Here is a 57,671-nt window from a genome sequence, read left to right as displayed (position 1 = left end):
GCCTGTTGAGTTTTCCGCGATGTATCAACTGTACGGGCGCAACCTGAGCATCCACACCACGAAAGCCCAGATCGGTCAGCACAGTCTTCACACGTGGGGCACCGGCCAGATCCTGTATCAGGATCGAGGTTTGTTCGAGCTGTTCGGCCAAAATGTGGCCGTCGTAGGGGTTGCCAGCGAATGCTCGCGTACCGACAATGAGCCCTTGTTTGTGCGTGATAGCCAGGCTCACCTTGACGCCGAACTCGTACGGTTGGCAGGCCTTACCTTTGCCGATGCATGCAACTTCCGGCGCGTGTAGTGCATACAGTTTGTCTTTGTCCTTGGGACGCTGTCGGCAAATGCGCCAGGCTCGTTGCAGCCACCTGTGCAATGGCGCTTGTCGCTCGTGCGAGATCTCGCCTAGCTTGCGTTCGATCTCGCGCAGCACTCGGCCCAACACGGTACGCTGGCGCTTGAGCACACGGCGCAGACGCTTAAACTGCTTGGCATGCGCGTAGCCACCGGCGCGTCGGCGTAGTCGTTTGCCTTCGCGCTCGTAGGTTTGCTTGAGCGCCAAGCCCGCGTGCTGGGCCAAGCGCACCAGCTTGCTACGCGCCACCTCCAGCAGCCGGCTGTCAGTCGGATAAGCCATCGCTTTCTCTTGGACGGTAGTATCCACAATCACGCTTTCAAATTCGGCTGGCTTGAGCGCCTTCATCTGTGCGGCAGCGGTAAGGGTCGCGGCCAGCAATTCTTCGACGCCGGCTTCGCCCAAGGCTTGCCGAAAACGCACTAAATGGGTCGGATCACACGGCAGGCGTGGTTGAAAGTACTGCTCACCGCAGAAGAACTGAAAGTACACGTCCTGTGCCCAGCGCTCGCACACCGACTCATCACTTTCGTTGTAGGCATGCTTCAGATAGAGCAGCCCCACCATCAATCGCATTGACAGTCGAGGACGCCCGGCTACGCTCACACCGGCGCCAGCGAGCTTCGGCGCCATCCCGAACAGATCGGGCACGGTGCTGCTTAGAGCTTCGCGCGTGCGCCGCTCAAACAGCGGGGCGAGCGTCGCTTCAATCGTGCGCCATGGCATACGCGTGGCTAGCACCGCAAGCGGGTGCCGCAGATCAATCATCGCATCCAGGCGGCTACGAAAAAAATCCGGTGCCCCACAAGAACTTGTCTGGCTCGTGCTCATCGGTGGTGTTTAAAACTCCCAGAAATTGCCCCTATTGGATTATCTTTCTGGGAGTGGCGCAACCCCTCGATCGACTTCTGCGTCTGACCATAACAGCATCTCAAGATTTTTGCAGGCTCGACTAGTTACGAGTAAGTTCGCTGTGCAAAGTAGGTAAATAACTCGTCGCAAATTGCCTGACTAAGTCGGTTGCGCTTGATAAAGTCCTTAATTTCTGTTTTTGCGTGATTTGGCACATATAATATTATTCTCGGATTCTCATCGAGAGCCAATATACTATCGGGTTTTTCCAGTTCATGGAAAACATCGAGTATGTCCGTTTCATTGCCGCCGTCGAGCAGGCGCAGTGCAAGTTGCCATATCTGTTTCGCTAAGGCCTCACTCACTCCTAGAGCAGCTTGGATCAGTCCAGCAGCCACCAGTGTACGTTGCCCAGGTATCACGCGCCGAGCCGCATCTTCAAGCAATGAAAGTTCGTAAGCATGGTGTTCCCACGTTAGTTCCGCCAACGCGAGCGGCAGATAGCGTAGTGCGCTACCCAACTGGTGATTTGGCAGTAATAGTGTCAAGTCACGCAGCGCAACATAGTGATTAAGCTTTTGTCCATTTAGCGCCCATATTGATTTAGCTAACTCACCAATCGGCTCACCTTGGTACGACCTTGGCAAACGTCGCACCCATTCCTGTAGTATTTGATGATACTCAGCGATCGTTATTTGTGGATTAATAAGATTAATGCCGAGAACTTCGTATTGTAACTGCCACGCTAGTTGCACAATCAGTTCAGCTTGCTCGGCCGCATTTAACTCGGGAAGCCGGCTTATAAAATTTTGATAGGTGCTTTCAAAAGGGAATTGATCCTCTGGTAATTGTGACATTAGCGATGCAACAGCGGCCCAAGTGCTGCCTTGTTTAGGACTTCGTCGTTCGGCGTCAGCATAAACAAAATTATATAAATCGATTCTTTGCCCATCAGGAAATTCTCTTATCGATTTAATCATGTCTTTCTGTATTTGCAGACCTTGCTTTGGCACATGGCGTGCAGCTTCGAAAACCCGTTGAAATGCTGTTTGCTGCTGCTCGTCTGGCAAGCCCAGTATTCGCGGCCACAGCGCCCGAAGAGGTTCGGCACGCAACGCCGGCTCAGCACGGATACGCTCGATCTCGGCTAGTAACTGCTACACCGATACAAGATCCAGCGCTTTAGCATGCTTGGCTCGCTGGTAGCAAAGCCAGCTTAGCCGTCTTTCTTGTAGTGCGTAATAGCTTCGCCTGCTTACGGTCGATAGGTTGCCTGCTTCGTCGAATGGCAGATGACCGGCCACCTCTTGAAGAATTTCTGCAGGCAAATCACGGTATGTTGTTGGGTAGCTTGTTTGACCAGTCGTGGAACGTTGCAGCACGCGTGTGCTTACAGATGCCGTCTGGCTTACAGAATCCGGCGGAGCAGCCACAGCAGGACGGCCGGCTCGCTGGTTTTCCATTGTATATATCGCTATTTGAGCACTGTTGGATGCGGCACTTGTGTCAAAGTCTATTGGCAAGCTCCGTAAAGAGTGAGACACGCACAACCCAAGGCGGTAGTGCTTTTAGTATGGGTAAAAGCGCACGTAACAACACAGCGGTGAGCAGCGGCGTCTACATCTTTGTCGGATAACACCATGCCGGCAGGCTGATTTGCTACATTGGGTAAGTCATCCAAGTCGGGAAAGAAAAGAGCGATCAGGCAGTGATGGCAAACAGGTTAGACCGTAGTTGGTTAAGCTCACTGTTGCGCACAAAGTAAAAATGGCTCTTCCCACTTTGTGTGAACCTGCAGATGGCAATAAGAATCAAGCCGGTATCGCACCATTCGGATAATCGGCATGGATTTTTCCTTCCTTCAACGCCTGTTACCCGCTGCCGACATGCGCATTGTCGGATGGGAAATGATCGGCAATCGACTCATCGTTGCATTGAAGCATCAAGGGCTCGTTGCACACTGCGCGGCGTGTGGAGCGACCAGTTCCCGGATACACGGAGGGTACCGACGACGCGTTGAGGATCTACCGTGTAGCGGCCATCGCGTCACACTGAAAATCCAGGTGCGGCGCTTTCGTTGCGATAACACAATGTGTTGCCGGCGAACATTCGCCCAATGCCTTGCGCCATTCGGCGCGCGTCAGCAGCGCCGCACAGCCCGGGCACAGACGGTGCTGTGGCATGTGGGCTTGGCACTTAATGACGCCGCAGGTGCGCGCCTAGCACAGCGGCTGGGCATTTCGATCAGCGGCGAAACGATGCTTCGTTTGCTCAAGCGCAACGGCCAAAAGTACGTCGCGACGACATTCAGCCCTACCACAGTTGGCGTCGATGACTGGGCATTCAAACACGCTCATCGCTATGGCACCCTACTGGTCGATCTCGAGCAACGGCGCCCATTGGATCGGTTGCCCGATCGTGATGCGACATCGGTGGCGAACTGGCTAGCAGGAAACCGCGCAATCTGAATCGTGTCACGCGATCGCGCTGGTATTGACGCCGAAGGCATCACCCGTGGCGCGCCACAAGCCATACAAGTGGCCGACCGATGGCATCTATTGAAGCATCTTGGCGATGCCATTGAACGCGCGCTGAGCCGCTGCCAGCGGCCTATCCGCGAAGTTGCACGCTCGCTCAATCACGAGCACGCTTCTGTCGCATTGCCAGCGATCGAATAGAATGCGCCCGGCGTGGCAACAACATCGAGGCTACTGGTTAATGGATCGGGGCACGGCCGCGCTCACCGACGACAAAGAGCGGCACATCGAGCGCTTGGTTCAACGACTCGCCGAGCGAAATTCCCAGATAACAGCAATCCAGCGACTGTCGCTCCAGTTCACCAACATAGTCAAGCGCCGCGCACATCAAGCGTTGGCAAGCTGGCTGCGTCAAGCGCAGGCCAGCGGTGTACCAGAAATGCAGCGGTTTGCAGCCAAGCATTGGGCACGACTACGATGCCGTACACGCTGCACAGCTCACACCCTACAGTAACGGCATCGTCGAAGGCCATGTCAATCGGCTCAAGTTTCTCAAGCGCCCAATGTATGGCCGCGCCGGCTTCCAACTGCTTCGTACTCACGTGTTGAATCGGTGCTGACTTATGACGTGAACCTTCACACAAAGTGGGGAAGAGCCAGTAATTGTCGCCAGACATGCGGTTGTGAATCAGCACCAATTAATGAACCCTTGCATTGCGGTGATGGCACGTATAAACTAGTTATATGTCTAGTTATTAGGGATCCGCCATGCATGCTTGGCCTGTACAAGACGCGAAAGCCCGTTTCAGCGAGCTACTTGACGCCTGTGTCAGTGAGGGGCCGCAGCTGGTGACCCGTCGCGGCGCAGAAACAGCTGTGCTGGTGCCTATCACGGAGTGGAAACGGCTCAACGCCGCCGCACGCCCCTCGCTGAAAGCCTTGCTGTTGTCCGATTTCAGTCGTGGTGACCTTGACTTGCCACAACGTGGACGGGCGCAGCGTCGCACAACGCTTGCTCTATAAAACCACCGTGTTCCTTCTGGATACGAATATTGTTTCTGAGCTTCGCAAGCTGCGCCCGCATGGGGCAGTCGTGTCATGGCTCGAAAGCGTTGCCGATCACGAGCTTTACCTATCCGCCGTGACACTCGGTGAAATTCAAGCAGGCATCGAAATCACGCGCGAGCAAGACGCCGACAAGGCATCGGCGATAGAAGCGTGGGCCGATCAAGTCAGCGCGACCTACAATGTCTTGCCCATGGACACTGCGACCTTCCGGCTCTGGGCGAAGCTGATGCATCGTCAGTCGAACACAGTCTATGAAGACGCCATGATCGCGGCCAGCGCGCTGACGCACAAGCTTATCGTCGCCACAAGAAACGTTCGCGACTTTGAACGCTTTGACGTACCGGTGTTCAACCCATTCGGGAAATAAGTCTACCTACATCTTGACGGTCAACGCCCCGGCGGGCTCGCCTAACGACTAAGAAAGCGAAAATGCGAACGGGGTTGGAGTTCACCGAACGGCTGGTGCTAAGCGCGCGTCAGATTGAGCGGCTGGTGATCCGATATCGTAAGTCGAGCACACCTCCCTTTGGCTGTTCTCACGCTACGTAGGATCTAATTCAAATAGAATTGGATTCGATCTGTCGTCCAAGTCGCCACCCCCGTCCCGAAGAAATCCGCATCCTCCGTCCAAACCGGGCATCCGATTGCCATAGCACATGCCAGGACGGGCCAATCGTCGGCATCCCTTGCCCGATGCGCTGGAGCGCAGCGGCCTGCGTATCTCCATAGATTTCAGCATCAACAATTGGGATCAAGGGAACCAAGCTATCCAGCACGGCTATCGCTGACTCCGGCGCAACGCCTCTCTTCTCCAGTAATGCTGGCAGGTACTTTCTGGCGTCCGTGTACGTCACGTCGGGAGCGAAACACTGAACTGCGTGAGCATACACCATGACCAACTCGCGCACGCGCGTGCCAAGAACTGCCCGGATCAAGATGTTCGCATCGGGTACGATTGCCTTATTGCTCATGCAGATTTGGCACCGGTCTTGTTCTTGCCAGTCGATGCCCGGCGAACTGCCTTAAACTCGGACACTACCCCTTCGACATCCACGCCACGACCAGTCAGCAGATCACCCAAGATTTCACTCGCCTTTTTCATAGCGGCAAGATGCGCTTCGGCTTGACCATGTGCCGGAATGAAGTACCCTACCGTCTGACCATGCCGCGTCACCGCAACGGGCATATTCGATAGGTGTATGAGGGGGTAGCTTCAGGATTCACACATCGTGCCGGATTTTTCTACTTTTGAATGGCCGGATTTTTGAGTCAGCCTCATTCTGCCCTGCACCCCAATTCACGTTCTTATGAAGTGCCTCGATCTTCCAGCGCATGGCATACCAGTTTAATTTCTTGAGTGCCTCGGCGCGCGAGCTGACTGGCATACCGGTAAACAGTTCCCCCCCAATACGAGCTAGTCCATAAAGCGTAGCGGTCATCGGACGGCACCGATCCATATAATTGAGCGGCCGCTTTTTAACCCTATCCGCCTGTATGCCCCCACAACTGTGGCACGCATCCTATGCTTATGAGCAGGCGGCCCAGCCGCGTGCCCCCAGGGGGCGCCGGGTCACCTGGACCCGTTCCGGCGCCACATGACGCAGGTCCGTCTCAATGGCGAGTCGCTGTATTGCAATGCTATCCGGTCGATGCCAGTTCGAGAGTGGGGCATGTAGCAATTGAATGCGGCGGTTGGGTCACGCATCGCAAAATGCGCGATCACGGTGAGGCCGCCTGCCGTGTCGCGGCAGTGGTCGAGGCAACCGCATTTGACATGACCGAGAATACGCTGTAACGGCAGCATTTGGCACCGGGCAAGACATCGACCGCCTGGCCGGGCCGATCTAGATGCGGAAGTGATCTGGATCGGTGCGCTAAACATATACGACAGCAAAAAGCCGGCGCGCGTCACATCAAAGGACAGGGCGACGGCCTTCAGTGGCAAGGAGACACGCGATGAGCAAACTAAACAAGACGATTCGCGTGGCTACTGACGTCGGTGGCACTTTTACCGACCTGGTGTACTTCGAAGTCGATCCGCGCACAGGCCGGCAATCGGTACGGACTGCCAAGTCGGATACGACGCCGCCTGACTACGAGCAGGGCATCCTCAACGTACTAAAAAAGGCCGATGTGGATTTGAGCGCTGTTACCTTCCTCGCGCACGGCACCACCGTAGTGATCAATGCGCTGACCGAACGCCGTGGCGTTAAGACGGGACTGATCACGACACAAGGCTTTGGCGATACGCTAGAAATTGCGCGTGCCAACCGGCCTGACTTTTTCAATTTGAGCTGGGTCAAGCCCGCGCCATTTGTGCCACGCTACCTGCGTCGTGAAATACCGGGACGCCTGCATGTAGACGGCAGCGAGCGCGAGCCGCTGGACCTATCTGGCCTGCCCGCCATCGTCGACACATTCCGCGCCGAAGGGGTGGAAGCCGTCGCGATCTGCCTGCTGCACGCCTATACCAATCCGGTGCACGAACAAGCGGTGCTGGCCGGTGTGCGTCGGCTCTGGCCACAGGCATCGGCGGTGGCATCGCACCAAATCACGCGCGAGTGGCGGGAATACGAGCGCTCCAGTACCGCGGTACTGTCCGCCTATGTGCAGCCAATCGCCGCACGCTACCTACAGCGGCTTGAAGACGGATTGCGATCGAACGGCTATCGGGCGCCGCTCTATGTGATGCAGTCGAACTGCGGTGTCGACACCGTGGCTCACGCCCGAGAAATCCCGATTACGATGGTGGAGTCGGGGCCGGCCAGCGGCTTCTGGGGAGCGGCCGAACTAGGCCGTCTGATCGGCGAGCCCAATGTGCTCGCGCTCGATATCGGCGGCACCACAGCCAAATGCACACTGATCAAGGACGGGCAGATCTCCATCAAAACGGACTACTGGTTCGAGCGCGACCGGACGCATACCGGCTATCCGATTATGGTACCTGTGGTCGATTTGGTCGAGATCGGCAATGGTGGCGGCTCGATCGCGTGGATCGACGAATTCGACAAGTTGCATGTCGGCCCGCAATCGGCTGGGGCGTCGCCTGGTCCCGCAGCCTACGGTCGCGGCGGCACCCATGTGACCACCACCGATGCAAACCTAATTCTGGACCGCATTAATAAGGATTATTTCTGCGGCGGTACGTTCATTGCCGACATCAAAGCCGTGGCCCGGGCCATGGCACCGCTGACCGAGCGGCTACGGCTGTCGCCGCAGGAAATCGCGCGCGGCATTATTCGGATCGCCAACGACAACATGGTGAATGCGCTGAAGTTGGTGTCGCTCAGCCGGGGCCATGATCCGCGCGACTTCACGCTGCTCGCCTTTGGTGGCGGCGGCGCGATGCACGCCGTTGCGCTCGCGCAGGAACTCGGCGTGAAAAAGGTGGTGATTCCGCGTGGCGCGTCTGTCTTTTCCGCGTGGGGCATGACGATGTCCGACCTGCGTCGCGACTGCTTCGTCAACCGCCTCTTTGAGATGGATCGTCCGGATGCGGCGCTCGGTGCGCAAGCGCTGCTTGAACAGCTGTCGCATGATGCAACGGCACAGTACGCGACCGAGGGCATCGGCGCCGACGCTATCGAATTGGCCCTGTACTGCAAGATCCGCTACCAGAACCAGGAGCATGCGGTCGAGGTGCCGCTGCGGCAAGATGAACGCGTCGCCACGCATTGGGCCGATATCGTTGCCCGCTTTCACGCCAGCTACGAGCAGCAGTACACCTATCGGCTGAACGCCCCGCTGGAGATCGTCGGCTTTCATATCGTCGCCGTGGCAGAAATCGGCAAGCTCAACCTGGCCGACCTGCCAGTCACCGGCGCCACTATTCAGGCCGCGGCAAAAGGCCGTCGCACCGTCGACTATGCGCTCGAAGGGAGGCACGAAGCGATCGTCTACGACGCGGAACGCATCGAGCCTGGCATGCACTTCGCCGGTCCGGCAATTATCGAAGACCCCGGCACGACCATCGTGGTCCACCCGAATAACGCCGTGAGCGTCGACCGCCTCGGCAACTTTCACATCACTCTTTCCATGTGAGCCATCATCATGAGCCACAGCGATAAGATCGATATCTTCACGCTCGATATCATTCAGAATGCACTGCAAGCCATCGCCGACGAGATGTTCACCGCGATGCGCAAGACCGCGATGAGCCCGATCATCTACGAGGTGCTCGACATGGGGACTGGCATCACCAATGCACAAGGCAATATCGCCAGCTCCGGCGCCGGTATCCCTGCCTTTGTTGGCGTGCTGGATAAGGCGGTGCGCCGCATTTTGGTCGAGCACGGCCAACCAGGCGACATCGAGCCGGGCGACATCTTCATCACCAACGACCCGTACTCAGGCGGCGTGACGCATCTGAACGACGTGGTACTGTCGATGCCGGTTTTCGTTGGCGACGACATCGTCGCGTGGACGGCCAATATTGCTCACTGGAACGATGTTGGCGGCATGGTCCCGGGATCATTCTCTACCGATGCGACCGAGATCTTCCAGGAAGGGCTGCGCCTGGCCGCGGTAAAATTGATCTCACGCGGCAAGCCAGTGCGTCCCGTGATGCAGATTCTGCGCTATAACACGCGCATGCCCGACTTCATGGAAGGTGATCTTTGGGCAGGCATCGCTGCCGCGCGCAGCGGCGCGACACGCTTGATTGAACTGACCCAGAAGTACGGTAAAGCAATGTTCCTGCAGGCAATGCAAGACTTCATGGACTACGGTGAAAAGGTCTCGCTGAAAGCACTGCGTCACACGCCGAAAGGGCGCTTCGAACTGGCCGAACCTCAGGACGACGACAAGGTATACAAAGTAGTCGTTGAAATCGGCGACAACGGAATGATCGTCGACTTGCGCGACAACCCGGACCAGGTCCATGGACCGGGCAATCTCAGCCGCGACGGCACGGTAGTGGCTGCCCAGATGGCATTTAAGTCGATCACCGAGCCGAACGGCAGCGCCAACGGCGGCACCTTCCGGCCGCTGAAGGTTGTGACACGGCCTGGTTCGCTGTTTGATGCGTGTAGCCCTGCGGCAGAAGGGTTTTACTTTGAAAACCTGATCCGGGTGCACGACCTGATCTTACGCTGTCTTGCGCCGCATCTGCCCGACCGCATCCCCGCCGGCAGTTTCTCGTCGATATGCGCCACCGTGATTGGCGGCCCCCATCCGGAAACCGCGCGCATTTTCACGTTGATCGAGCCTGAGATCGGCGGTTGGGGAGCAAAGCGGGATCGCGACGGCAACAGTGCGATGTTCTCCGCAATGCATGGCGAGACATACAACTGCCCGGCCGAGATCTGCGAGGCGCGCTATGGCGTCTATGTCGAGCGCATGGAACTGAACGACGAGCCAGGGGGATACGGGCAATATCGCGGCGGCCGCGGCATCCGGCTCGATTATCGGATCCGCTCCGACGGCAGCTTCCTGACCTGCGGATATACGCGCGCCAAAGTGCCACCGTGGGGCCAGGCGAACGGGCGTGACGGCTCACTCAATTACGTCGAGATCGTGCGCGCCGACGGCCGCAGCGAGCGCTACGCCATGGCCAGCGGCGTCAAGCTCGATCGCGGCGATGTGGTCCGCGTGCGTACGGGCTCAGGTGGCGGATACGGTGATCCGTCGATGCGCGATCCCGATGCGGTTCGCGACGACATCCGAAATGGCTATATCTCTGCCGAGCTGGCACGCGAAGTCTATCATTGGGAGGGGAGCGTGCGACTACATCATGCAGGCCAGATCTGAAAGTACTTGCAAAGTGCATAACACGCTCTAGCCCAGTGGTACAGCAGTCAATGGTATCGTGATGGCAGGCGCGGCCCGGCTTGCGGTGCCGCGCGGGCGCAGCGGCCGTCGGACGCCGAAACACTGGCTGCCAGCGGCGGCTGTCCGTCGCTACGCTATCTCAGGACTGTGATGATGAGCTACGAACTGTACTACTGGCCGGGCCTACAGGGCCGCGGTGAATTCGTCCGCTTAGCGCTCGAAGAGGCAGGGGCAGATTATCTTGACGTCGCGCGCTTACCGCCGTCCGGTCGCCGCGAAGACGCAAATCCGCAAGGCACAGAGCACGGCATCGGCACGATGATGTCGATTCTGCAAAGCCAAACCGAGCCCTGCATCCCGTTCGCTCCCCCCTTCCTGCGCGACGGCACAACACTCATTGCGCAGACCGCTAACATTCTGCTGTACCTGGGACCCCGGCTCGGCCTGGTGCCCGCCGATGAAACACTGCGCCACTGGGTCCACGGACTGCAGCTGACGATTGCCGACATGGTGAGCGAGGCACACGACACGCACCACCCGATTGCCAACGCACTGTATTTCGAGCAGCAACGCGACGCCGCCCGGCAGCGCGCCGCCGATTTCATCGCCAACCGGATACCGAAGTTCATGCGCTATTTCGAGCGGGTGCTCGAGCAGAACCCCGCGGGATGCGCGCACCTGGTCGGCGCGGCATTGAGCTACGCAGACCTGTCGATGTTCCAACTCATTGATGGACTGCGCTACGCGTTTCCGCGTGCCACCGCTCGCTTCGCGACACAGTATCCGAAGCTCACAGCGCTGCATGAAGCGGTGCGCGCGCGGCCGCGTATCGCCGCGTACCTGGCGTCGCCTCGCCGCATCCCGCACAACGAGTCGTGCATATTCCGGCACTACGCGGAATTGGACGCCAGTTGACTCATCGCCATCGCGCCGTGCTGGCCTTTTTGCTCAAGCTGCGCACCCGCGCGCAACGCCTACTCAGGCTGTCCGACGAGCATACGATGCTGCTGTGGGCCACCCTCGCCGGCTTGGTCGGCGCGGCCGCGACCATCGTGTTCCGCCTCGGCGTCGACTGGCTGGAATCGCTCGTCGATCCTAACGCGAGCGGACTGGTGGAGGTCGCGCGCGACCTACCGTGGTACGCACGGCTCGCGCTGCCCAGCGTCGGCGGCGCCGTGGCCGGCATGCTCCTGCTGGCAGCCCGGCGTGACGACGACGGCAAGAGCCATGCTGACTATATGGAAGCGATTACTATCGGCGAAGGGGTGGTGCCCGTGCGGCAAAGCCTATGGCGCAGCGGCTCGTCGCTGGTCACGATTGCCTCGGGTGGCTCAATCGGCCGCGAGGGCTCGATGGTGCAGCTTGCCGCGCTCAGCGCATCACTGCTCGGCCGCCTCGTGCATGTCGACCCAGAACGTCTGCGCTTGCTGGTGGCGTGCGGCGCCGCGGCCGGCATCACGGCCGCGTACAGCGCCCCGATCGCCGGCGCGCTGTTCGTCACTGAAATCGTGCTGGGCTCGATCGCGATGGAGAGCTTCGGGCCAATCATCGTGTCATCTGTGGTCGCCAATGTCACGATGCGCGCATTGTCCGGCTACCAGGCGCCCTACGAGATGCCGCCCTTTCCGACCATCTCCGGCCTCGAAGTACTGTGGTTCGTCGGGCTCGGCATCCTGTGCGGGATGCTCGCGCCGGCGTTCCTCCTCCTGCTGGGTGCCTCGCGCCGGCTGTTCGGCCGATGGGTGGCGCCCCTGCCCTGGCGGCTCGCACTGGGCGGCGCGCTGGTGGGCGCCTTATCGATCCAGGCACCGCAAGTGTGGGGCAACGGCTATAGCGTGGTGAACGCCATTCTGCACCAGCCTTGGACCTGGCAAGCGCTCGTCGCAGTGTTAGCGTTCAAGGTAGCGGCGACCTGCGCGACGGTCGGCTCAGGCGCGGTCGGTGGTATTTTCACGCCGACGCTGTTCGTCGGTGCGGTGCTCGGCGCGATCTACGGACTCGCGGCCCATGCGCACTTGCCGCTCGCCACGTCGGCGCCGTTCACGTATGCCATCGTCGGGATGGGGGCTTTCCTCGCGGCAGCGACCCATGCGCCGTTGATGGCGATCTTGATGATCTTTGAGATGACGCTCAGCTATCAGGTCGTGCTGCCGTTGATGCTGGCTAGCGTGATCGCCTATTTCATCGCGCGGGCCCTGGCCGAGACTTCAATGTACGAGGTCACACTGCGGCGCAACCGCGAGCGGCGTGAACGGCTGCGCCTGAAGGCCACGCAGATGCGTGAACTGGTGCGCCCGGCCGACACCGTCCTTGGCCTAGACGCGAGCGTGGCGGACATGACGCGCGTATTTCTCGAATATCCGGTTAAGTACATCTATATCGTCGACGCTGCCGGCTGGTTTCAGGGCGTGGTCGCGTTAAAGGACATCACCTCCGACCTGCTCGACAAGCACGGCCCGCGCGAGCACCGTGCGCGTGACTACCTGCGCCGAGATTTCGCCGCGCTGACGCCGGACATGCCGCTTGCCGCCGCGTTGCAGCACTTTCTCGCCTTCCAAGGCGAGCGGCTGCCCGTCGTCGCATCGAAGCAGGCGCCTAAATTGCTAGGCGTAGTCTACAAGACCTCGCTGCTGCAGGCATACTTCCGGATGAATGCTAGCGATTGAGTCACGCCGCATGCGACGCGTCGTCGCGACGGCAAAAAGCAACGGATTCACTACAATGGATTCGGAGGGTGCAACATGTCCGAACAATCGACTCCTGCACTGCGGCGCGACCAGGCCGGTTGGATCTTTGTGCATATCGAGGGTGCGCCATACGAGCGTGGCCTGCAGCACGGCCAGTTGCTTGCCCGCGAGATCAGCAGCGCGATCCGCGCCGCGCAATATCTAGCCAAGTGGGACACCGGCGAGGAGTTTGACACCTTCGTGAACGCCGCAATCGACCAATTCACCGACCGTGTCGATGACGAGTTCACCGCCGAGATGCGCGGCATTGCCGATGGCGCGCAGTTGCCCTACGAACAGGTGCTCGCCTGGAACGGCTACATGGATCTGCTGCAAAGCTGGTGGCCCGCGCATGTCAGCCAAACACGGCCGCAGTTCGCCGGCAAGCCATGGCGAGGGCGCCTCGGCCATCACTGCAGTGCATTCATTGCAACCGGCAGTGCCACGCGCGATGGCCGCATCGTGATGGCGCACAACTCGTGGGACCGCTATGCGGCCGGCGATGCGTTCAACGTGATCTTCGATATTGTGCCCGAGGAGGGCAACCGGATCCTAATGCAGGGACTGCCGGGCTGCATCTCCAGCCTAACGGACTTTTGGATCACGTCAGCGGGCCTGATGGTGACCGAGACGACGATTTCCAATTTTGTCGGCTACAACACCTCCGGCTCGCCGGAGTTCTACCGCTCGCGCAAGGCGACGCAGTATGCCGATAGCATTGGCTCGTGGTGCGAGCGCTTCGCGACCGACAACAACGGCGGCTACGCGAACAGCTGGCTGCTCGGCGATACCAAAACCGGTGAAATCGCACGCTACGAGCTTGGGCTGCATTATTCCGGATTCGAGGTCACCAAAGACGGCTTTTACAGCGGCTTCAACACGGCCAACGACCTGAAGATCCGCAACCAGGAATGCATTAGCCAGGGGGATGACTACAACGACGTGCGGCGCAATGGTGCGCGCCGGCTGCGCTGGATGCAACTGATGGAAAAACACCGCGGCCGGATCGATGCTGAACTGGCCAAGGAAATGCTCGCCGATCATTACGATGTGTACCTCGATCGCGACGATCATCCGAGTTCGCGCACCCTTTGCGGCCACTTGGAACTGGACGACGCACGCTTTGGCGACGCTGATCACGGTCCATTCAATCCATGGGGCGCCAACGACGGCAAGGTGGTCGACAGCGACATGGCGGTACGACTCGAATTGTGGGCACGCTGGGGTCACCCATGCGGCCGGCCGTTCGACGCACAAGCGTTTATGCGTCGCCATCCGCAGTGGAATTGGCTCAACGGTTACATGCGCGATCGCGCGTCCCAGCCGTGGACGCTGTTTGACGCAGTCCGTTGACCGCATGCCGGCGCGCAGCGCGACGCACCCCTCGCGGAACGCAGGCACGCAGTTTGCGCGAATATCGCCATCGCGTTTCAGTGGAAGACCGACACCATGAATCCGTTCATGTCACATCCGCTAGCAGCGCTGGCCGCAGCCCTCGTCAGCACGCCGCTCATCGCCATCGTGCCCTGCGACAGCGGGGTACCCGACGTGACCCGTGCTTCGCACACGCGACACGCTGGCACGGTGCCGACCGCCGTCCGCAGCCTAGCGCAGCAGGACGGTACAGTGTCTGTTGAACACTGGCAAACCATTGAGTTGCCGACGCCCCGCCCCGACCTTGCCGCAGGACCCGCGCGGCATGTCAAGATACGAACATGAGCGTCACCGACCCGATTGATCAGCAGCTCAGCCAGACGCTGCGCGACGTGCGCTATCCCGCCACGCGCGACGCGCTGGTGGCCGCCGCCTGCTCAGCGGGCGCCAGCAACGACGTGCTGCTCGCGCTGCAGGCGCTGCCCGAGCGTGACTACCCGGATCCGCAGTCGGTCGCGCGCTGGCTCGCCAGTGCGGCAGGTCCCGGCCTATCCGCCTAGCGTGTGCGCGCGACGACGCGCTCAGCGAGACCCCGCCGCCCGATGGCCGAACGCCGCCGCGCCAAAGAACGCCGCCAGCACGTTCTCGGCCATTGCGTCGGTCACGTGCGGATCCGACGCGTAGAAGAACTGGATGCCGTCGCACAGCGCCATCAGGCCAAGCGCGAGCTGCGCTGCCGGCACGATCGGCCTGATGCCCAGGCGCGCGGAGAACGCATCGATGAAATACGCGATGTCTGCGCGAGTCTGCCGCGACAGCGCATTGAACCGCGCGCGAAACTTCGCGTCGCGCGCGGCCAGCAACCGCGCCTGCATCCATACCAGGAAACACTTGTTCTCGCGGTACAGCGTACTGTAGTACGTCAGGATCTGCGCTTCGATGTCCTGCACGCTGCCTTGCAAATCAAAAATGCGCTGCAACGCCTGCTGGATATTGCCGTGATCGCGCTTAAGCAACGCCAGCAGCAACTCCGCCTTGTCTTTGAAATTCGAATAAAACGCCCCGCGCGTATAGCCGGCTGCCGCAGCGACATCCTCGACGCTGGACGCGTCGAATCCTTTCTTCACGAAAAGCGTCTGCGCAGCGTCCATCAGGCGCTGACGCGTCTGCTCCCGGCTTTGCTCTCGCGTGAGCCGGGTACGGTGGCGGGCACGAGACGTCGACATGGACATATGGTATCACCATCGACCACGTAAATACGTCTTTGCATTCAGATACAACTGTGCATTAGAATGTGACCTAGTATTCAGCGGGCGGGTGCGGTGCCACGCGCATCAGAGGCGTGTCCGGGCGACGCATCGGCTCATTGCGTCTGCCGCCTCTCGCCGGAGTTGCCGTGAAAGCTCTCGTCTTGCTGCATTCCGCCCCGCGTCGTCGCGCGCGCCTGGCGCCGTGCAATACCGCCGTCGCCAGCGCGCTGGCCGCGCTCGTGCTGCTCAACGCGTGCCGCGACCGTGTCGCCCCTGACGTGCCGGCTCGACCGGTGGTGGCGGCCACTGTGCACAGCGCCACAGCTAGCGCCGTTGCCGTAACAACCGTTCCCGGCGAAGTGGCCGCGCGATTCTCGACGTCGCTGTCGTTTCGCGTCAGCGGCAAACTGATCGAGCGCCGGGTCCATCTGGGCGAGGCCGTGCGCGCCGGTCAGATCATCGCGCAACTCGATCCCGCCGATGCGCGCAAGAAGGCCGCGAGCGCCGCCGCACAGTTGAGCGCGGCCGAGCACCGACTGCTGTTCGCCCGACAACAACTCGAGCGCGACCGCGCGCAGGCGCAGTCAAACTTGATCAGCAAGCTGCAACTCGAGCAAACCGAGGACAATCATGCCACGGCCCTCGCGCAGCGCGACGCCGCCGCTCAGCAAGCCGCGCTGGCAAAGGATCAGCTCAGCTACACCACGCTCGCCGCCGACCACGCGGGAGTGATCACACAGGAACTGGCCGACACTGGGCAGAACCTGTCGGCTGGACAAGCGGTCTACCAGCTCGCGTGGTCCGACGCGCTGGACGTGATCTGCGATCTGCCGGAGCGCACACTGGCTTTCATCGGTCCCGGCGCGAAGGCCAGCGTCACGCTTACTGCGTTGCCTGAGCAGGCGTTCACCGCAACGCTGCGCGAGTTGGCGCCGTCCGCTGATCCGGCCAGCCGGACCTATCGCGCTAAGCTTACGCTCGCGCTGCCCCGCGGCAGCGCCGACACGGTGCGCCTGGGCATGACCGCCCGCGTGGCCTTCCAGCCGGACGCTGCGCGTGCGATCAACCATGACATCGTCCTGCCCGCCACCGCACTGTTCCATCAAAATGAACGCCCCGCGGTATGGGTGATTCGTGCCAATGCCGCGTCGCGCGACACCGGCCAGTCGCGCGACGCGCGCAAACAGGACGTGGGCACGCTGGAACTGCGGCCGGTCACAGTGTCGCACTACACCGAGCGCACCGTGGTGATCAGCGCCGGACTGACCGACGGCGAGCGCGTCGTGCTACGCGGCGTGCACACGGTCAGCGCGGGCGAGCAGGTCAAGCCCGTCGCGCCGCTGCATCCGGAGGATTTCTCGCTATGACCGGCGCTCAATACCAACCGCCCGGTCATTCGTACGACGAAGGACGCTTCAATCTGTCCGCCTGGACACTGCGGCACCAGGCATTGGTAGTCTTCGTGCTGGTGCTGGTGACACTTGCCGGCATTCTGTCGTACCGGAATCTGTCGCAATCGGAAGATCCACCGTTCACCTTCAAGGTGATGGTGATCCAGACAAGGTGGCCCGGCGCCGATGCCCAACAGGTCCAGCAGCAAATCACCGACCGGATCGCACGCAAGCTGCAGGAAACCCCAAAGCTTGACTTCCTGCGCAGCTATTCGCGCCCTGGTGAGTCGCTGCTGTTCTTCGCGATCAAGGATTCGGCCCCGGCCTCGACCGTGCCGGACACGTGGTACCAGGTCCGCAAGAAGATCGGCGACATCGCCTATACCTTGCCACCCGGCGTGCAGGGACCGTTTTTCAACGACGAGTTCGGCGACGTCTACACGAACATCTATGCGCTGGAGGGCGACGGGTTTTCTGCCGCACAGCTGCACGACTATGCAGACCAGCTGCGCAGCGAGTTGCTGCGCGTGCCGGGCGTCGCCAAAGTCGATTACTTCGGCGATCCGAACCAGCATATCTATATCGAGATTTCGAACGCACAGTTGTCCCGGCTCAGCATCAGCCCCCAACAACTCGCCGATGCGATCAACACGCAAAACGCCGTCGCGGCGGCCGGCGTGCTGACCACTGCCGATGATCGCCTATTCGTGCGGCCGAGCGGCCAATACGATCATGTTGACGCGCTCGCCGATACGCTGGTGCGCATCAACAACCGTTCGTTCCGGCTGGGCGACATCGCCACGATCCGCCGCGACTACGATGATCCGCCGGTCACGCAGATGCGCTTCAACAGCCGCCCGGTGCTGGGCATCGGCGTGACGATGCAGCCAGACGGCGACGTGATCAAGCTCGGCAAGGCGCTGAACGCACGCGTCGTGCAGTTGCGCACGCAATTGCCTGCCGGGGTGGCACTGACCGAGGTCTCCAGCATGCCGCACGCCGTGTCGCATTCTGTGGACGACTTTATGCGGGCCGTCGCCGAAGCGGTTGGCATCGTGCTGGTGGTCAGCCTCGTATCGCTCGGGCTGCGCACCGGGATGGTCGTGGTCATCTCGATCCCTATCGTGCTGGCCGTGACCGCGCTGGTGATGGGCGTGTTCAATATCGGGCTACATAAGGTGTCGCTTGGCACGCTGGTGCTTGCTCTCGGCCTGCTGGTCGATGATGCAATCATTGCGGTCGAGATGATGGCAGTCAAGCTCGAACAAGGCTGGAGCCGCGCGAAAGCCGCTGCATTCGCGTACACCAGCACCGCGTTTCCAATGCTTACCGGCACGCTAGTAACCGTGTCCGGTTTCCTGCCGATCGCGTTGGCCAAGTCCGCCACCGGCGAATACACCCGCTCGATCTTTGAGGTATCAGCCATTGCTTTGCTGTTATCGTGGCTCGCCGCGGTGATCGTGATCCCGCTGCTCGGCTATCACATGCTGCCCGAGCGCAAGCGACCCACTGTTCCCCAAGTGCGGGGGCACGCAGACGAACAGGGGCAGGAGCAAGTACACGGACACCAGCAACAGAATGGGCACGAACACGAGCACGATATTTACGACACGCGCTTTTACGCCCGCCTGCGCGTATGGATCACCTGGTGCGTCAAGCGCCGCTTCGCCGTGCTGGCCGTGACGCTCGTCCTTTTCGTGGTCGCGCTCGGCGGCTTCGGTCTGGTCGCGCAGCAGTTCTTCCCGAGTTCGGACCGGCCGGAGTTGTTGATCGACGTGCGGCTGACCGAAAGCGCATCATTCGACGCGACGTTGCGGGAAACGCAGCGCATCGAGGCGCTACTTAAAGAGCAGCCGGGGATTGACCATGCGATCAGCTTCGTGGGCAGCGGCGCGCCGCGCTTCTACCTGCCGCTGGACCAGCAACTGCAACTGCCCAACTTCGCACAGTTCGTCATCACCGCAAAGTCTATCCAGGATCGTGACGCGCTCGCGCGCTTCCTCGACGACAAGCTCGCGACCGACTTCAGTGGTGTTCGCACGCGGCTGTCCCGACTAGAAAACGGCCCGCCGATCGGCTATCCGGTGCAATTCCGCGTCAGCGGCGACGACATCGCGACGGTACGCGCCATCGCCACACAGGTCGCCTCAGTGATGCAGGACGACACTCGCACGCGCAACGTTCAATTCGACTGGGACGAGCCCGGGCAGCGCTCGGTGCATTTTGTGGTTGATCAGGCCAAGGCTCGCGAGTTAGGCGTATCGTCGCAGGATATTGCTAGCTTCCTACAGATGTCGCTGTCCGGCTACACTGTCACGCAATATCGCGAGCGCGACAAGCTGATCGGGGTGGACTTGCGCGCGCCCCGCAACGAGCGTGTCGACCCGTCGGCGCTCGCGTCGCTAGCGATGCCCACGCCGTCCGGGCCGGTGCCGCTCGGCACGCTCGGGCGGCTGTCGTACGGGCTCGAATACGCGGTGATCTGGGAGCGCGATCGGCAACCGACGATCACGGTGCAGTCCGATGTGCGCGGCGGCGCACAGGGCATCGACGTCACCGAATCGATCGACAAGGCATTGGCGGGGCTGCGTGCGAAGCTGCCGGTAGGCTACCGCATCGAAGTCGGCGGCTCGGTCGAGGAAAACGCAAAGGCGCAAGCATCGATCAATGCGCAACTGCCGCTAATGGTCATCGCTGTGCTGACCTTGCTGATGATCCAGCTGCAGAGCTTCTCACGCGTCATGATGGTGGTGTTAACCGCACCGCTCGGATTGATCGGCGTGGTCGCCGCGCTGCTCGCGTTCGGCCAGCCGTTCGGCTTCGTCGCGCTGCTCGGCGTAATCGCGATGTTCGGCATCATCATGCGTAACTCCGTGATCCTGGTCGACCAGATCGAGCAGGATATCGCGGCAGGACACGGCCGCCTTGCTGCCATCGTCGGCGCGACGGTACGCCGTTTCAGGCCTATCACACTGACTGCCGCCGCTGCGGTGCTAGCGTTGATCCCGCTGCTGCGCAGCAATTTCTTCGGCCCGATGGCAACTGCACTGATGGGCGGTATTACCAGCGCCACCGTATTGACGCTGTTCTACCTACCCGCGCTGTACGCCACGTGGTTCCGCGTGCGCAACGACGAAACCCAACCACCGCAGGAGGCACGATGATGCGCCGTTTGCCGAGCGCGCTGTTATCACCCTCGCCGACGCCGGAGTCCATGCTGAGCTTGTCCCTCATGTCAAAGCGCAGGCCTAGCTTACGCCCGTCACTCACCTGTGGGATCCATCCGCACCGCGCCGCCGACAGGCGAGCGGCGGCCGTAACGACAGCATGCGTCGCCGCGGCGTGTGCCACGCTACTCGGCGGGTGCGCATTCGCGCTGAGCGAACGGCCCACGCCGCCTGCGCCGCTCCACTATGCCGCACAGCCCGGTGCAGCGCAGAGCGTAACGGCGGGAGGCGTAGCGCAGCGCTTCGCGCTTGGCGCGCGTGCCGTGCCGCGCTGGTGGATGCTGTATCAGTCCGACACCCTCAACGCGTGGGTCAACGAAGGGCTGCGTAATAACGCCACGCTGGCGGCAGCGGAAAAAACCCTCGCCGCCGCACGTGAACAACTGCGTGCGCAGATCGGAGAATCTATGCTGCCGTCAATCGACGCCGGAGGGCAGGTGCAGCGCCAACGGGCGCTGAGCATGCCCATTCAGGGGCCGCCGACGTTGCGCTACAACACCTTTGTCGGACAAGTTCGTGCGAACTACATGATTGATCTGTTCGGTGCAGCACGGCTGGCTAACCAAGCGTTGTCCCGGCAGGTCGATGTCCAGTCGTACCAGTTCGACGCCGCACGCCGCGCGCTCGCGGCCAATATCGTCAGCGCCGCGCTAGCCGCGGCGTCGCTGCACGAACAATGGGATGCCCAAGAACGCATCGCCGCACTGGCAGCAGCCGAAGCCGACGACACGAACAAGCGCGTCGCACTGGGCGCCGCCTCGCGGGTCGATGCCCTGAATGCGCGTCAAAACGCGCAGGCGGCCGCATCCGCATTGCCGCCACTGCGCGCGCAATGGCTCGCGGCACGGCATGCCCTGGCGGTGTTAATGGGCCGCACGCCGGACGCAGCGCCCGAAGACCTCGCGCTGGACCGCCTCATATTGCCAGACACCGTGCCCGTATCACTGCCGTCGGAGCTGCTGCACGAGCGTCCGGACGTGCTCGCTGCCGACGCAGCGGTGCAGGCGGCGGCAGCCGAGGTCGGCGTCGCGACCGCACAGATGTTTCCAAGCCTGAGCTTGTCGGCGTCGTGGGGCCAGGGCGGCTTGAGTTGGCCGTTGGCGACCCGTGCCGCCGGTCGTCTGTGGAACATCGGCACCAGTCTGACTCAGCCGCTGTTCCATGGCGGCGCCCTGCGCGCGCAGCGCAGGGCTGCGCTCCACGCCTATGATGCGGCGCTCGACCAGTACCGGCAAACTGTGCTGGACGCGTTCCGCGACGTGGCTGATACGCTTGTCGCGCTGGAGCACGATGCCCGCACGCAGGCAGCCGTGCTTGCCGCGCAGCAGGCGGCCGAACAAGCCGCGCAAGCAGCAAGACAACGCCATGAGCTGGGGGCATTACCGATATCGGCGGTCCGCGCCAGCGAACAGCAGGCGCACTCGGTGCGTATCAATGCGATACGCGCGCGCGTCGCGCGGCTAGCAGATACCGCATCGTTGTTCCAGGCCATGGGCTCGCCCGCCGTCGATACGTCGGCACCACACTAGCCGCTCACCCTGCGGCGACGTCAAGCTGTTCGCGCGCTACGCGGATTGGCTTCGCTGCCCCTGTCGTGCCTTGTCAGCGCACCATCATGCCACACGCGCGGCGCGTGCGGCGGCTGGCATACGCCGTGCTACAAGCATGCAAGACTGAACGCGACGACGCGCCGCCAGCGTCGTCCACTTTGCCGGGAGAAAACCATGAGCGACCACGTGTATAAACAGATCGAATTGACTGGATCGTCGACGCAATCCATCCAGCACGCTATCGAGAACGCAATCGAGAAAGCGTCACGGACCTTGCGCAACCTGCATTGGTTTGAGGTCACCGACACGCGCGGCCATATCGAGAGTGGCAAGGTCATTCACTGGCAGGTCAGCCTCAAAGTCGGACTGCGCATCGAAGACTGATCCGCTGTTGCCAAGCCGACGTGGTGCCACTTACGCCGCCTGTCGCGGCCCCGTGGCATCCAGTGCGACGACACGGTATCCGTGCCCATATAGCGGCTGAATCGCCCATCCGCTCTCGCCGTTGAGCGCGAGCTTCTTGCGTAGCTTGTAAATGTGTTGGTCCAGGGCGCCATCAACGCGTTTGTCGGAACCAGGCCATATCGTGCGCGTGATATGTTCACGGCTGACGTATTCGCCTTCGTTCGAGAACAGTATCCATGCGATCTCGAATTCGCGCGGCGTCAGCCGCACTTGTCTGTCCCGCACCGATACCGTGCACGCACCCCGATCCAGCCGGTACTCGCCACGCTGCAATACAGGCTCCCGCCCTTCGCGCGCGTGCACGTCGCGGCGATGACGTAGTATCGCGAGTTGCAGCCGGGTCATCAAATCGCGCGCGTTGACTGGAGCCAACACGATGTCGTCGGCACCCGACTCGAGTACCGCCTTGCTGCTCGCCACGTCGTCTGCCACGCCAACCAGTATCACCGGCATCAACAGCGCGCGATAGCACAGCCGACGCGCCAGGATGGGCTGCAGCGGATCGACGCCTGCCGTCGCATCGAGCAGCACCGCACTGAATGCATGGCGGGATACCGCCCGGACCAGGGAGATGTCGTCGCCAAATGGGCAGCAGGCGATCCCGTATTCCTGCAGCGCAGTCCTGACACGCGCATGAAGCCCCACGTTCTGGGCCAGCACTGCGACGGTCAAGCCCGCGGCGCCGTCGTCCAACAGGCACGTGACGTTGGCCGGGGCGTCCAGTTGTCCCGCACGCGGTAACTGGAGCGGGTTACTATTTCGATCGTTGGCACAAAGCATAGTAGTCCATAAGGTTGTGGCGCCTGCCCGCGTCGCACTGAACCACATCCGCCCATTGCTGCGAGCAACGACTTACGCTAACATTTCATTATTCTTTCAACTTATTTCATTTACCTGACGGCTGAGCAACGATCGCCGTCCGATTCACACTGTTAAAAGCAACGACCATGCCATTGGTGTCGAGCTGTCGTAAAAAACGAACTCTTGCAAATGTTTACGAGTTTCGGCATCCTCACATACAAATGATGGTTTGAGACACTTTTGACTCATGCAGCACCACCGGCCGAGTGCGGGATGTACGCGCATTGGGCCGCCGGCCGCGATTGACGGGGCCGGCGAGGCGATTCATGGGCTCGGCACACAGTGTCTCACGCATCGATACACTGATACATTCGCAAATGGAAGATGGGCGGGGGAATACGGTCCTCGAATGTCTGCGGGATACGACAGAACAATCAGGCGTATGACGGCTGAAGGCTGGTGACTTCATGGCAAGGGATCCGAAAACCGCCCACGTGGACCGTGTGATCGATGCAGTCCGCAATGGCACAAGTGATTCTCCGGATACCAACCCGCGGCTGCTGTCGTCGTGGCACAGATCACTACAACTGTATGGCATCGACCCGACATCGCCGGCATCGCCGCGGATCCTGACGGCGTACGAGCTTAAGCAGATCCAACAACAGGAAGAGGATTTCCTGCTCGCCTCCGGTCAATACCTGTCGCGCCTGCATGACACGCTGCGCAGCGCCGGCTACTGCGTGCTGCTGGCCAATGCGCAAGGTGTGACGGTCGACTACCGAGTCGATTCGCATTTGCGCCGTCAGTACAAGGAAGTGGGGCTGTACATCGGGTCCTGCTGGTCCGAGCGCGAGCAAGGCACCTGCGGTATCGGTAGCGCACTCGCCGAATGCGCGCCGATGACCGTGCATAAGGTCGATCATTTCCGTTCACTGTTCACGACCCTCACGTGCACCGCCGCGCCGATCCTCGCACCGGACGGCAAGCTGATCGGCGTCGTGGATGCGTCCGCGCTGCAGTCGCCCGATGGCGCGGACAGCCAGAGCATCGTCCATCAACTGGTACGGCATACTGCGCAGTTGATCGAGGATGGATACTTCGTGAAACAAACAGCGCAGTACTGGCTGTTGTTCGGTCACGACAACCCGCACTTCGTCGAGGTGAATCCGGAAGTGCTCATTGCGTTCGATGACAGTGGCGCCATTGTCGCGGCAAACCGTGAGGCCAAGCAGCGGTTTCCGATGCTCGCGTCGGGTGCGCCTGCGCATCTGTCGATGTTGTTCGACGTGCGTGACGCGGACCTGCTTCCCATCGACGGTCTGCAGCGAATGACCGCGCTGCGCTCGCGTGCCACGGGCGATAGGCTGTACGCGCGGATACGCGCGCCGCAGGCAGGCATGTCACCGTGGCAGCCGTCGGCGCCCAGCTTTCCGGCACTCCCTCGCACAGCCGACGATGCACCGGCGCGGGCAGCGCCGCCGTCGATGCGCGTATTTCTCGACAGCCGTGACCCGGTGATCGCGCGCAATGCACGCATCGCGTTGCGACTGTCGGGCGAACACCTGCCCATCCTGATCCTAGGCGAAACAGGCGCCGGCAAGGAAATGTTCGCTAAGGCCATCCATGCGTCTGGCGAACGAAGCAAACAGCCCTTCATTGCCGTAAACTGCGGCGCCATTCCGGAATCGCTGATCGAGAGCGAGTTGTTCGGCTATGCGCCTGGCGCGTTCACCGGCGCACGCTCAAAAGGCGCACGCGGACGCATCGCGCAAGCCGACGGCGGCATACTGTTCCTCGATGAAATCGGCGACATGCCGATCGATCTGCAAACGCGGCTGCTACGCGTGCTCGCTGAAGGTGAGGTATTACCGTTGGGTGCCGATACGCCAGTACAGGTCGATCTAAGCGTGATTTGCGCAACCCACCGCGACCTAAGCGCGATGGTCGCCTCCGGGCGGTTCCGCGAGGATTTGTATTATCGGCTCAGCGGCGTCGTACTGACGATGCCGGCGTTACGCGATCGAGCCGATATCGAAGATGTGATCGTCACTGTATTCCAGGACGAGGCGCGGCGTGTGCCCCGTGCGCTCACGCTCGACAGCACGCTGCTTGCACGGCTGGCGCGCCACCCATGGCCGGGCAATGTCCGGCAACTGCGCAACGTACTACGCTACGCGTGCCTGCTTTGCGATACGCAGCTGATCACAGCAGCGCACCTGCCGGCCGATGTTCGCTCGCAGCTCGATACCCTGGCGCAATCACCGCATCCGTCGCACGCAGGCATAGCATGGCACGCCACGAACGGCGATGCAACGAGCGAGCGGTTCGGTAACACACACGCCTACGATATGCTGGCCATCGAGCGATCCAGGATCCTGGACGCACTGGCTGAGCATCGCTGGCACGCAACGCGCGCTGCACGTGCACTGGGCATGTCGCGTGCCACACTGTACCGGCGGCTGGCCAGGCTGGGCATCGCCCGCCCCCGCTCTGGCGAGGCCGGCTGACGTAACACGCGCCTATGGTGCCGGCGTGAAGCACCGCGGCGGCCTGAATTCGGCAACGCGCCGTCCATGCCTGCCACCTACGCGTTGAACTGCGACAGCGGCGGCGATGCCGAGCGAGCGTCGCACGAGCACGCACGGGCGGTGGTTCGCCGCCAGGCTGTCGTGCGCCGCGGCGCTGCCATCATCCGAACTGGCGCAGCACTCGCAGCAAGCGGCTCGCTGACGTATCCCAACGATACTGTTGCGCATGAGCGCGGCCCTTCTCGCGCATCGCGCGGCGCTGCTCAACGTCGCCCATCAGCTCGACGAGCTTCGCTGCAATGTCAGCCGCATCATGCGCGTCGCAGTAAAGCGCCGCGTCACCACACACTTCGGGCAGCGACGCCTCGCGCGAGACGATCACCGGACAGCCACAGTACATCGCCTCGAGCGGCGGCAGGCCGAACCCTTCGTACAACGACGGAAATACGAAGCATGCCGCATTCTCGTACAATGCCTTTAGCTCGCCATCGCTGACGTAGCCAGCCCAGACGATGTGCTTGGCAACGCTGGCAACGCGCGGTAACGATGAACCGAACACCTTCACGTTCTGCCCGCCGACGATCACGAACGTAAGCTCCGGATGTTTGCGCTCGAGCAACGCAATCGCCTCCAGCGTGCGTGCGAGATTCTTGCCCGGCGCCAGCGAGCCGACGATCAGCACGAAACGGTCAAACGACAGGTTCAACCGCTGCAGCACGGCATAGTCGCTCTCGAGTCGGTCAAAGTGGTCGACACCAGGCGGAATCACGGAAATGCGCTCGGGCGGCACGCCGAGCCGCGCAGCGATGCGCTCCTTTGAGAACGACGAGACCGTGAGGATATGCTGCACGTTACGCTTGAGCAGCGTGAACGCGAAGCGATACCACAGGCGGAACTTGGTCGAGTAGCCTTGTGGCAAGTCAAATACGGCGGCGTCGTGGATCATCAGGACCTGGCGGCGCTTGAACAGCGGGCCGATGTTGCACAGGCTGAGCAGCGTGCGAGAGCCAGCAGCGAACGGCAGCGCGAGCTGTTCCCAGAGGATGCCGCGCAGATACGGCACCACGTGCCGCGGTGTGGCGGCCGGCAGTTCGCTGTCTATGTGATCGCGGGGCACTAGCAGCAGCGGCGACGCAGCGGGTGTGCCGCACTGCTGCGATAACGCCGCGGTCAGTTCGCGCGCCACGCGCTGTACGCCGGTGAGCCGCTGCGACGTAAACTTGCCATTGATCGCGATGGACGCCGGTAACGGCGCCGCGTGGCTGCGTTCACTGGCCAGCGTGCCGCCGCCAGCGGCGGGCTGCACGCGCGGCGGCGAGACGGCCGCCAGCGGCGCGGTACCGCCATGCGAACACTCGCGCTCAGGCTGCCGACGCATCGCCTTCCCGCGTATAAGCGTAGATGTACTCGTAGCTGCGGCGGTCGCTGCGGCGCGCCGACATTCCGTTGAAAATCGCGCCGGCCACCTGGGCACCGGCCCGACCCAAACGCTTAAGCGTTTCCTGCACTTCCAGTTCAGTCTGCGCGTTCTCCCGCATCACCAGCACCGTCGCGCCTGCGTAGCCGGCGACAATCGACGCATCGGCAACCGCCAGCACCGGCGGCGTGTCGACCAACACCAAGTCATACCGTTCATTGAACTGCGCGAGTTGCTCCGTCATGCGCTCCATCGCCAACAGCTCTGACGGGTTGCCGGGACGTGCGCCGGCCGGCAGCAATGACAGGTTGGCCACACTGGTCGGATGGATCGCCTGTTCCGGCGACAATCCGTCGCCGAGCAGCTCGGCCAACCCCACCGTATCTGTTGGCAAACCGAAATGTATACCCAGCCGGCCGCGGCGCAGATCTGCATCGACCAGCAAGACGCGCTTGCCCGCTTGCGCATACAGCAAAGCGAGATTGGCGGAGATAAAGCTCTTGCCGGTGCCTGGCGTTGCGCCGGTCACCATCACGATCCGGTTCGTGGCACTGAGCAGTTTCGAGTTGAGCATCGTGCGGATGCCACGCAGCGCCTCGGTCGCGACATCGCGTGGACGCGCGGCCGCCAGCAGCCCGCCGGCGTGCGGACGCGGCTGATACCCACCCGCCGCCGCATCGGGCGACGCCACTAGCGCCGTCGCGCTGCGCGCGTCGCCGTGTAGCGACGGCTCGCGTGCCCCGGCCAGCACAGGCAGCGGCGGCGTGCGCGCCAGCCGCACCTGCTCGTCGCTGAACAATACCGCACCGAACACCGGCAGGCGCAGTTTGCCTTCGATTTGTTCGGGCTCGCTGACCGATTGCGACAAATAGCGGCGCGATATCACATACAGCACGCCGAGCATCAGGCCGAGCACAATTGCGGCTGAAATGATCAACGCGCGTCGCGGCTTGACTGGGGTGGAAGGTTGCACCGCGGTGTCGATCACATGCACGTTGCCTACCGTGCCGGCGCGCGACACGGACAGCTCGTGCGCCTTATTGACCATCGCCACGTAGATTTCCTCGGCCACCTTCGCATCGCGCGCCAGATCGGCAGATTGCCGGTCGGCGCTCGGCATCGAATCAAAACGCGACTCGAACTTGCCCTTGGCCGCACGTAACTGCGCTAGCTGCGCATCGACCGTCTTGACTTCAGGACTTTGCGCCGTGAACCGATCCAGCAATTGAGTACGCTGCAGATTCAGTGCGGCAATCTGACGGTCAAATTCGATGCTACCTTGCAGGTAGCTTTGGCTCTCGGTCGTCGCCTGCATCGAGCCGGACGCGACCCGATGCGACTGCAGCTGCGCCTCAGCCTGCTTTAGGTCGTCGCGCAGCCGCGGCAGCTCGTTGTTGATGAACGCGAGCATCTTGCTCGCCTCTTCCTGTGTCTGCGTGACGCGCGAGCCAATGTAGTTCTGCGTCACCGCATTGGCCACCGCCGTAGCCAGCGCCGGATCACTGTTCTCGTAGCTGATCTGCACGATGCCGGTTTCCTTGCCGACCTGCACGACCTTGAGCTGATTAATGAAGCGCCGTACCGCCGTTACCTCGTTCAGACGCTCGACGGTAAACGTCTCGCCGTCGCGCGCCGCCAGCCGTTCGACCAGCATCGATACCGGGCCGGCTTGCGCCAGTTGCCCCTCGATACCGTTCACCAGCAGATTGCCTTGTTCGTCCAGCAACTGATAACGCCGACCGCTGGACACCTTGAGTTCAAGCTTCTTGTCCTGCAACTCGCGCGGTACGTTCAGTTGGGCAATATCCACCAGCTCGCCGCCCCATGCGTACTTAGACAAGCCAAACCACGCCCGCGATGGCTCGCCGCGCATGGCCAGCGCCTCGGCAATCTTGCCCAACACCGGAAACCGATGCGGCGTCACGAGCACATCCAGCCTGTACTGAGCGATCACCGGGGCGAGGACCGCGCGGCTGGTGACGATCGCCATCTCGGTCTCCGTCGGTGGTCCGTTCGGCGAACTGTTGTTCTGGCTTGGCTGTTTGGTAACCAGGTCTGCCAGTTCGTTTTGCTTGGGCACTTCGACCTGCACCAAGGTGTCTGCTGAATACAGTGGCGTGGCGAAGAACGCGTACGCGCTCGCCAGCGCCGTGATCACCGCCGCGATGCCGACCACGGCCCACAGGTTGTCAGTGATCACGCGAACCAGGTCTCGTGGTACGAGCCCCTCGCTTGCGCCCGACGGCGGCAAATAGCCCATGTCGATGTGTCGCGCTTCCATGTGAAATCCTCAGTTATCGCTCGTTGCCATCAATTTGAATCATGTCCAGGATGTCTGCGTCGATAGAGAGTTAGCGGTTATGCGCCACCGACCAGACCAGATAGAACGATTCGGCCGAAGGCAGGATTTGCGCAAGCAGGCGATTGAAGCGGGCAGCCGGTGCGGTGCCAACGTAGACTACGTCCAGCGGCTTCATGTCGAACTCGGTGGCCAGCATCATGGCGTCGACCTGTGTCATGTCCAGTCGGAAGATCTCCGGCTTGTTGTCGGCCGGCGCGTAGCTGGCTTTCTTGAAGCCCTCCTCCAGGCCATCCTGCCCATTGGAAATTTGCGTGAGCGGCGGATTGGGATGGCGGATCACGATGATTTGCCGTGGGTTCGCCCCGGCCGGATCAATACTACCGGCTGCGGTCAGCGCGTCAGCCAACGTCAACTGGCCTTGGTTCATGAACACCGTCTGCGGCTTGGGTACCTCACCCATCACAAACACGCGGTTCTGCGTCCGGTCCGGCACGTTCACGATGTCGCCGTTCTGTAACACGATGTTCTGCCGCATGTCGCCCCGGTTCAGGATTCGCGTCGCATCGATCGTGATCACCTTGCCGCCACGCGACACCAGCACCCGCTGCAAATCGGCGTCCGGATTGCCGCCGCCGGCACGGTTGATCGCATCGATCACCCGCATCGGCGAACCGGTCAGCGATAACTGCCCCGGATTTTTCACACCGCCGGTCACCTGTACCTGCTGGCTGCGATACTGGATCACGCGCACGTCAATCTGCGGGTCCTTCAGACGGCCCTTCAAGCGCTCATACAACAGCCGCGAGATCTGCACCGTGCTCTGCCCCAGGACCCGCACGCGGCCCAGCGACGGAAAGAAGATCGTGCCATCGGCGGCGACCCGCTGGCCCTGTGCGTCAAGCTCGCCCGGACCATTGGTACTGAATGCGCTTTGCGGCTGCTGCTGGCCGGCCCCCAAGCTGCCCATGCCTTGCAGCGTGCCCGTGTCCGGCAGCGGCGCCGTCGCCGCATTGCCGCCTTGCGTCAGCTCCGGATGCCCCCATACAGTAATGCCCAGCACGTCGTTCACCCCGACCCGGTAATCGCTCACCTCATCGGCCGGCATCGCGTGCAGGCTCGCCTCGCGCGCGCGCGCATCGGCCGCGTCCGACTCCTTCAGCTTGAAGACGAGTTCCGGCGTGATCAGGTTCACGTCGTAGGTCGTCGTATCAGTTGGTTTGCTTAGATCGTCGTGCATGCGGCTCGAGTCCAATGCCGGTCCCGGGGCCAACACACAGCCGGACAATGCCACCGTCATTACGGCAGCCATCCCCATGGGGCGCTTCAACATCTTCGTTTCTCCTTTTTGCGCAGCTGGCCGGAGCAAGCGCGCGACACGCGCGGCGTATGGCCTTGGGCGCAGATTTCTTTCCACTTCATCCAGCAGCAATGCGTCGGGCCACCGGACCGACGTGCGGCATATCGAACGGTACGGCTCAAAATGCGTTACGGCCGACAAAACCCTTCACCAGCGTGATCAAGATAATCTTAATGTCGAACCAGAATGTCCAGTTTTGTATGTAGAACAAATCAAACTTGACTCTCGCTTCCATCTTTTCCACTTTACGCGTTTCACCGCGGTAACCATTGACTTGGGCCCATCCGGTGATCCCCGGGCGGATACGGTAGCGATACATGTAGCCGTCGATCAAGTCCTTGTACAGGTTGTCGTGCTCGATGGCATGCGGCCGCGGGCCAACCACCGACATTTGGCCCAGCAGCACGTTCAGAAATTGCGGCAGCTCGTCCAGCGACGTGCGGCGCAGAAACGCGCCGACTTTGGTGATGCGCGAGTCATGACGCGAGGCCTGGCGCACCACACCATGCTGCTCCTGGTGCACACGCATCGTGCGGAATTTAAAGATTTCGAACTCCTGCCCATCGATGCCCTTGCGCTTTTGCTTGAACAGTACCGGCCCGGGAGACGAGAGCTTCACCGCGATGCCTAGCACAATGAACAGCGGCAACAAAGGCACCAGCACAGCCAAGGCAAACAACCGGTCGAACACCAACTTGGGCCACAGTTGCGGATCGGAGACCGGACTGGCCGCCAGGTTGATCGCCGGCATGCCCAACACCTCGGTAACCGACTGACTGAATAGCGTCATGCTCCGCACGTCCGGCAGAAACCTTAGGTTGACGAAATCGTGGCGAAACTCACGCACGATGTGCTGGATCGCGCGCTCATGCGACAATGGCAACGCAAGCCACATTTCATCGATGCCACCGGCACGCACGATGTTGGCAAGTTGTGCGAAGTCCGTCAGTACCGGTACGCCGCCAATGCACGCCGAAGGCACCGTGCCGCTATCGTCAAACACATACACCGGCCGAAAACCCGCTTCCGACGCCGCGTGCATCTGGTCGAGAACGGCCCGACTATAGCTTTCGGTGCCGACGATGATCACCGAACGTTGGTTCTTTCCGCTTTGCCGGACCTTGCGCAATACCGCATGGATAAACAACTTGCCCGCGAGCAGCAACGCGCCGCAGGTCAACACCGCCGTGCCCAGCCACAGGCGCGAGATGTCGTTACTGCGATGCAGCGTGAAGATGAAGCACAAGCCGAGCACGACCACCGCGAACCAGGCAAGCGTGACGCGCGATAACAATCGGTACAGTGTCTGCCCCCGCCACGAGCGGTAGTTACCCAGTGGCGGGAAGACCAGCAGCGTCAATGCACACGACAGCGCCACCAGCGAGCGCTCCGCGTCAGTTAAGTCGAATGAGCCGTTGTAACGCAACGCATGCGCCAGCCATGCGCCAGCCGCAACCAGCAAGACATCCGATAGCCTTGCAACGATTCCTAGCATCGTGAATTTCTCCGCGCGAGCGCTTAGGCGGGTTGCAGCACACGCACGTAGCCGACCGTGCGCAGCGCACGTTCGTCGGCCGGCGCAACCGTGCGTGAGCGCTCCAGCGCCACGACATCGTCGGCACGCGGCAACAGCCGATCAAATTCTCGGCGAATCATGCCGTAGCACTCACATGCACGCGCCTCGAGGCCATGCCGGTCAAGTACAGTGATATGCCCGCGGCGTTGTCTTATCAAACCTGCTTCCTGCAGTTTGCCGGCCGCCTCGGTCACCCCCTCGCGACGCACCCCCAGCATGTTCGCAATCATCTGCTGGGTGACCGTCAGCTCGTCCGTGGACAAGCGGTCATGCGCCAGCAGAAGCCAGCGACAGAGTTGCTCATTGACCGAATGGTGTCTGTTGCATAGCGCACTTTGAGCGATTTGCGTCATCAGCGCCTGGATGTACAACAGCATCAGCCGATGAATACCCATCGACTTTTCAAACTCCTTTCGGAACACGCTGGCGGACACGCGGTATGCAAAACCGCTGCTGCGCACTTCGACGCGGCTGGGCATCGTACCGCCGCCGGTGAGCACTGGCACCCCGACCACGCCCTCGTTACCGATCGCCGCAACCTCGACCGTCGCGCCGTCCTCCATCAGGTACAACATCGACATCACCGCAGTCGTCGGGAAATACATGTGCCGGATCGGTTCGTCAGCATCGCAAAGCAGCTGCGAGCTCTTGACGCGAACCAGCTCGAGGTGCGGCTCGAGTGATCGCCAGTCCTCCTCGGTCAAGGCGCCAAGCAAGTGGTTCGCATGCAGATCGTCTCTGAGGTAGAGCATATTGGTGTTCCGGTTTGGCTATGCTGCGCAAACGCAGCGGGGTGTGCGTCGAATCTCGCTGATCACGATCCAAGGACAATTGCAACCGCTGCAATCTTTACCTTGACCTCGGATCCGCGACCTGTTGAACGTTTTCTGTCACGTTGCCATGTCGCCCTCTTGAGAGGACATGGCCTTAATTCAGCGAGTTGTGTGCCACTAGGTCAGAAGTCCTTGATTAATAACGGTCTACGCGTGACGCACGTAGCCGCGACACCGCTGCACCGCCCAAAAGCGTCGCATTGGTGAACAGACTAGGGGTCGCGGGACACACTCGATGTTGCATTACGCCATCGGCGTGACCCGCCTCGGAATGTGCGCTTTACCGCTTATTCCTTTTCTGCACGCGGGTTAAGACTCATTTGGCATAACCAAACACCCCGTCGAGGCACCGGATCGACGCTCGAGATGCGGTGCTATAGAGCACACAAAACTGTTTCAAATTTGAATTGCCAAGCCGGCGTCAGCCTATGTTCGCCACCCCACACTTCATCCGCAATCTTTTGATTATTCATAATTTTTTATTAATTTAACCAAACGCCGAAATGACAAACCTTAGATTCGCGTAATAGTTACCGGTCATGGCGCAGACGTTACCCTTTTGACCAGGATCCATGGCGTCGATGTAACATCATCGACATCGAATTTACAGTTTGAAACGCGCGAACCGTGAGCGCGGCGGTACGCCGCGCAATACAGCGGGGATTAATCGGGGAGGATATCGCTCGACGGCGTGGCGTCGGAGGCGGAGGCGAGAGCAATTGCTGCGTTGCGGGCAGACCCCAACCCGAGCGGCGCAGCGTACAAATCGCGCAGATGCCGCGCGACACTGACATCGGTATCGTTGCGATAACCGTCCATCCCGCAGACCATCATCGCGTGGTTGACCAGCGCCAGTGCGCTTCTCGATACCCCGGTTCTCAACACCTGCATTTCGTCGACGAAGGCGGGACCCCGCGGCGGCAAGCCGCCCGGACCGCTGCTGGCCTGCTCCAGTGCGCTGCCCAGATGCGCGCGCATCATCTGCAACAGCGCATTGGCTTCGGCAAGGCGTGCGGCGCCGGGCAGCAACGCGTGCGGCGCCTCGCCTTGCCCCCTCAAGTAAGCCTGCGCTCGTTCCAATGCACTGGCAGCGATGCCGACCCATACGGCGCTGTGCAGCAATTGAACAATCGCATGAAGGTTGCCTGCACCGTCCCGCACTGTAGGCAGGATCTGCCCCGGCTCGCCCGTGACGACCACGCGGAATTCGTCGCTGCACAATCCTCGCATGCCAAGCGCATCCCAGCTTTCGCGCCGCTCCAGCTTGTACTGCTCCTTGGGCGCGGCGACGAATCCGTCTTCGCCCGCCGGCAGCAACAAGCCGTCTGCGTAAGCACCATATGGGATCGTCGTGCCGTCGATCAGCAGTGTGAATTGCTCCGCATGGTGTTGCAGCAACACGGGCCCGGGCCCACCGGCGGCGCCCGCGACTGGGGCCGGGTCGGCCATGCCGGCAATGCCGAACAGCATTTGCTCGACGCACAGTCGCTGCAGCAATGCGCGACTGGCATCATGCGCTTCGTGATGCAGCACAAGCCACGCGACGCTCGCCTGGTGCATCGCGAACATCATCGCGCTGGATGCACAGGCGCGCGCCAACACCTCGCAGATACCTGCAACGGTCTTGAGCGATGCTCCGGCTCCACCCAGCGGCGCCGGCACCAGCGATGACATTAGGCCTGCTTCGCGCAACGCGCCCAGCGCCTCGGTTGGAAAGCGCGCGTCGCGATCGACATCGGTGGCATGCTCAGACGCGATGCACAGCAACGGCTGCAGGTGGGCATATTCGGCCGAGACCGGCCCGGACCATCGCCGCGAACTTGTGCGATCCACGCCGCCGACCCTGGCCGGCATCGCCCGCGTTGGGCCCCGCGCGATCGCTACCGCTTTCTGCCGCCCGGGCGCCACCATCATGCGGCTGCCTCGTCGGACTGGAGCTGCTTGATAGCCTGGCTCAACGAAGCAACGCTCGTAAACAACTCGCGCGTGAGCCACTCGTCCGGAATTTCGATATTAAAGGCGTTCTCGATCGCCATTAGGAGCTTGACGGTGGCCAGCGACGACATACCGGCATCGTACAGGCTGGCATCGTCGGGCAGGGACGCGATGGGCACGTCCAGGTCGGCCCATTGGGCAAGAATTTCTCGTAACTTGCTATTCATGGTGTCCCCAGGTACGGCTCGGCATCGCTACTGGGCGGCGACAGAGCCTGCCTCTTGAAGTTTCATTAATAACCGGACCGATTTAATCCGTTGAGAGGCATTGCATTCAGTACGCTTGCGAACAAAGTCGCAGCGCCGCCGGCCTGGGGACCGGGACGCGCCCGTACGACGCGTATCAGCAGCAATAGCGCGTCAATTGCGCTGCAGGGGTCGCGCGTCGTTGGCAGTGTCGTTCAATGTCTCGTCGAGCATGGTGCGGCGACCGCTGCCGGCAAGGTCGAAAACGGGGTGCCAGCTACGTTCGTCGGGGCTGGGCAGCCTATCGGCGCCGGCATGCGGGCCACCGGGAAGCCATGGATTGCACCGATGCGCACGCAGCGACGTGGCGTCAGCCCGTCTGGCCCGGCCGTCAGCGGTCGGCCCTCGGCCGGTTGCGAGCGTCAACGACACGGCGCGCGACGGCCTCGATCGGGTATCGTCCTGGCCCTGGCGCGTGCGCATGCCGTGCGCGAGCATCAGACGGTACAGCGTGGCGCGTGACACGCCGAGTTCCTGCGCGGCACCGGCAAGCCTGTTCCGATGTCGCGCGAGCGCCTCTTCGATCGCGCGGCGTTCGGCGTCCTCGCGAGCGACCGCCAACGTCGGCGCCCGTTGCTCGAGGACATCCTCCAGTTCCAGGTCCGCGGGAGTGATCGCCCGTCCCTCGGCCATCACGATCGCGCGGCGTACTCGGTTGATCAACTCGCGCACGTTGCCCGGCCACGAATAACGATACATCGCGTTGAGCGCCGCCGCAGAGAAGCCGCGTATGTGCCGCGGACTGTCGCCACGATAGCGCTCGAACATGCGCCGTGCAAGCAACTCGATATCACGACCGCGGGCGCGCAGCGGCGGTTCTTCGAGCCTGAGCACGCACAATCGATGATAGAGGTCTGAACGGAAGCGCCCTGCGCTCACCGCCGCCTCCAAGTCGACGTGCGTGGCAGAGATGATTCGCACATCCACAGAAATCGGATCGTGTCCGCCCAGGCGTTGTATAGTGCGCTCCTGCAAAAAGCGCAGCAGGCTCGCTTGGCTCTCGAGTGGAAGATCGCCGATCTCGTCCAGAAAAAGCGTCCCACCATTGGCCGCTTCGACGTAGCCGATCTTGCGCTGATTGGCGCCGGTAAACGCCCCCCGCTCGTAGCCGAATAGTTCGGATTGCAGCAGATGTGGCAGAATCGCACCACAGTTGATCGCAACGAACGGCCCCGTTGCGCGAATCGACTGGTCGTGGATCGACTTGGCCGTAAGCTCCTTGCCCGTGCCGGACTCGCCAAAAATCAACACTGGCGCGTCAGTATTGGCGACCTTGCCAATCACGCGGAACAATTGCTGCATCGCCTCGCAAGCGCCGATCATCTCGCCTTGTACACGCGGTGCGTCGTCTCCCGCATCAAGCTCGGCCATCTGGTACGCGCGTGCGACCACATCCACCACCAATTGCGCGGGGCCCGGCATCGCCACAAAGTCAAAACAATGGCTGCGCACACATCGGCGCACGTGCGCCGCCGCCAATTGCGCGGCAGTGGGCGTGGCCACCCACATCATGTCCGGGTGAAGCAGCACCGGTTCGAACTGCGCGATCACATCGTCAAAGCCGCTGCTGACATCAAAGATGCCCACGCGTGCATCGGTGGTGTTCACCAGGCGCTCGGCCTGACGCGCCGTATCGCACGTCGCGACAGTCCATCCATGTCGGTCCAGCAATCGTTGTAGCGCACGGTCCGCTGACCGCGTCACATAGACGAGCTGCCGCCTGTGTCCGCTGTTCATTCACTCTGCCCTTTATCGATAAGATAACGCGTGACGCCCTGCCACGGCGAACCTGTTCATCGTTGAGCGTACCGCCGCGCCAGTCCAACCTACGCGGCCATACCCCGAATGACGGCCCTGCCGTCATGGCGGACTGCGTACGAGACCGCTGATACGGAACCCATGGTAAGCGAGCACCGGCATCATTATGGCGTCGAAGCGTTACGGGCGCCGACGCTTTGTAAATCTTTGTATCTTCCGCATGCCCACAAAAATCCGTTATCGCATTGGCGCGTTCGCGCCGCGACGGCCCCATTTCGCGACCGCTGCAATGACCAGATTTGTTTTGGCTATGCTTGTGCATCCATCCCGGGTTACCACTCGAAACATTTCTGTCCCCCGGCATGGCTGATAAGCCAAGCATCTGTCCGAATTAGCGGCTTACGGTAGGAAAGGGAAAACGGTGCGAAGCGGCGGCACCTCACGCGAACCCCCCCGCCTGCCAGCGGGCGTTCGCACACAGACGCTCGTGCCCTGCATCCGTAAAACCCACGGTACGCGACGGGCGCGGCGTGCCAACCAAGAACTCCGCGATGAGAACGTTATATGACATCCTGGGGGTCACGCCTCACGCAACGCCAGCTGAGCTAAAGGCAGCGTGGCGGCGTGCAGCAATGAAGTGGCACCCGGACCGCAACCGCGGACGAGAACACTATGCGCAAGCGCAATTTCAGCGGATCAACGACGCGTACGCTGCATTGACCAACCCATTGCGCCGCGCCGAATACGATCTTGCCTTGCATGCCGGCGTGCGCCGTATTACGCCGCAGTCGCACGGCAAGCATCGACCAGCGCCGCTGCGGCGGTGGAGTCAGTGGACGCGCCTGTTCCTGCGCAACGCGCGCACGGCACCACGCGCGCGTCGAGCTGTGCGACACGTATCACGTTCGCATTGGATGGCCGGCATCGGCACGGCGATCGCCGCCGCCGTGCTGATTACCGATCTGAGCATCGACGACGCACCGCTGCGCTCAAACTTCGTGTCTCGCCAACATGGAACATATGGCAGTGGCACGCTTGTCGCACCGGCCTACACACACGGCTCAGGAGGGGGCCGACAGGACGCGCACCGGGCGCCAAGCGCACCGGCGGATGAGAACTCAGCCCCCGCCGGGCACGGCCGGCCATCACCGCATGGCAGCAGTACGGCCGGGGCTGGGGCCGGGGCTTCGGCGGCCGCGCCCGAAACCGATCCTGCGCTGGCTGAAATGCATGCTGCGCTCGCTCGATTGCGCGCGCTGGCACGTACCGCGCGCGACGATACGCCCCCAACGGGAGACACTCGTCATCCGCGCGGCAACGCTGATACGGCGGCGCCGATCCGTTCCGTACGCGGCGGCACGGCTGCGCCGCATACGCCACCTGCCGGCCGTCCGCAACAACCGGCCTCCTTCGTGAAACCCGCCACGTCGGTTCGCGCGCCGCGCAGACGCGGCCCGCCGAGGCATTCAGTGAGAACCGCTTCCCGACTATGACTGTCGAGCGGGACGCGGCCAGGCCCGCCCATCGAACTGGCGCTAGTATCGCTGAAACGCGCGCCCCCGACCTCGCGCCCCGCCCCGCCGCCCGGGCCTCGCGTGATGGGTCTGTGCGCCGCCACACGGCTATCGCGATGCGACCCGACGGCGCATCGTATGCGCCTGCCGTACCTGCCGAACAGCCCACTCTTGCGCTGCTGGCCGGGCTGCTTCCCAGCCAAGCCGGCACCGGACCACTTTCTACACACACGGGCAAGGGCGAAGCGGCGGCCGCTGCGCCGACGAGCGCATCGGGAGAGACCGTGGACAGCAGCCCGCCCGCCCCCCGTCACGCCGCAGTCAAAACTCATGACGCAACGGCGCGCATCGCTGCATCGAACAATCGGAACGCGCAGCGTGCGCAGCCCAGCCGCCGAGCCGGCGTGGCGCGCCATGCACGGACGGCCCGCGACACACGGCGCGATCAGCAAGCCAGTGATCCATTGGATGCGTTGCGGCGGATGCTGCACGCATCATGGTGGCATGCCCCGCCGCGCCGTAACCGACTCGATAGCAGCCAACAATATAAAGGCCGGTAGAAGTAAAAACGGCGGAAACGACGTCAAATGCCCTGGTGTTCGCCCCATTGCTGTGGCTGCGCCGACGATGCTGCGCTCGCCGTACGGACCGTCGGTGAATCGAAGGGGCCGTAATAGACGAGGGCGCACGGAACACCACCCACGCGTCGTTGCCGCTCCATACTTCAGCACGTAGCTGCCGAAGGCCACCTGCAACCCCGCGGCGGACTGCCGGGGCGTCGCCGCCGATAAACTGCGTGTCGGGCTTCATTGCATGTGTCGGCCACCATTAATGGCCATGTTCACTCCGTTGATGAATGTGGCATTATCCGATACGTTGGCCGCATGCCACGCTGCGCAAACGCCAGCGTCTTCTTGATACCGTGCAGGCCCGCCTTGGCGGCTGCATAGTTCGTCTGCCCGAATCCTGCCACATCACGACGCCACTGACGGACTCGTCGCCCGCCTTCTTCACTGGTTGACCGTTGTGCTGCTCGCGGCACAGTCGTCCTTGGCTGGACGATGCCACTCAATGCCTTTGGCGATGAGCACCGGGTCGAATATCCCGTTGCGATCGCGCGCAATACTCAATTCCAGCATGTCATCATCGATCGTGATCCGCTTGCGGCCACTGCCGTTGCGATGGTTCTCGCTCTCCTGGAGCTTGACTTGGCCTTTCTCGTAGCCCAGACGAAGCGTCAGTTCCTGCGCCCAGGGCCCGTTCGAAGATCGCTTTCTTAACCGCGGCAAGCTGCTCGTTGACCGTTACTCGCTCCAGCGTGCCGGACACCAGAGAAATACCGCTGACGTACCCAAATTAATTTAAACCAACCGACCTCTACGACCCCCAGTGCGATTCATCATGCTCTTTTCATATACTATTTGGCTGTTTATATAAGCATAAAAATCTAGGTTCCTCTCAATGGATGTTCTATAGTGAATTTAACCTTATTTCACCACTAGGTGTCCTGGTTGAACAAATGCGAATGGCGGTAAAAGTCAGGTGATTCGTCAACGAAGCAGCCGCATCATAGAGTTTTCGTTCCCTTTCATGAAGGCCATACTTGGAGTGAAAAATATGACGAAGTACTCCACCCAGCTTGATCCGATTGGGTTGAGCTTATGCGCTACGCGCGCTCTCCTGTTCCGATATCTTTTCTAAGACGATGTCAATTAGCGTGCTCCAAGCTATTGCACGTTTAGTTTGATGTGCGCCAGTCATTGAAGATTTTTTTGTAAAGCTTGACATCTTTTTGGCAGATACATGTGCGCCAGCAGACGACGCGCATGCACTTACAATGAACTGAAATGATGGACTCGTTCTGAGTATACGCCCTTCAAAGAAGGGCTTTGTCTATAAGATAAGTTGAAGTTGCGACCATTCATGCTGCGCGCTATGTGTTAAGGCACATTTTTGTTAACTGCTGGCAGCCGTGCACACTGCCTTCATTGACACAAGAGTCCGCGCTGTTTGGCTTTCTAACGTTGAAATTTAGCATGTGCACAACGTGAAACTGTACCACGCAATCTTCAGTCACTGATTGCGATTGTGGCAAGAGGTGAGTAGGTAAGCGGGCTCATAAGTCAGTAGTTGGCGTGTCGTCCTTATAAGCCAACTGTCGGCACATGGTAGTTACGGCTTCGTTGTCAGGAAGCGGTAGATAAGGTTATCCTGGACAATTGCCCTGATTCACTGTCTTCGTCATAGCAGTTGACAACCTAATTTGACGCGCGGCAAATCTATCCTAATGGCTTTGCCTGCCATGCCATTCTATTCCATTACTCAATGAAAAACTGACATGAGCAAGCAAACAGCTGAATTTAAGAAAAGTGCAAACGACACCAAAACGCCAGCTGGGAAATTGAACTTGTTACCGCCCGCCGAGCGTGAGTTACTGATTAACACTTGGAACGCAACGCAATGTGATTATCCATCGTACCTGTGCATCCACCAACTGTTCGAAGCGCAGGTGGCGCGCACGCCCGATGCACCGGCACTGGTGCATGAGGACCAAACACTCAGCTATGCCCAGCTCAATGCTCGGGCCAACCGCCTCGCCCATCGGCTGATTCAACTGGGCGTTGTACCCGATGCTCGCGTAGCGATCTGTGTGACACGTAGCCCCGCGATGGTGGTAGGCCTGCTGGCGATCCTGAAAGCCGGCGGTGCGTATGTGCCGCTTGACCCAGCCTATCCGTCCGAGCGCCTAGTTTACATTCTCGCCGATGCGGCGCCGACAATCGTGTTAGCGGATGAGACCGGTCACGCCGCATTAGGCCAAGCCGCGCTCGCCTGCCGCACCGTGCTGGACCCGAATGAGCTCCCGCCGCGCGCGGACGCCAATCCCCAGGTGCCGAGCCTCACCGCACGTCATCTTGCATACGTAATCTACACGTCCGGCTCGACCGGCACTCCAAAGGGCGTGATGGTCGAACACCGCAATGTGACTAATTTCTTGACAGCTATGTCGGCATCGATCGGTATAGCAAGCCACGACCGTTTGCTCGCCGTGACCAGCATCGCTTTTGATATTGCTGGACTAGAACTGTACCTACCAATGAGCCAGGGTGCGATGATTGTTATGGCCAGCCGCGATGAGGTGGCCGATCCAGTTAAGCTGCAAAATCAAATCATTGCGCAAAAAATTAGTTTGATGCAAGCGGTGCCGTCCGTTTGGCGAACACTTTTGGATCTACCTGGCCCGACACTCGATCTGAAAGCACTGTGTGGAGGCGAAGCGCTATCTTCGCGTTTGTCAACACAGCTTCGCCTTGCAACTCGGGGGGTGTGGAACCTGTACGGCCCCACCGAGACGACCATTTGGTCTTCCATTTACCGCATTTCCAAGCATCGAGACACAAACGGGGTGACGGCACCTATTGGCCGCCCAATTGCAAACACCCGGGTTTATTTGCTGGATGCTTATGGTCAGCCGGTGCCGCTGGGCGCGGCTGGAGAATTGTACATCGGTGGAGACGGTGTCGCACGTGGCTATCTAAACCGCCCCGAGCTCACGGCTGAGCGCTTCGTTCCCGATCCGTTCTCGGATGTACCCGATGCACGGATGTACAAAACCGGCGATTTGGCCCGCTACTTACCTGATGGTAATTTGGAATTTCTCGGTCGCAACGATTACCAAGTAAAAATCCGCGGCTTTCGCATCGAGCCGGGCGAGATCGAAGCATGCCTGCTCGCACACCCACAAGTGCGTGACACAGTAGTGCTTGCGCGCGGTGAAGACCACAACACGCGGCTCATCGCATATACGATAGCCGATCCTGATGACTCGCTAGCCAGTACGCTGCGCGCGCATGCTGCGGCCCACCTGCCCGAGTATATGGTGCCAAGCGCGTTCGTGCGACTGGACGCGTTTCCGCTGACCCCGAACGGTAAGCTCGATCGACGTGCGCTGCCCGCGCCGGATGACGACGCGCTCGTGCATCAAGCCTATGAAGCGCCGCAAGGCGAGCTTGAGACGACGCTGGCAGCAATCTGGGCTGAGCTACTTGGCGTCGAGCGCGTGGGCCGGCATGATAGCTTCTTCGCGCTCGGCGGCCACTCGCTCCTCGCGGTGCGGTTGATCGAGCGTCTCAGGCACCTCGGCCTGGCGGTCTCGGTACGTGCAGTATTCGACTCGCCTACACTCGGCGCGCTGGCCCAATGCTTGGATACATACCACAAATTAGCGGTGCCGCTCAATCAGATTGCGCCCGATACTACGACGCTGACGCCAGATCTGCTGCCACTGATTGACCTGAACCAGTCTGATATCGATCGGATCGTCGAGCACGTGCCGGGCGGCGTCCCCAATATTCAAGATATCTATGCACTCTCGCCGCTGCAGGACGGTATCCTATTCCACCATCTGCTGGCTACTGACGGTGATCCGTATCTGTTGGTTGCCCAGATGGCCTTCAAGGACCGAGCACTGCTTGATTGCTATCTGAATGCAGTGCAACAGGTTGTGGATCGCCATGACATTTTGCGTACCGCATTTGTCTGGGAGGGGTTGTCTACACCGGCGCAGGTTGTCTGGCGTCATGCACCGCTGTCGATCACGGAGCTCACGCTGGACCCAGCTAATGGACCTATTACTGAACAACTGGCCCAGTGCTTCGATCCTCGCCAACACCGCCTTGATTTGACTCAAGCTCCGTTGTTGCGCTTCGTGACTGCACAAGATAGTAATGGCCGATGGTTACTGCTGCAATTGTTGCACCATCTGATCGGTGATCACTCTACGCTGGACGTGATGCACACTGAAGTGCAAGCGTTTGTCGAAGGTCGAGGTCAAACACTGCCACCAGCCCAGCCGTTTCGCAACTTGATCGCGCAAGCGCGGCTAGGTATGAGCCAAGAGGCGCACAAGCGCTTCTTTACCGAGATGCTCGCCGACGTGGACGAGCCAACGCTACCGTTCGGGCTCACCGACGTGCTTCGTGACGGTGACCAGGTCACGGAATCGCACCGAATGTTGCCACCAGCGTTGAACGATCGACTACGTGCTCAGGCCAAACGGATGGGCGTCAGCCTAGCTAGCCTATGTCATCTGGCGTGGGCACAGGTGCTCGCGCGAGCGAGCGGCAATGAGCAGATCGTGTTCGGCACAGTGCTGTTCGGGCGGATGCAAGCAGGTGACAGCTCGGACAGTGCGATGGGACTGTTTATCAATACGTTGCCGCTGCGAGTGGATCTGAATGGTGGCGTGAAAGACAGTGTGCGGAGCACGCACGCATGCTTAGCCGCCCTGCTCGAGCATGAGCATGCGTCACTAGTGCTCGCACAGCGCTGCAGTGGCGTGCCGACAGGCGCACCACTATTTAGTGCACTGCTGAATTACCGGCACAATACCATGCCGTCGGGTGAACTCAGCCTTCACGCTGACATTGAACTGTTAAGCACGCAAGAGCGCACTAATTATCCGATGGCACTAGCCATTGATGACTTTGGCCAGGCATTGGGATTAACCGTTCAGGTAGTACAACCGCTAGATCCCAATCGGCTATGCGGTTACATGCAGCAGGCGTTGGACAGTCTGGTTAAAGCACTTGAACATACGCCCAGCAGGCCGACTTGGTCGCTGGGAGTACTGCCTGACAACGAACGTGAACTATTGCTTCAAACCTGGAACGCGACAAAAGCGCCTTACCCGCAACACCAGTGCATTCACCAGTTATTCGAGGCACAAGTTGCACGCACACCGGATGCTATCGCACTGGTGCATGAGGACCAAACACTCAGCTATGCCCAGCTCAATGCTCGGGCCAACCGCCTCGCCCATCAACTGATTCAACTGGGCGTTGTGCCCGATGCTCGCGTAGCGATCTGTGTGGCACGTAGCCCCGCGATGGTGGTAGGCCTGCTGGCGATCCTGAAGGCCGGCGGTGCCTATGTGCCGCTTGACCCAGCCTATCCGTGCGAGCGTCTGGCCTACATTCTCGCCGATGCGGCACCGGCAATCGTGTTGGCGGATGAGACCGGTCACGCCGCATTGGGTCAAGCCGCGCTCGCCTGCTGCACCGTGCTGGACCCGAATGTGCTCCCGCCGCGTGCGGACGCCAATCCCCAGGTGCCGAGCCTCACCGCCCGTCATCTCGCATACGTGATCTACACGTCTGGCTCAACCGGCACTCCAAAGGGCGTGATGGTCGAGCATCGCAATTTAACCAATCTTTGTGTATGGCATAGGCATACATTCGATTTGCAAAGCGGCCATTGTAGTGCCACCACCGCAGGTGTGGCGTTTGACGCCAGTGTCTGGGAGCTTTGGCCGAGCCTGGTTTGTGGTGGCATAGTGTCCATCCCACCTCGTGCTGCCTGCAAGGATGCGCAGGCCCTGCTGCAATGGTTGCGTCAGCAACATCTTGAAACGACTTTCCTGGTCACGCCCCTGGCTGCCATGGCGCTGGCTGATCAGCAAACGCCCGCCGGTTTGCGTCATTTGCTCACGGGAGGTGATCGTTTTCCTTACTTGACGCGGGTACTGCCTGATGAACTTAAGTTAGTGAATAACTATGGTCCGACCGAAGCCACAGTCGTGGCAACGTCTGGGCAATTAAGTGGTCAGGACAAGTGCCCTCATATTGGCCGACCGATTGCAAACACCCGGGTTTATTTGCTGGATGCTTACGGTCAGCCGGTGCCGCTGGGCGCGGCTGGAGAATTGCACATCGGTGGAGACGGTGTCGCACGTGGCTATCTAAACCGCCCCGAGCTCACGGCTGAGCGCTTCGTTCCCGATCCGTTCTCGGATGTACCCGATGCGCGGATGTACAAAACCGGCGATTTGGCTCGCTACTTACCTGATGGTAATTTGGAATTTCTCGGGCGCAACGATTACCAAGTAAAAATCCGCGGCTTTCGCATCGAGCCGGGCGAGATCGAAGCATGCCTGCTCGCACACCCACAAGTGCATGACACAGTAGTGCTTGCGCGCGGTGAAGACCACAACACGCGGCTCATCGCATATACGATAGCCGATCCTGATGACTCGCTAGCCAGTACGCTGCGCGCGCATGCTGCGGCCCACCTGCCCGAGTATATGGTGCCAAGCGCGTTCGTGCGACTGGACGCGTTTCCGCTGACCCCGAACGGTAAGCTCGATCGACGTGCGCTGCCCGCGCCGGATGACGACGCGCTCGTGCATCAAGCCTATGAAGCGCCGCAAGGCGAGCTTGAGACGACGCTGGCAGCAATCTGGGCTGAGCTACTTGGCGTCGAGCGCGTGGGCCGGCATGATAGCTTCTTCGCGCTCGGCGGCCACTCGCTCCTCGCGGTGCGGTTGATAAACCGGGTGACCACACTCGGCGCAAATGTGCCACTGGCCACGCTGTTTGCGTCGCCAACGCTTGCCGCGTTCACCGCGGCGATTCGTAAGCCGTTCAACCAAGAGCAACCCGCACTACCCGCAATCACACCCGTGCCCCATGACAATCACTTGCCGCTGTCGTTCGCGCAGCAACGGCTGTGGTTCCTTGCGCAACTCGAAGACGTAAGCGACACCTATCATATCCCGATGGCGCTAAGCCTACGCGGGTGCCTGGATAAGGTGGCTTGGCAACAAGCGCTGAATGCGCTGTTCGCGCGCCATGAAGCGCTGCGCTCGACATTTGTCGCCGTGGACGGCCAGCCGCAGGTGCAACTACTGCCGGCTGATAAAGGCGTGCCGCTACGCTGGCATGATCTGCGCGGAATACCGGACGCCGACGCGCAACTAGCACAGTTAAGTAGCGACGAAGTGCACGCGTCGTTCGATCTGACGCAGGGGCCACTAGTTCGCGCACGGATGATCCAGCTCGCCGACGATGAATATCGGTTTCTGCTTACGCAGCACCATATCGTGTCGGATGGCTGGTCATTGGGCGTGCTGGTGCGAGAACTGAGTACACTGTACGCCACAGCGTGTGCGGGACAGCCTAATCCGCTACCGCCGCTCGCGATCCAGTATCCAGACTATGCGGCCTGGCAGCGACAATGGCTATCGGGCGAGCGACTCCAGCACCAGAGCGACTACTGGCGCACGACGCTTGCCGAGGCACCGGTGCTGCTTGAACTGCCAACCGATCGGCCTCGCCCAGCACAACAATCGTTTGCCGGCGCACACGTGCCGGTGCGCATTGATGCACCAACCACGCGTGCGCTCAAGCGCCTGAGCCGCGAGCATGACACGACACTGTTTATGACCGTGCTTGCCGCGTGGAGTGCGGTGCTCTCACGCCTGTCGGGTCAACACGATTTGGTTATCGGCACGCCAAGCGCTAATCGCAACCATCAAGCAATCGAGCCATTGATCGGCTTCTTTGTGAACATGCTCGCGTTACGCATTGATTTGTCTGACGAGCCAGATATAGCACAACTGCTGCAGCGCGTACAGCGCAGCACATTGGCCGCTCAAGCACACCAGGAGTTACCGTTCGAGAAAGTCGTCGAGATCGTACAGCCGCCGCGCCGGTTAAACCATACACCGTTGTTTCAAGTCGTGTTCTCTTGGCAGAATAAAGAGTTGAGCGAGTGGCACTTGCCAAACATTAACGTAGTACCCGTTACGCCACGTTACGATGTTGTCAAGTTTGACCTTGAACTCAATCTCCAGGAGGAAAACGATGAAATTATCGGCAACCTAAGTTATGCCACTGCATTGTTTGATCCTCTAACCATTGAGCGGCATGTCGGTTACTTGCAAGTAATGTTGCGTGCGATGGTAACTGATACGAGGCAACCGATTGTGAGCGTCGATATTCTCGCGCCCGCTGAACGTGAATTGTTGCTTCAAACCTGGAATGCAACAGAAGCGCCTTACCCGCAACACCAGTGCATTCACCAGTTGTTCGAGGCACAAGTTGCACGCACACCGGATGCTATCGCACTGGTGCATGAGGACCAAACACTCAGCTATGCCCAGCTCAATGCTCGGGCCAACCGCCTCGCCCATCAACTGATTCAACTGGGCGTTGTGCCCGATGCTCGCGTAGCGATCTGTGTGACACGTAGCCCCGCGATGGTGGTAGGCCTGCTGGCGATCCTGAAGGCCGGCGGTGCCTATGTGCCGCTTGACCCAGCCTATCCGTGCGAGCGTCTGGCCCACATTCTCGCCGATGCGGCACCGGCAATCGTGTTGGCGGATGAGACCGGTCACGCCGCATTGGGTCAAGCCGCGCTCGCCTGCTGCACCGTGCTGGACCCGAATGTGCTCCCGCCGCGTGCGGACGCCAATCCCCAGGTGCCGAGCCTCACCGCCCGTCATCTCGCATACGTGATCTACACGTCTGGCTCAACCGGCACTCCAAAGGGCGTGATGGTCGAGCATCGCAATTTAACCAATCTTTGTGTATGGCATAGGCATACATTCGATTTGCAAAGCGGCCATTGTAGTGCCACCACCGCAGGTGTGGCGTTTGACGCCAGTGTCTGGGAGCTTTGGCCGAGCCTGGTTTGTGGTGGCATAGTGTCCATCCCACCTCGTGCTGCCTGCAAGGATGCGCAGGCCCTGCTGCAATGGTTGCGTCAGCAACATCTTGAAACGACTTTCCTGGTCACGCCCCTGGCTGCCATGGCGCTGGCTGATCAGCAAACGCCCGCCGGTTTGCGTCATTTGCTCACGGGAGGTGATCGTTTTCCTTACTTGACGCGGGTACTGCCTGATGAACTTAAGTTAGTGAATAACTATGGTCCGACCGAAGCCACAGTCGTGGCAACGTCTGGGCAATTAAGTGGTCAGGACAAGTGCCCTCATATTGGCCGACCGATTGCAAACACCCGGGTTTATTTGCTGGATGCTTACGGTCAGCCGGTGCCGCTGGGCGCGGCTGGAGAATTGCACATCGGTGGAGACGGTGTCGCACGTGGCTATCTAAACCGCCCCGAGCTCACGGCTGAGCGCTTCGTTCCCGATCCGTTCTCGGATGTACCCGATGCGCGGATGTACAAAACCGGCGATTTGGCTCGCTACTTACCTGATGGTAATTTGGAATTTCTCGGGCGCAACGATTACCAAGTAAAAATCCGCGGCTTTCGCATCGAGCCGGGCGAGATCGAAGCATGCCTGCTCGCACACCCACAAGTGCATGACACAGTAGTGCTTGCGCGCGGTGAAGACCACAACACGCGGCTCATCGCATATACGATAGCCGATCCTGATGACTCGCTAGCCAGTACGCTGCGCGCGCATGCTGCGGCCCACCTGCCCGAGTATATGGTGCCAAGCGCGTTCGTGCGACTGGACGCGTTTCCGCTGACCCCGAACGGTAAGCTCGATCGACGTGCGCTGCCCGCGCCGGATGACGACGCGCTCGTGCATCAAGCCTATGAAGCGCCGCAAGGCGAGCTTGAGACGACGCTGGCAGCAATCTGGGCTGAGCTACTTGGCGTCGAGCGCGTGGGCCGGCATGATAGCTTCTTCGCGCTCGGCGGCCACTCGCTCCTCGCGGTGCGGTTGATCGAGCGTCTCAGGCACCTCGGCCTGGCGGTCTCGGTACGTGCAGTATTCGACTCGCCTACACTCGGCGCGCTGGCCCAATGCTTGGATACATACCACAAATTAGCGGTGCCGCTCAATCAGATTGCGCCCGATACTACGACGCTGACGCCAGATCTGCTGCCACTGATTGACCTGAACCAGTCTGATATCGATCGGATCGTCGAGCACGTGCCAGGCGGCGTCCCCAATATTCAAGATATCTATGCACTCTCGCCGCTGCAGGACGGTATCCTGTTCCACCATCTGCTGGCTACTGACGGTGATCCGTATCTGTTGATTGCCCAGATGGCATTCAAGGACCGAGCACTGCTTGACTGCTATCTGAATGCAGTGCAACAGGTTGTGGATCGCCATGACATTTTGCGTACCGCATTTGTCTGGGAGGGGTTGTCTACACCGGCGCAGGTTGTCTGGCGTCATGCACCGCTGTCGATCACGGAGCTCACGCTGGACCCAGCTAATGGACCTATTACTGAACAACTGGCCCGGTGCTTCGATCCTCGCCAACACCGCCTTGATTTGACTCAAGCTCCGTTGTTGCGCTTCGTGACTGCACAAGATAGTAATGGCCGATGGTTACTGCTGCAATTGTTGCACCATCTGATCGGTGATCACTCTACGCTGGACGTGATGCACACTGAAGTGCAAGCGTTTGTCGAAGGTCGAGGTCAAACACTGCCACCAGCCCAGCCGTTTCGCAACTTGATCGCGCAAGCGCGGCTAGGTATGAGCCAAGAGGCGCACAAGCGCTTCTTTACCGAGATGCTCGCCGACGTGGACGAGCCAACGCTACCGTTCGGGCTCACCGACGTGCTTCGTGACGGTGACCAGGTCACGGAATCGCACCGAATGTTGCCACAAGCGTTGAACGATCGACTACGTGCTCAGGCCAAACGGATGGGCGTCAGCCTAGCTAGCCTATGTCATCTGGCGTGGGCGCAGGTGCTCGCTCGCGCGCACGGCAATGAGCAGATCGTGTTCGGCACAGTGCTGTTTGGACGGATGCATGCGGGAGATGGCGCGGCAAGCGCGATGGGACTGTATATCAACACGCTACCGTTGCGGGTGGACCTGGACGGCAACGTTGAGAACAGCGTTCGAGCCACGCATGCGCGGCTCGCTGCGCTGCTCGAGCATGAGCATGCATCGTTGGCTCTGGCGCAACGCTGCAGCGCGCTGCCGGCGGGTACGCCGCTGTTTAGTGCACTGCTGAACTACCGGCACAATGCGATGCCGCCGGGCGAGCGTCACTTGCTGCCGGGCATCGAGTTGCTAAATGCGCAAGAGTGCACCAATTACCCGTTGACGCTGTCGGTAGAGGACTTCGGACAGGCGCTGGAACTGACTGCGCAGGTGGGGCAGCCTCTGGACCCCGGGCGGGTGTGCGAGTATATGAGGCAAGCGCTGGAGAGCCTGGCTGAGGAGCTAGAGGCGAGACCTGGGCAACCGGTGCGGCAGCTGGAAGTGTTGCCTGACGAAGAGCGGACCTTACTGCTTCAGATGTGGAACGCGACGCGACAAGCCTATCCATCACATCTATGCATTCACCAGTTGTTTGAAGCGCAGGTCGAGCGTACCTCCGAGGCGACAGCGCTGGTACTTAAAGACCAAACGTTCAGTTATGCTGAGTTGAACGCACAAGCCAATCGCCTCGCGCACCAGTTGATCGAATGGGGCGTCAGGCCGGACACTCGGGTGGCGATCTGCGTGCAGCGTAGTCCCGCACTGGTTGTGGGGCTGCTGGCGATTTTGAAGGCCGGGGGCGCGTATGTGCCACTCGATCCGAACTATCCGGGTGAGCGCTTGGCGCACATTCTCACCGATGCGGCACCGAGCATTGTGCTGGCGGATGCGGCCGGGCGCGCTGCGTTGGGCGAGGCGGCGCTCGCCGAGTGTACGGTGCTCGATCCATCGACCCTGCCGGCGTTACCGGACACGAATCCGTCGGTGGCGGGACTAACGGCCCGGCATCTGGCGTATGTGATCTATACGTCGGGCTCGACCGGCACCCCAAAGGGCGTGATGGTGCCACATCATGCGATTGCGCGGCTGGTCATCAACAATGGCTTTGTTGACATTCGCACCGATGATCGTGTGGCGTTCGCAGCGAACCCGGCTTTCGACGCGAGCACGTTTGAAGTGTGGGCACCGCTGTTAAACGGCGCCACCGTTGTAGTGATCGATCATGACACGGTGCTGATGCCCGCTGCGTTTGCGCACACTTTGCGCGAACAGCGCATCAGCATCTTGTGGCTCACCGTTGGCTTGTTCAATCAGATGGTCACACAAGTGGGCACGGCCTTCTCTCAACTCAAAGCATTGATTGTTGGAGGCGACGTGTTGGACGCGAGGTTGATTGCGCAAGTGATGCGCGAGTCACCTCCTGAGCAGCTGCTCAACGGTTACGGTCCAACCGAGAGCACCACGTTTGCGACGACTTACAAGATCACGTCCGTTCCGGAAGAGAATGCCAGCATCCCGATTGGCCGACCGATTGGGAACACAAGGATTTATCTGCTGGACGCGAACGGGCAGCCGGTGCCGCTGGGTGCGGTTGGGGAATTGTACATCGGTGGAGACGGTGTCGCGCGTGGCTATCTAAACCGCCCCGAGCTCACGGCCGAGCGCTTCGTGCCCGATCCGTTCTCGAATGTACCCGATGCGCGGATGTACAAAACCGGCGATTTGGCCCGTTACTTGCCCGACGGCAATTTGGCGTACCTAGGGCGCAACGACCATCAGGTCAAAATTCGGGGGTTTCGCATTGAGCCCGGTGAGATTGAGGCGTGTCTGGCACAGCACCCGCAAGTGCGCGACGCAGTGGTGCTGGCACGAGGTAAAGGCAATGATAAACGCTTGGTAGCCTATTTGGTGGCCGACGCGGATGAGCAGCTAGCCAGTACGCTGCGCGCGCATGCTGCGGCCCACCTGCCCGAGTATATGGTGCCAAGCGCGTTCGTGCGACTGGACGCGTTTCCGCTGACCCCGAACGGTAAGCTCGATCGACGTGCGCTGCCCGCGCCGGATGACGACGCGCTCGTGCACCAAGCCTATGAAGCGCCGCAAGGCGAGCTTGAGACGACGCTGGCAGCAATCTGGGCTGAGCTACTTGGCGTCGAGCGCGTGGGCCGGCATGATAGCTTCTTCGCGCTCGGCGGCCATTCGCTCCTCGCGGTGCGGTTGATTGAGCGTCTCAGGAGCCTCGGCCTGTCAGTTTCGGTACGTGTGCTGTTCGACACGCTTACACTCAGCGCGCTGGCTCAATGCCTGAATCAATGCCATGAAGAAATGGTCCCGCCTAATGCCATTACACCAGAAGCGGTGAGACTGACGCCAGATCTGCTGCCACTGATTGACCTGAACCAATCTGATATCGATCGGATCGTCGAGCACGTGCCAGGCGGCGTCCCCAATATTCAAGATATCTATGCACTCTCGCCGCTGCAGGACGGTATCCTGTTCCACCATCTGCTGGCTACTGACGGTGATCCGTATCTGTTGGTTGCCCAGATGGCCTTCAAGGACCGAGCACTGCTTGATTGCTATCTGAATGCAGTGCAACAGGTTGTGGATCGCCATGACATTTTGCGTACCGCATTTGTCTGGGAGGGGTTGTCTACACCGGCGCAGGTTGTCTGGCGTCATGCACCGCTGTCGATCACGGAGCTCACGCTGGACCCAGCTAATGGACCTATTACTGAACAACTGGCCCGGTGCTTCGATCCTCGCCAACACCGCCTTGACTTGACCCAAGCTCCGTTGTTGCGCTTCGTGACTGCACAAGATAGTAATGGCCGATGGTTACTGCTGCAATTGTCGCACCATTTGATCATTGATCACTCTACGCTGGATGTGATGCGTACCGAGATGCAAGCCTTCCTTGAAGGCTGGAGCAACATGTTGCCGCCTGCCCAGCCATTCCGCAACTTGATCGCGCGAACGCGCCTGGGCATCAGCCAAGCCGAGCATGAGCGTTTCTTCATCGATCAGCTCGCTGACGTCGATGAGCCAACGCTGCCGTTTGGCCTGACGGAGGTGCATCGCGACGGCGCGCACATGCGCGAAGCACACCGGATGCTGCCACAGGCGTTGAATAATCGGCTGCGCGCGCATGCCAAGCGGCTTGGTGTGAGCCTGGCCAGCCTATGTCACTTGGCGTGGGCGCAGGTGCTCGCACGTGCCAGTGGTCAACAACGCGTGGTGTTCGGCACGGTGCTATTTGGACGGATGCATGCGGGAGATGGCGCGGCAAGCGCGATGGGACTGTATATCAACACGCTACCGTTGCGGGTGAACCTGGACGGCAGCGTTGAGGACAGCGTTCGGGCCACGCATGCGCGGCTCGCTGCGCTGCTCGAGCACGAGCATGCATCGTTGGCGTTGGCGCAGCGCTGTAGCAGCGTGCCCGCTGGCACGCCGCTCTTTAGCACGATATTGAACTACCGGCACAATGCGATGCCGCCGGGCGAGCATAGTATGCTATCCGGTATTAAATTGCTGCAGGCAGAAGAGCGTACCAATTACCCGCTGATGCTGTCGATAGAGGACTTCAGACAAGAACTGGGGCTGATCGCGCAGGTGATGCAGACGCTGGACCCTGATCGAGTGTGCGGGTATATGCAGCAGGCACTGGAAAGCCTGGCTGAAGCGCTCGAGGTGAGGCCAGAGCGGTCAGTGCGACAGCTGGAGGTGTTGCCCGACAAAGAGCGGACTTTACTGCTTCAGACGTGGAACGCGACGCAGCGTGATTATCCGTCGCATCGGTGCGTGCACCAGTTGTTCGAAGAGCAGGTAGCTACAACACCTGAAGTCATTGCACTTACCTTTAAAGAACAGCGAATTAGTTACACGGCACTCAATGCCCAGGCAAATCGTTTAGCCCACCGGCTGATCCGGTTGGGGGTGGTGGCGGAGACGCCAGTGGCCGTGCTAATGCAACGCTCGCCCGAGCGCGTGGTGACAGCGCTGGCCATCCTTAAAGCCGGCGGCGTCTATATGCCGCTGAACGAGCAATGGCCTGATAGCCGGCTGCACACGTTATTGGGTGAAACACGCGCGCCCATCGTGCTGACGGATCGCCCATTGCAAGCGCGCTGCGATGCGTTCAGTGCGCATGTCATTGCCGTTGATGCTGATGCGTCACTCGCTCAGGAGCCAAGCGATAACCCTACGGTGGCGTGCTCACCCGAGCAACTGGCGTATTTGATGTACACGTCGGGTTCGACTGGTCAACCCAAAGGGGCGGGCATTGTGCATCGCACGGTGCGCTATATGGCCTTAGACCGGCGCTTGTCCGCCGTGCGCGATCGCGTGCTGCTGCATTCGTCGCACGCCTTTGACGTGTCCACGTATGAGCTGTGGACGCCGCTGCTCTGTGGTGGTCAGGCCGTCATTGTGCCGCCGGGTGAGTTGGACGTGCATGTGCTGCAAGAGACCATCCGAGCGCATCAGGTGAGCGCGCTATGGTTGAGCGCCGGGCTGTTTCAAGTGATGGCCGAAGGTGACTTGAGCTATTTGCGCAGCGTGCGTCAGCTAACGGTGGGCGGCGATATTGTCTCCGCCGCGGCGGCGCAGCGCGTGCTTGAGCACTGTCCAACCCTGCGCTTTATCAACGGGTATGGACCGACCGAGACGACCATTGCCACGTGCCATTTGATCGAGGCACCGTATCAAGCGCAAGCGTCGATGCCGATCGGCACGCCGCTGGATAACGCCACGGCCTACGTGTTGGACGCGTGCTTGCGTCCGGCGCCGGTGGGTGTCGTGGGGGAATTGTATATAGCTGGTGAGGGCGTAGCCAGGGGCTACTTCAATCGACCGGGGCTGACCGCCGAGCGCTTCATTGCTCACCCATTTGATACGAGCGGTGCGCGGCTGTACCGGACGGGCGATCTGGCGTATTGGCGCTCGGATGGCGCGCTGGAGTTTATCGGCCGGGCGGACCAGCAAGTCAAGATTCGAGGCTTTAGGGTTGAGCCGGGCGAGATTGAAGCGGTGCTGCAGCGTCACCCGGGCGTGGCGCAAGCTGCGGTGATCGCTCGAGAGGAGCGGGCGGGCGATACGCAGCTGGTAAGTTACATCGTACTCGATGAAGCCCCTGTCGAGCGAGATCTCACGACGGAGGCAAACCAAGTCGAAGAATGGCAGAAGGTCTACGATACGTACTATCAAGACGACGCAGACTATCCATTTGGTGAAAACTTCAACATTTGGAAGAGCAGCTACGATGGCCAGCCGATTCCGTTGTCGGCTATGCAAGCGTGGCGCGCCGATGCGGTTGAGCGTATTCGTGCGCTGCAACCGCAGCGAGTGCTGGAGATTGGCGTAGGCACGGGACTGCTGCTTGCACACCTGGCGCCGCATTGTGACGCGTATTGGGGCACGGACTTTTCCGCGCCTTCCATTGAGACATTACGCGCTCAGTTGGCGCAGCAGCCGGAACTGGCCTCCCATGTCCAATTGCGCACACAGGCTGCGCATATCACCGAGGGCTTACCGTCAGGGTATTTCGATACCATCGTGATCAACTCGGTGGTGCAATATTTCCCCAGTGCCAGCTATTTAATGGAGGTGGTCCGCCAAGCGATGGATCTGCTGGTGCCCGGTGGGCGTGTTTTCATCGGTGACGTGCGCAACCTTAACCTGCTGAACTGTTTTACTACCGCGGTGCAGTTGCACCAAGCCGATTCGGCCACCGACGACAGGTCGAGCGTCGAGCGGCGTATCCAGCAAGCGCTGCTTGCCGAAAAAGAGCTGCTGCTAGCGCCCGCTTTCTTCAGCGCACTGCCGGACAGCATCGACACGATTGCGGCGGTCGATATCGAGCTTAAGCGCCGTGATTACGATAATGAATTGAGCCGCTATCGCTACGACGTGGTGTTGCGCAAAGGGCCCGTCAACACATTGTCGCTTGCTCATGCGCCGCAGTTGCGTTGGGGACGCGGGATAGTCGAGATCGAGGCGCTACAGACATTGCTTGCGACGGAGCGTCCCGCCCAGCTGCGCATCACGGGTGTGCCAAATGCCCGGCTAGCGCTGGAGATAGAGGCGATGCAGGCGCTTGAGCATAGCGATGATATCGGTCTAATTCAGCGTCAGCTCATGACCGGCGACGCGCAAACGATCGGATTGGAGCCTGAGGCATTTTCCGCTCTAGGAGGATCACTCGGATACTGGGTTGGCATCACTTGGTCAGAATATGATGCCCTTGCTTGCATGGACGTCGTGTTCGTGCAAGCCAGCGAGATGGCCCAAGCGATGCCCACCGATGTGTACATTCGGCCTTCGGATGATGCTCAAGCGTCACCGTTCAGCTACGCGAATCAACCGGCCAGTTTTGATCCCTTTGCAGACGTTCGCCACTATGTCGCGACACAGCTGCCTGATTACATGGTGCCGGCCGCGTTTGTGCGGTTGGATGCGCTGCCATTGACGCCTAATGGCAAGCTCGATCGACGTGCGCTGCCCGCGCCGGATGACGACGCGCTCGTGCACCAAGCGTATGAAGCGCCGCAAGGCGAGCTTGAAACGACACTGGCAGCAATCTGGGCTGAGCTACTTGGCGTCGAGCGCGTGGGCCGGCATGACAGCTTCTTCGCGCTCGGCGGCCACTCGCTCCTCGCGGTGCGGTTGATAAACCGGGTGACCACACTCGGCGCAAATGTGCCACTGGCCACGCTGTTTGCGTCACCAACGCTTGCCGCGTTCACCGCGGCAATTCGTAAGCCGTTCAACCAAGAGCAACCCGCACTACCCGCAATCACACCCGTGCCCCATGGCAATCACTTGCCGCTGTCGTTCGCGCAGCAACGGCTGTGGTTCCTTGCGCAACTCGAAGACGTAAGCGACACCTATCATATTCCGATGGCGCTGAGCCTACGCGGGTGCCTGGATAAGGTGGCATGGCAACAAGCGCTGAATGCGCTGTTCGCGCGCCATGAAGCGCTGCGCTCGACATTTGTCGCCGTGGACGGCCAGCCGCAGGTGCAGCTACTGCCGGCTGATAAGGGCGTGCCGCTATGCTGGCATGATCTGCGCGGAATACCGAACGCCGACGCACAACTAGCACAGTTAAGTAGCGACGAAGTGCACGCGTCGTTCGATCTGACACAGGGGCCACTAGTTCGTGCACGGATGATCCAGCTCGCCGACGATGAATATCGGTTTCTGCTTACGCAGCACCATATCGTGTCGGATGGCTGGTCATTGGGCGTGCTGGTGCGAGAACTGAGTACACTGTACGCCACAGCGTGTGCGGGACAGCCCAATCCGCTACCGCCGCTCGCGATCCAGTATCCAGACTATGCGGCCTGGCAGCGACAATGGCTA

31 protein-coding genes and 5 pseudogenes (2 of these 36 only partly in view) are annotated in these 57,671 nt (G+C 60.7%); 19 read left to right on the top strand and 17 right to left on the bottom strand.

Annotated features, from left to right (window positions below; translation table 11 throughout):
- Together RA167_RS13220 and RA167_RS13215 are read right to left on the bottom strand one after the other, a co-directional pair.
- On the bottom strand, nucleotides 1–1,183 hold the 5' portion of the coding sequence (locus RA167_RS13220) for an IS5 family transposase (RefSeq protein ID WP_139337180.1). It extends 365 nt beyond the left edge of the window; the window shows 1,183 of its 1,548 coding nt (coding positions 1–1,183); its start codon is at nucleotides 1,181–1,183; its stop codon lies off the left edge, out of view.
- Nucleotides 1,184–1,308: 125 nt separating this feature from the next.
- Nucleotides 1,309–2,274 carry a hypothetical protein gene (locus RA167_RS13215; protein WP_175972479.1) on the bottom strand — a complete coding sequence of 322 codons (966 nt, stop codon included), beginning with the start codon at nucleotides 2,272–2,274 and terminating at the stop codon, nucleotides 1,309–1,311.
- A 774-nt stretch (nucleotides 2,275–3,048) separates the two neighbouring features.
- Here RA167_RS13215 and RA167_RS15710 point away from each other — a divergent pair.
- Nucleotides 3,049–3,231, top strand: a pseudogene (locus tag RA167_RS15710) (hypothetical protein); the annotation flags it as partial.
- Between the two features lie 231 nt (nucleotides 3,232–3,462).
- A complete protein-coding gene (locus tag RA167_RS13210; RefSeq protein WP_175972478.1) occupies nucleotides 3,463–3,672 on the top strand; it encodes a transposase in 210 nt (69 codons plus the stop codon).
- A gap of 247 nt (nucleotides 3,673–3,919) precedes the next feature.
- Here RA167_RS13210 and RA167_RS13205 read toward each other — a convergent pair whose 3' ends face one another.
- Complete coding sequence (locus RA167_RS13205; protein ID WP_139337177.1) at nucleotides 3,920–4,144, bottom strand: hypothetical protein; 225 nt, start codon at nucleotides 4,142–4,144, stop codon at nucleotides 3,920–3,922.
- Nucleotides 4,145–4,449: 305 nt separating this feature from the next.
- Here RA167_RS13205 and RA167_RS13200 point away from each other — a divergent pair, with 305 nt between their 5' ends.
- Entirely contained in the window at nucleotides 4,450–4,704 is a 255-nt protein-coding gene (locus RA167_RS13200) for a type II toxin-antitoxin system Phd/YefM family antitoxin (RefSeq protein ID WP_013435358.1), read from the top strand.
- Between the two features lie 7 nt (nucleotides 4,705–4,711).
- The gene (locus RA167_RS13195) at nucleotides 4,712–5,116 is read left to right on the top strand and encodes a type II toxin-antitoxin system VapC family toxin (protein WP_076788616.1); all 405 of its coding nucleotides are present in this window, start codon (nucleotides 4,712–4,714) and stop codon (nucleotides 5,114–5,116) included.
- Between the two features lie 185 nt (nucleotides 5,117–5,301).
- Here the strand turns inward: RA167_RS13195 and RA167_RS13190 are convergent.
- The 3 genes and pseudogenes from RA167_RS13190 to RA167_RS13180 all read right to left on the bottom strand — a co-directional run bounded on the left by RA167_RS13190 (nucleotide 5,302) and on the right by RA167_RS13180 (nucleotide 6,188).
- A pseudogene (locus RA167_RS13190) lies at nucleotides 5,302–5,642 on the bottom strand (PIN domain-containing protein).
- Between the two features lie 74 nt (nucleotides 5,643–5,716).
- Nucleotides 5,717–5,935: a type II toxin-antitoxin system Phd/YefM family antitoxin gene (locus RA167_RS13185; protein WP_237574289.1), complete on the bottom strand. Its 219-nt coding sequence runs from the start codon at nucleotides 5,933–5,935 to the stop codon at nucleotides 5,717–5,719.
- A gap of 34 nt (nucleotides 5,936–5,969) precedes the next feature.
- The gene (locus RA167_RS13180; protein WP_076788043.1) at nucleotides 5,970–6,188 is read right to left on the bottom strand and encodes a hypothetical protein; all 219 of its coding nucleotides are present in this window, start codon (nucleotides 6,186–6,188) and stop codon (nucleotides 5,970–5,972) included.
- A gap of 517 nt (nucleotides 6,189–6,705) precedes the next feature.
- Here RA167_RS13180 and RA167_RS13175 point away from each other — a divergent pair.
- The 7 genes from RA167_RS13175 (at nucleotide 6,706) to RA167_RS13145 (ending at nucleotide 15,178) form a co-directional block, all read left to right on the top strand.
- Nucleotides 6,706–8,790 (top strand): hydantoinase/oxoprolinase family protein, encoded by a 2,085-nt coding sequence (locus RA167_RS13175; protein ID WP_076788042.1) that lies wholly within the window; start codon nucleotides 6,706–6,708, stop codon nucleotides 8,788–8,790.
- Nucleotides 8,791–8,799: 9 nt separating this feature from the next.
- On the top strand, nucleotides 8,800–10,497 hold the full coding sequence (locus tag RA167_RS13170) for a hydantoinase B/oxoprolinase family protein (protein WP_076788041.1): 1,698 nt from the start codon (nucleotides 8,800–8,802) through the stop codon (nucleotides 10,495–10,497).
- 174 nt (nucleotides 10,498–10,671) lie between these two features.
- Nucleotides 10,672–11,433: a glutathione S-transferase family protein gene (locus tag RA167_RS13165; RefSeq protein WP_076788614.1), complete on the top strand. Its 762-nt coding sequence runs from the start codon at nucleotides 10,672–10,674 to the stop codon at nucleotides 11,431–11,433.
- A gap of 17 nt (nucleotides 11,434–11,450) precedes the next feature.
- On the top strand, nucleotides 11,451–13,184 hold the full coding sequence (locus RA167_RS13160; protein WP_076788040.1) for a ClcB-like voltage-gated chloride channel protein: 1,734 nt from the start codon (nucleotides 11,451–11,453) through the stop codon (nucleotides 13,182–13,184).
- Nucleotides 13,185–13,259: 75 nt separating this feature from the next.
- Complete coding sequence (locus RA167_RS13155; RefSeq protein WP_076788039.1) at nucleotides 13,260–14,597, top strand: C45 family autoproteolytic acyltransferase/hydolase; 1,338 nt, start codon at nucleotides 13,260–13,262, stop codon at nucleotides 14,595–14,597.
- Nucleotides 14,598–14,693: 96 nt separating this feature from the next.
- On the top strand, nucleotides 14,694–14,963 hold the full coding sequence (locus tag RA167_RS13150; RefSeq protein WP_076788038.1) for a hypothetical protein: 270 nt from the start codon (nucleotides 14,694–14,696) through the stop codon (nucleotides 14,961–14,963).
- On the top strand, nucleotides 14,960–15,178 hold the full coding sequence (locus RA167_RS13145; RefSeq protein WP_076788037.1) for a DUF2795 domain-containing protein: 219 nt from the start codon (nucleotides 14,960–14,962) through the stop codon (nucleotides 15,176–15,178). The genes RA167_RS13150 and RA167_RS13145 overlap by 4 nt, the downstream gene beginning before the upstream one ends.
- Before the next feature lie 21 nt (nucleotides 15,179–15,199).
- Here the strand turns inward: RA167_RS13145 and RA167_RS13140 are convergent, their stop codons facing one another.
- Entirely contained in the window at nucleotides 15,200–15,850 is a 651-nt protein-coding gene (locus RA167_RS13140) for a TetR/AcrR family transcriptional regulator (RefSeq protein WP_076788036.1), read from the bottom strand.
- Nucleotides 15,851–16,014: 164 nt separating this feature from the next.
- Here RA167_RS13140 and RA167_RS13135 point away from each other — a divergent pair, with 164 nt between their 5' ends.
- The 4 genes from RA167_RS13135 (at nucleotide 16,015) to RA167_RS13120 (ending at nucleotide 22,420) form a co-directional block, all read left to right on the top strand.
- The gene (locus RA167_RS13135; protein ID WP_139337176.1) at nucleotides 16,015–17,235 is read left to right on the top strand and encodes an efflux RND transporter periplasmic adaptor subunit; all 1,221 of its coding nucleotides are present in this window, start codon (nucleotides 16,015–16,017) and stop codon (nucleotides 17,233–17,235) included.
- On the top strand, nucleotides 17,232–20,423 hold the full coding sequence (locus RA167_RS13130; protein ID WP_076788035.1) for an efflux RND transporter permease subunit: 3,192 nt from the start codon (nucleotides 17,232–17,234) through the stop codon (nucleotides 20,421–20,423). Before RA167_RS13135 ends, RA167_RS13130 begins: the two co-directional genes overlap by 4 nt.
- Nucleotides 20,420–22,015 carry an efflux transporter outer membrane subunit gene (locus RA167_RS13125; RefSeq protein WP_076788034.1) on the top strand — a complete coding sequence of 532 codons (1,596 nt, stop codon included), beginning with the start codon at nucleotides 20,420–20,422 and terminating at the stop codon, nucleotides 22,013–22,015. The genes RA167_RS13130 and RA167_RS13125 overlap by 4 nt, the downstream gene beginning before the upstream one ends.
- Before the next feature lie 195 nt (nucleotides 22,016–22,210).
- A complete protein-coding gene (locus RA167_RS13120; RefSeq protein ID WP_041754685.1) occupies nucleotides 22,211–22,420 on the top strand; it encodes a dodecin in 210 nt (69 codons plus the stop codon).
- A gap of 30 nt (nucleotides 22,421–22,450) precedes the next feature.
- Here the strand turns inward: RA167_RS13120 and RA167_RS13115 are convergent, their stop codons facing one another.
- On the bottom strand, nucleotides 22,451–23,281 hold the full coding sequence (locus RA167_RS13115) for a response regulator transcription factor (RefSeq protein ID WP_237574290.1): 831 nt from the start codon (nucleotides 23,279–23,281) through the stop codon (nucleotides 22,451–22,453).
- A gap of 488 nt (nucleotides 23,282–23,769) precedes the next feature.
- Between RA167_RS13115 and RA167_RS13110 the strand changes: the two genes are divergently transcribed.
- The gene (locus tag RA167_RS13110) at nucleotides 23,770–25,809 is read left to right on the top strand and encodes a sigma-54-dependent Fis family transcriptional regulator (RefSeq protein WP_076788032.1); all 2,040 of its coding nucleotides are present in this window, start codon (nucleotides 23,770–23,772) and stop codon (nucleotides 25,807–25,809) included.
- A gap of 181 nt (nucleotides 25,810–25,990) precedes the next feature.
- Here RA167_RS13110 and RA167_RS13105 read toward each other — a convergent pair whose 3' ends face one another.
- The 8 genes and pseudogenes from RA167_RS13105 to RA167_RS13070 form a co-directional block, all read right to left on the bottom strand.
- A complete protein-coding gene (locus tag RA167_RS13105) occupies nucleotides 25,991–27,208 on the bottom strand; it encodes a glycosyltransferase family 4 protein (protein WP_237574291.1) in 1,218 nt (405 codons plus the stop codon).
- Nucleotides 27,192–29,528, bottom strand: coding sequence for a polysaccharide biosynthesis tyrosine autokinase (locus RA167_RS13100; RefSeq protein ID WP_076788031.1), 2,337 nt, complete (start codon nucleotides 29,526–29,528; stop codon nucleotides 27,192–27,194). The genes RA167_RS13105 and RA167_RS13100 overlap by 17 nt, the downstream gene beginning before the upstream one ends.
- A gap of 70 nt (nucleotides 29,529–29,598) precedes the next feature.
- Entirely contained in the window at nucleotides 29,599–30,879 is a 1,281-nt protein-coding gene (locus RA167_RS13095; protein ID WP_076788609.1) for a polysaccharide biosynthesis/export family protein, read from the bottom strand.
- A gap of 145 nt (nucleotides 30,880–31,024) precedes the next feature.
- A complete protein-coding gene (locus RA167_RS13090) occupies nucleotides 31,025–32,401 on the bottom strand; it encodes an undecaprenyl-phosphate glucose phosphotransferase (RefSeq protein ID WP_076788030.1) in 1,377 nt (458 codons plus the stop codon).
- A 23-nt stretch (nucleotides 32,402–32,424) separates the two neighbouring features.
- Nucleotides 32,425–33,234 carry a Crp/Fnr family transcriptional regulator gene (locus tag RA167_RS13085; protein ID WP_076788029.1) on the bottom strand — a complete coding sequence of 270 codons (810 nt, stop codon included), beginning with the start codon at nucleotides 33,232–33,234 and terminating at the stop codon, nucleotides 32,425–32,427.
- A 744-nt stretch (nucleotides 33,235–33,978) separates the two neighbouring features.
- Nucleotides 33,979–35,229, bottom strand: coding sequence for an acyl-CoA dehydrogenase family protein (locus RA167_RS13080; protein ID WP_076788028.1), 1,251 nt, complete (start codon nucleotides 35,227–35,229; stop codon nucleotides 33,979–33,981).
- Nucleotides 35,226–35,477: an acyl carrier protein gene (locus tag RA167_RS13075; RefSeq protein ID WP_076788027.1), complete on the bottom strand. Its 252-nt coding sequence runs from the start codon at nucleotides 35,475–35,477 to the stop codon at nucleotides 35,226–35,228. The genes RA167_RS13080 and RA167_RS13075 overlap by 4 nt, the downstream gene beginning before the upstream one ends.
- A 480-nt stretch (nucleotides 35,478–35,957) precedes the next feature.
- A pseudogene (locus tag RA167_RS13070) lies at nucleotides 35,958–37,292 on the bottom strand (sigma 54-interacting transcriptional regulator); the annotation flags it as partial.
- Between the two features lie 572 nt (nucleotides 37,293–37,864).
- Between RA167_RS13070 and RA167_RS13065 the strand changes: the two are divergent.
- Entirely contained in the window at nucleotides 37,865–38,806 is a 942-nt protein-coding gene (locus RA167_RS13065) for a J domain-containing protein (RefSeq protein WP_076788025.1), read from the top strand.
- Between the two features lie 137 nt (nucleotides 38,807–38,943).
- Nucleotides 38,944–39,387 (top strand): hypothetical protein, encoded by a 444-nt coding sequence (locus tag RA167_RS13060; protein ID WP_076788024.1) that lies wholly within the window; start codon nucleotides 38,944–38,946, stop codon nucleotides 39,385–39,387.
- Between the two features lie 513 nt (nucleotides 39,388–39,900).
- Here the strand turns inward: RA167_RS13060 and RA167_RS13055 are convergent.
- Nucleotides 39,901–40,165 (bottom strand): annotated as a pseudogene (locus RA167_RS13055) (transposase); the annotation flags it as partial.
- A gap of 1,081 nt (nucleotides 40,166–41,246) precedes the next feature.
- Between RA167_RS13055 and RA167_RS13050 the strand changes: the two are divergent.
- Nucleotides 41,247–57,671: pseudogene (locus RA167_RS13050) on the top strand (non-ribosomal peptide synthase/polyketide synthase); its annotated part runs 3,342 nt beyond the window's last position; the annotation flags it as partial.

The sequence above is a fragment of the Mycetohabitans endofungorum genome (genome assembly GCF_037477895.1).
GTDB lineage: Bacteria > Pseudomonadota > Gammaproteobacteria > Burkholderiales > Burkholderiaceae > Mycetohabitans.
This window is presented reverse-complemented; position numbering and strand designations above follow the sequence as displayed.

Bases quoted from the DNA above. Each gene is read 5' to 3' on its own strand.
- RA167_RS13210 (WP_175972478.1), top strand. From the start codon at position 3,463: ATGCTTCGTTTGCTCAAGCGCAACGGCCAAAAGTACGTCGCGACGACA.
- RA167_RS13205 (WP_139337177.1), bottom strand. From the start codon at position 4,144: ATGCTTGGCTGCAAACCGCTGCATTTCTGGTACACCGCTGGCCTGCGC.
- RA167_RS13200 (WP_013435358.1), top strand. From the start codon at position 4,450: ATGCATGCTTGGCCTGTACAAGACGCGAAAGCCCGTTTCAGCGAGCTA.
- RA167_RS13185 (WP_237574289.1), bottom strand. From the start codon at position 5,935: ATGCCCGTTGCGGTGACGCGGCATGGTCAGACGGTAGGGTACTTCATT.
- RA167_RS13180 (WP_076788043.1), bottom strand. From the start codon at position 6,188: ATGACCGCTACGCTTTATGGACTAGCTCGTATTGGGGGGGAACTGTTT.
- RA167_RS13175 (WP_076788042.1), top strand. From the start codon at position 6,706: ATGAGCAAACTAAACAAGACGATTCGCGTGGCTACTGACGTCGGTGGC.
- RA167_RS13170 (WP_076788041.1), top strand. From the start codon at position 8,800: ATGAGCCACAGCGATAAGATCGATATCTTCACGCTCGATATCATTCAG.
- RA167_RS13165 (WP_076788614.1), top strand. From the start codon at position 10,672: ATGAGCTACGAACTGTACTACTGGCCGGGCCTACAGGGCCGCGGTGAA.
- RA167_RS13155 (WP_076788039.1), top strand. From the start codon at position 13,260: ATGTCCGAACAATCGACTCCTGCACTGCGGCGCGACCAGGCCGGTTGG.
- RA167_RS13150 (WP_076788038.1), top strand. From the start codon at position 14,694: ATGAATCCGTTCATGTCACATCCGCTAGCAGCGCTGGCCGCAGCCCTC.
- RA167_RS13145 (WP_076788037.1), top strand. From the start codon at position 14,960: ATGAGCGTCACCGACCCGATTGATCAGCAGCTCAGCCAGACGCTGCGC.
- RA167_RS13140 (WP_076788036.1), bottom strand. From the start codon at position 15,850: ATGTCCATGTCGACGTCTCGTGCCCGCCACCGTACCCGGCTCACGCGA.
- RA167_RS13130 (WP_076788035.1), top strand. From the start codon at position 17,232: ATGACCGGCGCTCAATACCAACCGCCCGGTCATTCGTACGACGAAGGA.
- RA167_RS13125 (WP_076788034.1), top strand. From the start codon at position 20,420: ATGATGCGCCGTTTGCCGAGCGCGCTGTTATCACCCTCGCCGACGCCG.
- RA167_RS13120 (WP_041754685.1), top strand. From the start codon at position 22,211: ATGAGCGACCACGTGTATAAACAGATCGAATTGACTGGATCGTCGACG.
- RA167_RS13115 (WP_237574290.1), bottom strand. From the start codon at position 23,281: ATGCTTTGTGCCAACGATCGAAATAGTAACCCGCTCCAGTTACCGCGT.
- RA167_RS13110 (WP_076788032.1), top strand. From the start codon at position 23,770: ATGGCAAGGGATCCGAAAACCGCCCACGTGGACCGTGTGATCGATGCA.
- RA167_RS13105 (WP_237574291.1), bottom strand. From the start codon at position 27,208: ATGCGTCGGCAGCCTGAGCGCGAGTGTTCGCATGGCGGTACCGCGCCG.
- RA167_RS13100 (WP_076788031.1), bottom strand. From the start codon at position 29,528: ATGGAAGCGCGACACATCGACATGGGCTATTTGCCGCCGTCGGGCGCA.
- RA167_RS13095 (WP_076788609.1), bottom strand. From the start codon at position 30,879: ATGTTGAAGCGCCCCATGGGGATGGCTGCCGTAATGACGGTGGCATTG.
- RA167_RS13090 (WP_076788030.1), bottom strand. From the start codon at position 32,401: ATGCTAGGAATCGTTGCAAGGCTATCGGATGTCTTGCTGGTTGCGGCT.
- RA167_RS13085 (WP_076788029.1), bottom strand. From the start codon at position 33,234: ATGCTCTACCTCAGAGACGATCTGCATGCGAACCACTTGCTTGGCGCC.
- RA167_RS13080 (WP_076788028.1), bottom strand. From the start codon at position 35,229: ATGATGGTGGCGCCCGGGCGGCAGAAAGCGGTAGCGATCGCGCGGGGC.
- RA167_RS13075 (WP_076788027.1), bottom strand. From the start codon at position 35,477: ATGAATAGCAAGTTACGAGAAATTCTTGCCCAATGGGCCGACCTGGAC.
- RA167_RS13065 (WP_076788025.1), top strand. From the start codon at position 37,865: ATGAGAACGTTATATGACATCCTGGGGGTCACGCCTCACGCAACGCCA.
- RA167_RS13060 (WP_076788024.1), top strand. From the start codon at position 38,944: ATGCGACCCGACGGCGCATCGTATGCGCCTGCCGTACCTGCCGAACAG.